General features: G+C 56.5%; 51 protein-coding genes and 2 pseudogenes (2 of these 53 running past the window's edge). 37 read left to right on the forward strand and 16 right to left on the reverse strand.

What is annotated here, in order from left to right; all coding sequences use genetic code 11:
• The 11 genes from AC0V61_RS13700 to AC0V61_RS13750 form a co-directional block, all read left to right on the forward strand.
• On the forward strand, positions 1-297 hold the 3' portion of the coding sequence (locus tag AC0V61_RS13700) for a DUF969 domain-containing protein (protein WP_486159559.1). It extends 381 nt beyond the left edge of the window; only the last 297 of its 678 coding nucleotides appear in the window; its start codon lies beyond the left edge, outside the window; the stop codon is at positions 295-297.
• Complete coding sequence (locus AC0V61_RS13705; RefSeq protein WP_486158424.1) at positions 294-1,244, forward strand: DUF979 domain-containing protein; 951 nt, start codon at positions 294-296, stop codon at positions 1,242-1,244. Before AC0V61_RS13700 ends, AC0V61_RS13705 begins: the two co-directional genes overlap by 4 nt.
• Positions 1,241-2,227, forward strand: a complete 987-nt coding sequence (locus AC0V61_RS13710) for a DUF2891 domain-containing protein (RefSeq protein WP_486159561.1) — start codon at positions 1,241-1,243, stop codon at positions 2,225-2,227. The genes AC0V61_RS13705 and AC0V61_RS13710 overlap by 4 nt, the downstream gene beginning before the upstream one ends.
• A gap of 155 nt (positions 2,228-2,382) precedes the next feature.
• Entirely contained in the window at positions 2,383-3,363 is a 981-nt protein-coding gene (locus AC0V61_RS13715) for a hypothetical protein (RefSeq protein WP_486158425.1), read from the forward strand.
• A 32-nt stretch (positions 3,364-3,395) separates the two neighbouring features.
• Positions 3,396-3,881, forward strand: coding sequence for a hypothetical protein (locus AC0V61_RS13720; RefSeq protein ID WP_486158427.1), 486 nt, complete (start codon positions 3,396-3,398; stop codon positions 3,879-3,881).
• Between the two features lie 121 nt (positions 3,882-4,002).
• Complete coding sequence (locus AC0V61_RS13725) at positions 4,003-5,115, forward strand: hypothetical protein (protein WP_486158429.1); 1,113 nt, start codon at positions 4,003-4,005, stop codon at positions 5,113-5,115.
• Between the two features lie 28 nt (positions 5,116-5,143).
• Positions 5,144-10,408: an isopeptide-forming domain-containing fimbrial protein gene (locus AC0V61_RS13730; RefSeq protein ID WP_486158431.1), complete on the forward strand. Its 5,265-nt coding sequence runs from the start codon at positions 5,144-5,146 to the stop codon at positions 10,406-10,408.
• Between the two features lie 8 nt (positions 10,409-10,416).
• Entirely contained in the window at positions 10,417-12,057 is a 1,641-nt protein-coding gene (locus AC0V61_RS13735) for a hypothetical protein (protein WP_486158433.1), read from the forward strand.
• Between the two features lie 87 nt (positions 12,058-12,144).
• Positions 12,145-12,882: a trehalose-phosphatase gene (gene otsB, locus AC0V61_RS13740; RefSeq protein ID WP_486158435.1), complete on the forward strand. Its 738-nt coding sequence runs from the start codon at positions 12,145-12,147 to the stop codon at positions 12,880-12,882.
• A 6-nt stretch (positions 12,883-12,888) separates the two neighbouring features.
• Positions 12,889-14,688: a glycoside hydrolase family 15 protein gene (locus AC0V61_RS13745; RefSeq protein ID WP_486158437.1), complete on the forward strand. Its 1,800-nt coding sequence runs from the start codon at positions 12,889-12,891 to the stop codon at positions 14,686-14,688.
• A gap of 47 nt (positions 14,689-14,735) precedes the next feature.
• A complete protein-coding gene (locus tag AC0V61_RS13750) occupies positions 14,736-16,091 on the forward strand; it encodes an alpha,alpha-trehalose-phosphate synthase (UDP-forming) (RefSeq protein ID WP_486158439.1) in 1,356 nt (451 codons plus the stop codon).
• Here AC0V61_RS13750 and AC0V61_RS13755 read toward each other — a convergent pair.
• A complete protein-coding gene (locus tag AC0V61_RS13755; RefSeq protein ID WP_486158441.1) occupies positions 16,088-16,555 on the reverse strand; it encodes a response regulator in 468 nt (155 codons plus the stop codon). The genes AC0V61_RS13750 and AC0V61_RS13755 overlap by 4 nt on opposite strands.
• A gap of 163 nt (positions 16,556-16,718) precedes the next feature.
• Here AC0V61_RS13755 and AC0V61_RS13760 point away from each other — a divergent pair, with 163 nt between their 5' ends.
• Together AC0V61_RS13760 and trxB are read left to right on the forward strand one after the other, a co-directional pair.
• Positions 16,719-17,522 (forward strand): tyrosine-protein phosphatase, encoded by an 804-nt coding sequence (locus AC0V61_RS13760; protein ID WP_486158443.1) that lies wholly within the window; start codon positions 16,719-16,721, stop codon positions 17,520-17,522.
• Between the two features lie 60 nt (positions 17,523-17,582).
• Positions 17,583-18,548: a thioredoxin-disulfide reductase gene (gene trxB / locus AC0V61_RS13765; protein ID WP_486158445.1), complete on the forward strand. Its 966-nt coding sequence runs from the start codon at positions 17,583-17,585 to the stop codon at positions 18,546-18,548.
• Positions 18,549-18,601: 53 nt separating this feature from the next.
• Here the strand turns inward: trxB and AC0V61_RS13770 are convergent, their stop codons facing one another.
• The 5 genes from AC0V61_RS13770 to AC0V61_RS13790 all read right to left on the reverse strand — a co-directional run bounded on the left by AC0V61_RS13770 (position 18,602) and on the right by AC0V61_RS13790 (position 22,547).
• Positions 18,602-19,039 (reverse strand): MAPEG family protein, encoded by a 438-nt coding sequence (locus tag AC0V61_RS13770; protein WP_486158447.1) that lies wholly within the window; start codon positions 19,037-19,039, stop codon positions 18,602-18,604.
• Between the two features lie 23 nt (positions 19,040-19,062).
• Positions 19,063-19,518 (reverse strand): MAPEG family protein, encoded by a 456-nt coding sequence (locus AC0V61_RS13775; RefSeq protein WP_486158449.1) that lies wholly within the window; start codon positions 19,516-19,518, stop codon positions 19,063-19,065.
• A gap of 89 nt (positions 19,519-19,607) precedes the next feature.
• Positions 19,608-20,276 (reverse strand): class I SAM-dependent methyltransferase, encoded by a 669-nt coding sequence (locus AC0V61_RS13780; protein ID WP_486158451.1) that lies wholly within the window; start codon positions 20,274-20,276, stop codon positions 19,608-19,610.
• A complete protein-coding gene (locus tag AC0V61_RS13785) occupies positions 20,276-21,490 on the reverse strand; it encodes a BtaA family protein (protein WP_486158453.1) in 1,215 nt (404 codons plus the stop codon). The genes AC0V61_RS13780 and AC0V61_RS13785 overlap by 1 nt, the downstream gene beginning before the upstream one ends.
• Before the next feature lie 103 nt (positions 21,491-21,593).
• Positions 21,594-22,547 (reverse strand): threonine ammonia-lyase, encoded by a 954-nt coding sequence (locus AC0V61_RS13790; protein WP_486158455.1) that lies wholly within the window; start codon positions 22,545-22,547, stop codon positions 21,594-21,596.
• A 229-nt stretch (positions 22,548-22,776) separates the two neighbouring features.
• On the opposite strand from AC0V61_RS13790, the gene AC0V61_RS13795 reads away from it, so the two are divergent.
• The 3 genes from AC0V61_RS13795 to AC0V61_RS13805 are packed head-to-tail and all read left to right on the forward strand — an operon-like array spanning position 22,777 to position 25,873.
• On the forward strand, positions 22,777-23,988 hold the full coding sequence (locus AC0V61_RS13795; protein ID WP_486158457.1) for a saccharopine dehydrogenase family protein: 1,212 nt from the start codon (positions 22,777-22,779) through the stop codon (positions 23,986-23,988).
• Positions 23,988-24,665, forward strand: a complete 678-nt coding sequence (locus AC0V61_RS13800; RefSeq protein WP_486158459.1) for a hypothetical protein — start codon at positions 23,988-23,990, stop codon at positions 24,663-24,665. The genes AC0V61_RS13795 and AC0V61_RS13800 overlap by 1 nt, the downstream gene beginning before the upstream one ends.
• Before the next feature lie 32 nt (positions 24,666-24,697).
• Positions 24,698-25,873, forward strand: a complete 1,176-nt coding sequence (locus tag AC0V61_RS13805; RefSeq protein ID WP_486158461.1) for a carboxynorspermidine decarboxylase — start codon at positions 24,698-24,700, stop codon at positions 25,871-25,873.
• 6 nt (positions 25,874-25,879) lie between these two features.
• Here AC0V61_RS13805 and AC0V61_RS13810 read toward each other — a convergent pair whose 3' ends face one another.
• Entirely contained in the window at positions 25,880-26,929 is a 1,050-nt protein-coding gene (locus AC0V61_RS13810; protein WP_486158462.1) for a DUF3137 domain-containing protein, read from the reverse strand.
• Between the two features lie 79 nt (positions 26,930-27,008).
• Between AC0V61_RS13810 and AC0V61_RS13815 the strand changes: the two genes are divergently transcribed.
• The 3 genes from AC0V61_RS13815 to AC0V61_RS13825 all read left to right on the forward strand — a co-directional run bounded on the left by AC0V61_RS13815 (position 27,009) and on the right by AC0V61_RS13825 (position 29,878).
• Positions 27,009-27,569 (forward strand): LemA family protein, encoded by a 561-nt coding sequence (locus AC0V61_RS13815; RefSeq protein ID WP_486158463.1) that lies wholly within the window; start codon positions 27,009-27,011, stop codon positions 27,567-27,569.
• A gap of 181 nt (positions 27,570-27,750) precedes the next feature.
• Positions 27,751-28,956 carry a type III PLP-dependent enzyme gene (locus AC0V61_RS13820; protein ID WP_486158464.1) on the forward strand — a complete coding sequence of 402 codons (1,206 nt, stop codon included), beginning with the start codon at positions 27,751-27,753 and terminating at the stop codon, positions 28,954-28,956.
• 61 nt (positions 28,957-29,017) lie between these two features.
• Positions 29,018-29,878 (forward strand): DUF5694 domain-containing protein, encoded by an 861-nt coding sequence (locus AC0V61_RS13825; protein WP_486158465.1) that lies wholly within the window; start codon positions 29,018-29,020, stop codon positions 29,876-29,878.
• Between the two features lie 6 nt (positions 29,879-29,884).
• Here the strand turns inward: AC0V61_RS13825 and AC0V61_RS13830 are convergent, their stop codons facing one another.
• From AC0V61_RS13830 to murI, 4 genes are all read right to left on the reverse strand, one after another.
• A complete protein-coding gene (locus tag AC0V61_RS13830) occupies positions 29,885-30,586 on the reverse strand; it encodes a nitroreductase (protein ID WP_486158467.1) in 702 nt (233 codons plus the stop codon).
• Positions 30,587-30,667: 81 nt separating this feature from the next.
• A complete protein-coding gene (locus AC0V61_RS13835; protein ID WP_486158469.1) occupies positions 30,668-31,525 on the reverse strand; it encodes a TauD/TfdA dioxygenase family protein in 858 nt (285 codons plus the stop codon).
• Between the two features lie 61 nt (positions 31,526-31,586).
• Positions 31,587-32,807, reverse strand: coding sequence for a 5-aminolevulinate synthase (gene hemA / locus AC0V61_RS13840; RefSeq protein WP_486158471.1), 1,221 nt, complete (start codon positions 32,805-32,807; stop codon positions 31,587-31,589).
• Between the two features lie 170 nt (positions 32,808-32,977).
• Positions 32,978-33,790, reverse strand: a complete 813-nt coding sequence (murI, locus tag AC0V61_RS13845; protein ID WP_486158473.1) for a glutamate racemase — start codon at positions 33,788-33,790, stop codon at positions 32,978-32,980.
• A 133-nt stretch (positions 33,791-33,923) separates the two neighbouring features.
• On the opposite strand from murI, the gene plsY reads away from it, so the two are divergent.
• From plsY to AC0V61_RS13870, 5 genes and pseudogenes are all read left to right on the forward strand, one after another.
• Positions 33,924-34,556 (forward strand): glycerol-3-phosphate 1-O-acyltransferase PlsY, encoded by a 633-nt coding sequence (gene plsY, locus AC0V61_RS13850; RefSeq protein ID WP_486158474.1) that lies wholly within the window; start codon positions 33,924-33,926, stop codon positions 34,554-34,556.
• A pseudogene (gene dprA, locus AC0V61_RS13855) lies at positions 34,540-35,693 on the forward strand (DNA-processing protein DprA). The gene plsY and the pseudogene dprA overlap by 17 nt, the downstream one beginning before the upstream one ends.
• A 13-nt stretch (positions 35,694-35,706) precedes the next feature.
• Positions 35,707-36,390, forward strand: a complete 684-nt coding sequence (locus tag AC0V61_RS13860; protein ID WP_486158476.1) for a hypothetical protein — start codon at positions 35,707-35,709, stop codon at positions 36,388-36,390.
• 128 nt (positions 36,391-36,518) lie between these two features.
• Positions 36,519-39,098 carry a type I DNA topoisomerase gene (gene topA / locus AC0V61_RS13865; RefSeq protein WP_486158478.1) on the forward strand — a complete coding sequence of 860 codons (2,580 nt, stop codon included), beginning with the start codon at positions 36,519-36,521 and terminating at the stop codon, positions 39,096-39,098.
• A gap of 5 nt (positions 39,099-39,103) precedes the next feature.
• Positions 39,104-39,286, forward strand: a complete 183-nt coding sequence (locus AC0V61_RS13870) for a hypothetical protein (protein ID WP_486158480.1) — start codon at positions 39,104-39,106, stop codon at positions 39,284-39,286.
• Between the two features lie 35 nt (positions 39,287-39,321).
• Here AC0V61_RS13870 and AC0V61_RS13875 read toward each other — a convergent pair whose 3' ends face one another.
• Genes AC0V61_RS13875 through lepB form a run of 4 tightly spaced genes read right to left on the reverse strand, consistent with a single transcriptional unit; the run spans position 39,322 to position 42,466 of the window.
• Positions 39,322-39,957, reverse strand: coding sequence for a hypothetical protein (locus AC0V61_RS13875; protein WP_486158482.1), 636 nt, complete (start codon positions 39,955-39,957; stop codon positions 39,322-39,324).
• Positions 39,957-40,868 carry a GTPase Era gene (era, locus tag AC0V61_RS13880; RefSeq protein WP_486158484.1) on the reverse strand — a complete coding sequence of 304 codons (912 nt, stop codon included), beginning with the start codon at positions 40,866-40,868 and terminating at the stop codon, positions 39,957-39,959. Before era ends, AC0V61_RS13875 begins: the two co-directional genes overlap by 1 nt.
• A 4-nt stretch (positions 40,869-40,872) precedes the next feature.
• Positions 40,873-41,568, reverse strand: a complete 696-nt coding sequence (gene rnc / locus AC0V61_RS13885; RefSeq protein WP_486158486.1) for a ribonuclease III — start codon at positions 41,566-41,568, stop codon at positions 40,873-40,875.
• Positions 41,569-41,581: 13 nt separating this feature from the next.
• Positions 41,582-42,466 (reverse strand): signal peptidase I, encoded by an 885-nt coding sequence (lepB, locus tag AC0V61_RS13890; protein WP_486158488.1) that lies wholly within the window; start codon positions 42,464-42,466, stop codon positions 41,582-41,584.
• A 65-nt stretch (positions 42,467-42,531) separates the two neighbouring features.
• On the opposite strand from lepB, the gene pgi reads away from it, so the two are divergent.
• The gene (gene pgi / locus AC0V61_RS13895) at positions 42,532-44,094 is read left to right on the forward strand and encodes a glucose-6-phosphate isomerase (protein WP_486158490.1); all 1,563 of its coding nucleotides are present in this window, start codon (positions 42,532-42,534) and stop codon (positions 44,092-44,094) included.
• Between the two features lie 435 nt (positions 44,095-44,529).
• Here the strand turns inward: pgi and AC0V61_RS13900 are convergent, their stop codons facing one another.
• Positions 44,530-44,817, reverse strand: a complete 288-nt coding sequence (locus tag AC0V61_RS13900) for a GIY-YIG nuclease family protein (protein ID WP_486158492.1) — start codon at positions 44,815-44,817, stop codon at positions 44,530-44,532.
• A 292-nt stretch (positions 44,818-45,109) separates the two neighbouring features.
• On the opposite strand from AC0V61_RS13900, the gene AC0V61_RS13905 reads away from it, so the two are divergent.
• From AC0V61_RS13905 to AC0V61_RS13960, 12 genes and pseudogenes are all read left to right on the forward strand, one after another.
• The gene (locus tag AC0V61_RS13905) at positions 45,110-46,561 is read left to right on the forward strand and encodes a DEAD/DEAH box helicase (protein WP_486158493.1); all 1,452 of its coding nucleotides are present in this window, start codon (positions 45,110-45,112) and stop codon (positions 46,559-46,561) included.
• A gap of 114 nt (positions 46,562-46,675) precedes the next feature.
• Positions 46,676-47,704, forward strand: coding sequence for a hypothetical protein (locus AC0V61_RS13910; protein ID WP_486158495.1), 1,029 nt, complete (start codon positions 46,676-46,678; stop codon positions 47,702-47,704).
• A gap of 109 nt (positions 47,705-47,813) precedes the next feature.
• Positions 47,814-49,165, forward strand: a pseudogene (gene gorA, locus AC0V61_RS13915) (glutathione-disulfide reductase).
• 31 nt (positions 49,166-49,196) lie between these two features.
• The gene (locus AC0V61_RS13920; protein WP_486158497.1) at positions 49,197-49,919 is read left to right on the forward strand and encodes an SDR family oxidoreductase; all 723 of its coding nucleotides are present in this window, start codon (positions 49,197-49,199) and stop codon (positions 49,917-49,919) included.
• Between the two features lie 63 nt (positions 49,920-49,982).
• Complete coding sequence (locus tag AC0V61_RS13925; protein ID WP_486158499.1) at positions 49,983-51,530, forward strand: acyl-CoA carboxylase subunit beta; 1,548 nt, start codon at positions 49,983-49,985, stop codon at positions 51,528-51,530.
• Entirely contained in the window at positions 51,530-52,036 is a 507-nt protein-coding gene (locus AC0V61_RS13930; protein ID WP_486158501.1) for a hypothetical protein, read from the forward strand. Before AC0V61_RS13925 ends, AC0V61_RS13930 begins: the two co-directional genes overlap by 1 nt.
• A complete protein-coding gene (locus AC0V61_RS13935) occupies positions 52,033-52,473 on the forward strand; it encodes a VOC family protein (RefSeq protein WP_486158502.1) in 441 nt (146 codons plus the stop codon). The genes AC0V61_RS13930 and AC0V61_RS13935 overlap by 4 nt, the downstream gene beginning before the upstream one ends.
• Before the next feature lie 152 nt (positions 52,474-52,625).
• On the forward strand, positions 52,626-53,423 hold the full coding sequence (locus tag AC0V61_RS13940; RefSeq protein WP_486158504.1) for an enoyl-CoA hydratase-related protein: 798 nt from the start codon (positions 52,626-52,628) through the stop codon (positions 53,421-53,423).
• Between the two features lie 65 nt (positions 53,424-53,488).
• Positions 53,489-55,639 (forward strand): methylmalonyl-CoA mutase, encoded by a 2,151-nt coding sequence (gene scpA / locus AC0V61_RS13945; protein WP_486158505.1) that lies wholly within the window; start codon positions 53,489-53,491, stop codon positions 55,637-55,639.
• Between the two features lie 65 nt (positions 55,640-55,704).
• Positions 55,705-56,184, forward strand: coding sequence for a hypothetical protein (locus AC0V61_RS13950; RefSeq protein WP_486158507.1), 480 nt, complete (start codon positions 55,705-55,707; stop codon positions 56,182-56,184).
• 22 nt (positions 56,185-56,206) lie between these two features.
• On the forward strand, positions 56,207-57,505 hold the full coding sequence (locus AC0V61_RS13955; RefSeq protein ID WP_486158508.1) for an O-acetylhomoserine aminocarboxypropyltransferase: 1,299 nt from the start codon (positions 56,207-56,209) through the stop codon (positions 57,503-57,505).
• 18 nt (positions 57,506-57,523) lie between these two features.
• On the forward strand, positions 57,524-57,671 hold the 5' end (the start) of the coding sequence (locus AC0V61_RS13960; RefSeq protein ID WP_486158510.1) for an enoyl-CoA hydratase/isomerase family protein. Its footprint extends 632 nt past the window's final position; 148 of the gene's 780 nt are visible here — the first part of the coding sequence; it begins with the start codon at positions 57,524-57,526; the stop codon falls past the right edge of the window.

Raw genomic sequence — 57,671 nt, forward strand, 5'->3', positions numbered from 1 at the left:
GCCCCTATGGCAGAGGCTGCAGCGGAAAAATCGCATGGACAATTGCAGCCCGAAGATCGCGAGAAGGTCCTCGCCATGTCGGCAGCAACCGACAATGTTGGCCTTTTCTTTGGTGAAGACATCTTCTTCGCAATCGCATCCATCCTATTGATTCAAGGTGTTTTTGAGAGTTCTGGATACCCTCTTACGCCGCTTGAGCTTTCGGTCTGGGCAATTCCGACTGCCATCTGCGCATTCTTTATTCATTCGTGGCGCATCAACGCCCTTGATCGCTCATTGGGGAGGCGCGCGCCATGATTACCTATGAATGGCTATATTGGCTCGCGGGCGCGTTCTTTGCCTTCTGGTCAATTCTCAGCATTGGCGACAAACGCATTGGAAACGCTGCATTTTGGGGTCTTTTGGCTCTCAGCTTTTTTGCAGGAACACACCTTGGTGATTTCGCCAATGGTGTGCTGGTATTGGCGTTGGTGGCGATTGCGGGATTGGGCGGATTGAAACGCTCCGACCCTGAAACCACAACGCAGGAAGAGCGCTCGGCCTATTCCCAAGCGCTCGGCAATAGGTTGTTCATTCCGGCTCTGATTGTGCCGATCACCGCGGTCGCAGGGACGCTGCTCTACAACTACACTGCGCTCAATGGGACGGGCCTGTTTGAAGAACGGCGTGAGACGCTCATCCTGTTTGGGATAGGTGTTGTGATGGCGCTTGTTGTTGCGATGGTGTGGCTACGTCCACCCTTGCTAGCACCCGCTCAAGAAGGGCGTCGTTTGCTCGATTCTATTGGGTGGGCAGCGATCCTACCGCAGATGCTCGCAGCGCTCGGCGCGGTGTTTGCGTTGGCAGGTGTGGGTGAGATCATCGGCGGGTTTGCAGGCGACATGATACCGGAGGGGAGCATTTTTCTCACGGTGGTAGTCTTTGCCCTTGGTATGGCGCTCTTCACGATGATTATGGGCAACGCCTTTGCGGCCTTCCCGGTGATGGCGGCCGCGATCGGTATTCCTCTGCTGGTCGAAGGGTATGGCGGAAACCCAGCGGTAATTGGCGCAGTCGGAATGCTTGCAGGGTTCTGCGGCACGTTGCTCACGCCCATGGCGGCCAACTTCAATATCGTGCCCGCTGCCTTGCTGGAGCTCAAAGATCAGAACGCCGTGATCCGTCAGCAGATTGGCACCGCTGTGCCGCTGTGGGTGTGCAATGTTTTGATCATTTATGTGGGAGCGTTTCTTCTGTGGAACTGAAGCTCACGCCGGATATCGCAAGCAAGTTTGCAAAGATCGCTCTTGGTCATGTGGGGCAGGAATACCCCAATTTCACCGGCCATGTGATGGCCGATGACAGCGATGCTAAGACCCCGCGCGAACTGCACCCCGCCTTTTTTGGCAGTTACGATTGGCATTCTTGCGTCCATTCTTGGTGGCTTTTGTTATCGTTAAGGCGGATTAACTATAATCCATCTGAAGTATCTCAGATAACCCATTTAGCACAAACAACTCTTAGCGAGGAAAAGCTCGCCGCTGAGCTAGCGTACCTCCAGCGGCCAACGACACGAGGATGGGAGCGGCCATATGGGTGGGGATGGTTGCTCTATCTCCACCATGAGGCCATGCGGCATGAGGATCAGCAATGGGGCAAGCGTTTGGAACCGCTGGCCCGTGCGTTTGCACAGCGGTTCAAAGAGTTTCTGCCGCTTCTCACCTATCCCATCACAGTGGGCACGCATTTCAACACCGCCTTTGCGCTGACACTTGCACGCGAGTGGGCGCAAGGGCGTGACGCTGAGCTCCTCGCTCTTATCGACGACTGGGCTATGCGAAACTTTGCAGATAGAACCGACTATGCGGGGTGGGAGCCGGGGGGCGATGAGTTCCTATCACCTGTCCTGACCGCCGCGTGCCTTATGAGCGATGCAATGAAGCCAGAGGCATTCGCTGCGTGGTTTGACGGGCTGGTTCTTTCCAATGGCTGGATCGAGCGTGAGTGCCATCCCGTCACCGTCTCTGACCGCAGCGATGGCAAAATTGCGCATCTCGACGGGCTGAACCTCAGCCGTGCCTGGTGCCTGCTTCGAATTGAGCGCGCATTGGGTTCGGCCGCGCCCCCGCTCCTCAGAGCCCGCGCTAAGGATCATCTCACCGCGGCAATCCCGCATGTGGCTGGTGACTATATGGGTGAGCATTGGCTCGCGAGCTTTGCTTTGCTCGCTCTACTGGAAACCCCATAGAAACCCATTTTCCATACTTTTCGGACTACTAAGGCCTCAACGCCAGATTAACCCTAACCCCAGATTCGCTAAACCCGCAGAACTGCTTGGGTTTTACCGCGTTTTACAAGTGGAAGTAAGGGGTTGATAACCATTCCCGCGTATTTGCCCTAAGTATGGATACGCAGAAACTCATCAGCTCGCTGTTCGCCACGTCTGTCTTGGCGACGTTTACCCTTTCCGCCCCGGCTATGGCTGCGGGCGTTGATGCAGGGTCACTTATTGAAAACACGGCAACCGCCACCTTTGAGGATGGCGAGGGCACTAAGACAGTGGATTCAAACACTGTTACGGTGCGTGTGGACGAACTGCTTGATGTGACGGTGACGTCGCAAGATGGCGGCCCGATCCCATCTGAGCCAGGTCAAGACGTGCTCACGTTCGAAGTGACCAACCAGGGCAACGGTCCAGAAGAATTCACGCTCACCGCAAACCCAGCAGTGGCTGGCAACGATTTCGACACAAGCGTTACCTCGATTGCAATCGATACCAATGGCAACGGCGTTTATGACGCAGGCGTTGATGAGATCCTGACAGGACCAGAGACAACCCCAGAGCTTGCCCCAGATGAAGCCGTCACCGTTTTCGTGATCGTTGAAGTGCCAGGCGGCGTAAACGATGGCGACACCAGCGATGTTGAGCTTCTCGCCGAAGCCGTAACGGGCACAGGCGCGCCGGGCACAAGCTTTGCCGGTGCAGGTGTTGCAGGCGGTGATGCGATTGTCGGTGCAACGGGCGCTGATGATGCAGCGACCGGCTCTATTGTCGTAGGCCTTACCACGGTTGATCTTACAAAAGCGGTTAGCCTGCTTGATCCGTTCGGCGGCAACAGCTCAGTCCCGGGCACAGTCGCAACCTTTACGCTCACCGCAACAGTGGTTGGCAGTGGCTCACTCGACAGTCTGGTGATCACCGACGGCATTCCAGACGACACCACATATGTTGCTGGCAGCCTCGCCTTGGATGGCGGCGCGCTCACCGATCAAGCGGGTGATGACGCAGGCCAAGGTTCCGACACCGCAGGCATCTCAGTCGACATCGGCACCGTCAATGGCGGCGACACGTTCGAAGTCACCTTCGACGTCACGATCGACTGAACCAAGAAATAGAACACAAAGGGTCAGACACAATGAACATGTTCAAAACAGCTTTCGTAACAGCGGCTCTTACAGCCTCGGCACTGTTCGCAGTTCCAGCGCTTGCGCAAGAGGCTAGCCCTGTATCGCTTTCGGGTGATGTCAAAGCGGTTGTCACCTCGACCGATGACGCGGGCAACAAAACCACTGAGCTGGTTGAGCCGAACACGATTGTACCAGGCGACCGTCTGGTGTTTGGCACTGACTATTCGAACACAGGCGATGAGCCGGTGAAGAACTTTGTTGTGACCAATCCACTGCCAAAGCCTGTTCGTCTGGCGTCGGATGCGGATGCGGATCTCGATGTGTCTGTCGATGGCGGAGAGACCTGGGGGGCGCTCGCCTCGCTTAGTGTCACTCTTGAAGATGGCAGCTCACGCAGCGCTCAGCATGACGATGTGACCCACGTTCGCTGGACGCTTGCAGAGATTGCGCCGGGTGAAACCGGCCGCCTCGAATATCCCGCCATAATTCGCTGAACCTAAAGCGAAAAACCAGTTTCCCTTCTTTGTTCGGCAACGGGCGAGGAGGGGTTAGCCGCCAAGCCTTGTGGGCGGTGATTTCAAGCGCAGGGCACACACTCGCAAAGGACCACTTGCAATGAGACAATCTAAGAGATTGCTGGGTGCAGTAAGCGCGGTCGCGCTTGTTGCAATGACCAGCACTCCGGCTCTCGCAGTCGGAACAACTGCAGGGGACACGATCACGAACTCCGTGTCTGTCTCCTATCAGGTCGGTAACGACCCGAACACTACACAAACTGTCACTGATTCAGACACCTTCACCGTTGACCGCGTGATCGACGTGAACGTGAACCTGACCAGCGCAACCCCTGTTCAGGTTGCACCAGGTCAAGTTCAGGCTGTTCTGGCATTTGACGTAACCAACCTGTCGAACGACACGGTCGATCTTGACCTGTCATCTGTTCTGACTGGCGGGGCCGCTGCCAACATTGAGAACATCACGATCTATGAAGATCTCAATGGTGACGGCGTTCTGGACCAGGCCGAAATCGACGCTGGCCCGATCACCTTCCTTGATGAAGTGGCGGCTGACGATGGTACGGGCACTGAAACCATCAGCGTTCTTGTTGTTGCTGACATCACCACTGATGCGGTGAACGGCGATACCTTCGACATCGTTCTGGTTGCTGATGCACACGAAGCTGGCGCTGCAGGCCTTGGTGTTGAAATCAACGCGAACAATGGCGATGCCAACACTGCTGGTGAAGACACAGTTCTTGCCGACGGTTCAGGCACTTCTGAAGAAGCGGCTGCTGGTGGTGACCACTCTGATGAGGGTTCATTCTCGGTTGCTGGCGCAGTTGTATCTGTCGTGAAATCAAGCCGTATCGTGAGCGATCCGGTTAACGGCACATCCAATCCAAAAGCCATCCCAGGTGCTGTGATCGAATATTGTATCGCAGTTACCAACGCAAACGGTGCAGCTACGGCCACTGATGTTGCTGTGAACGATGACCTTCCAGGCGATGTGACCTTCACACCTGGCTCAGGCATTCTGATCGGTACAGCGACCGTCGACAACTCAGGCGCAACTCCTGTTGCGACTTGTAGCGGCGGCGTGGACAATGAAGGCGGCGATGCCACCTTCACAGCTGGCGGCGCGAACGGTGCTGGTGTCATCAATGGCACACTCTCAGACGTTCCAGCTGCGACCACCAGCTCGGTCTACTTCGAAGTCACGATCAACTAGATCGCTGATTTAGAGAGATAATAGACCCATGCGTGTGTGCTCTTCTCTTAAGCGTTTGGCGGCAGGACTCTCTGTAGTCCTGCTGCCATTCGGCTTGCCTGCAGAAATGGCGTTTGCGCAGAACACTACAGATAATGATGCCGAGGTTATCGGCACCATTACAAATACGGCGGAGGCCAGCTGGCTTATTGAGGGGCGCCAGCGCCAAACGGTTTCCAACGAAGTACAATTCGATGTCACATTGCCCCCTCCAGCGATTCGGGCCTTCCGCCCGACCCCTCAGGGCGATGTTGACCTCAATTTCCGCGCACCTTTGTGTGCAGCGAACGCGCAAAGCCCAGCTTCAGATGGCAGCGCGCCCACTTCCAACGATGTTGAGCTCGCCCCGCGCCAAGGTATGGCAGCGGTCACATCTTCGATCACACCGGGACAAACGGTGTTGTTCGAGATCACAGCGCTTGAAGCCAACCTTGATAAGACCGCAGTCGATCAATTGACGGTGACCATCACCACTTCGACGGGTGATCGCGAGGTCGAGACGATTTTCGAAACGGGCCCAAATACAGGCGTATTCGTCGGCCAAATCGGCACTACCCGCATTCCGCCACAGCCCGCAGCAGGCGATTGTCAGCTTAGCATCAATGATGGCTCGACCATCTTTATCGAAGCAACACTTCCCAACGACACAGTTGTTCTGGTCGAAACACAGGTTGAGGTGCTTGCCGATCCATTTGGCGTTGTTTTCGACAGCGAGACAGGTGAGCCGGTTTCTGGCGCGGTTGTTCGGCTCGTTGATGCCGTCACCGGTCAGCCTGCAACAGTCTTTGCCGAGGATGGTGTAACCCCATGGCCTTCAACGGTTATTTCGGGCGAGCCAATCATCTATGGCGCAAATGGCGAGTTTACCTTCATTCAGGAAAACGGCGAGTTTTGGTTCCCGCTGACGTTCCTCGGGCGTTATCGCCTCGAGATTGAGCCGCCAGAGCCTTACACAGCGCCGTCTGTGGTGAGCCCTGCGAATTTGGCGCAGCTGCGCCGTCCCGATGGCCGCGAGTTTATCATCCTTGATGCATCTTTCGGCGCAAACTTCACGCTGACTGATCCGACGCCTGTGCAGGTCGACATTCCGCTTGATCGCCCCGGTCTCGACATTGGCCTTGTAAAAACGGCGTCGCGTGACCGTGTGCAGCCGGGCGATGTGGTGTTCTACTCGATCACAGCTCGCAACGATGATCCCTCGCGTCCAAAGCGTGACGTGGTACTCACCGATACGCCTTCGACCAGCCTTCGCTTCCGCCCTGATACGGTGCGCGTGAACGGTGCAGAGGCACCTGAAGCGGTTGAGTTTGCTCCTGATGGCCGCTCTTTAACCGTTGCACTTGGCGATTTGGCCGGTGGTGAGAGCGTTCGTGTAACCTACGCCATGACCGTTCGCCCTGATGCAAACCCCGGACAGGCCATCAACGAGGCTGTCACAGTGGATTCGCTTGGCCGAGTAACGCGAGCAGGCGCTGTCATCGATGTTGAGCGTGAGACTATCGCTGACCGTATGACGATTATTGGTCGCATCACTGCCGGTCCGTGCTCAGTTCGCGACACTCGTGACAACCCGCGCCCTGGTGTGCCCGGTGTGCGTGTGGTCATGGAAGATGGCTCTTACGCAATCACCGACGCGGACGGCCGCTATCACTTTGAAGGCGTTGTCCCTGGCACACATGTTGTGGCTGTTGCCCGCATGACCGTTCCAGAAGGCGGCAAGCTCGTAAACTGCCACCGCGACACCCGCAATGCAGGCAGCGCAAGCTCGCGCTTCATCATCGGGCAGGGCGGTACTCTGGCGGTTGCAGACTTCCACATCGAATTCCCTGAGCTAGAGCTTTCAGCAGCAGATCAAGCGGTATCTTCACTGTTCGGCGAAACGCGCCCAGACGGTGCCACAGCCCGTGCAGTCAACGCGATTGCTGGTGGTTCGGGTAACCCTGCTGTTGAGCGTGACAACGCCCCTGTTGTAGCCGAAAAGCTCGCTCAAGACGGCGTTCCTGACAGCACCGCAGACGCAGCAGAGCGCGCTTCGCCAAGCTATGCCGCCAATACCGATTGGATCGCGCTTGGCGATGGCGAAGATGGTTTCCTCTTCCCAGGCACCACCTCTAACCCGCGTTCGCCAGCGATCCGTGTGGCAATCCGTCACCGCCGCGGTCAAACAATCAAGCTTCGCGTCAATGGCGAGGAAGTCAGCGGCCTTTCCTTCGACGGCACGCTGACCCCAGCTGAAGGGCGCTATGCGGTCAGCACATGGCGCGGTATCGTTCTCGAAGGCGAGCGCACACTGCTCGAAGCAGACGTTGTGAATTCGTTCGGCGGTGTCAATGAGACTTTCACTCAGGAAGTGTTCTTCACCACCACGCCAACCCGCGTTGAGATGGTGCCAGAACTCTCAAACCTTGTTGCCGATGGCCGCACGCGTCCTGTGGTTGCTATCCGCGTCCTTGACCGCAACAATCGCCCCCTTCGCGAAGGTGTCAGCGGCAACTTCACCCTCAACGCGCCTTACGAGAGCGCTGAGCAGGTGGACCGTCAGCAATTGAACCAGCTCACCGGCTTCACCCCAAGCCAAGCACGCTGGGTAGTTGAAGGCACGGACGGTATTGCTCTTATCGAGCTTGCGCCAACCATGGTATCCGGCTCGCTGCGTCTCGACTTTGACTTTAACGATGGTGAGTTGGTGCGCGAGCAGCAGCTTGAGACCTGGATCACTCCGGGCGATATCGAGTGGACCATTGTGGGCCTTGCAGAAGGCACTGTTGGCGCGAAATCTGTTGCTGAGAACATGCAGCGTGAGGGCCGCTTTGACAGCGATCTTGGCGATGATGCGCGCGTTGCGCTCTATGCCAAGGGCCGCATTCTGGGCAAGTTCTTGACCACAATCGCTTACGACAGCGCCAAGCAGCGCGAAGACCAGCGTGTGCTCGGAACCCTCGACCCGAACGCTTACTACACCGTCTTTGCCGACGCCTCTTCGCGCCGCTTCGATGCTGCATCGCGTGAGAAACTCTACGTCCGGATCGAAACCGCGACATTCTATGCGCTCTATGGCGACTTTGAGACCGCTTTCGACCAGACCCGCCTTGCCCGCTACAACCGCACCGCAACCGGTGTGAAAGGCGAAGCGCGCGTAGGCCAGTTCAAGGCTTCCGGCTTTGCTGCTGAAATCTCAACCCGCCTCCAACGTCTCGAAATCCAGGGCCAAGGCATCACCGGCCCATATGACTTGGGCTCGCGCCGTGTGCTTGCAAACTCAGAGCGGGTGACCATCGAAGTTCGCGACCGTTTCCGCCCTGAGCAAATCGTTCGCACGACCACTTTGACGCGCTTCCTCGATTATGATCTCGACCTGCTGACTGGCACGATCACTTTCACGCGTCCTGTGCTGAGCCGCGATGAAAACCTCAACCCGCAGTTCATCATTGTTGAGTTTGAAACCGACGGCTTTGGCGAAGGTGAACTCAATGCAGGTGCGCGCGTTGATTGGACCAGCGGCGATGGCCGTATCCGCATCGGCGCCAATGCCATCACCGACAAAGGTGAAGGCGAGCGCACCGACATCGGCACACTCGACCTTCGCGCTCAACTTAGCACCAGCACCGAAGTGCGCGCTGAGCTCGCCATGAGCCGCCGTGAGGGTGAAACTGCAACGGGCTGGCTCGCTGAAGTCCAGCACCAGACCGGCAAAGTTGACCTTCTCGCCTATGCCCGTGAGCTTGACCAAGACTATGGCATTGGTCAGCAAAACGGTGTTGACCTTGGCCGCCGCCGCTTTGGTGTCGATGGCCGTGTGTTCCTTGGCGATAACCTCAGCGTTTTGGGCAGCGTTTGGCAGGATGACAGCCTTGCTGACAATTCACGCCGCCGCGCTGCGCAAACACAGCTGAGCCTGACACGCGCAACCACTGATTTCCGCCTTGGCCTTACGCATTTTAACGACCGTCTGGCTGATGGTACAACCAACAGCTCAACCGTCCTTGAAGGTGGCGCAACACAGCGCTTGTTCGACAACAGCCTCGAACTGTCAGCCTCAACCGCCATCGCACTTGATTCAGCGGAAAGCGTGGACCTGCCCGCACGCCATCGCATCGGCGCTCGCTATGCGATTGCAAACGGTGTGCGCGTGGTTGGCACTTACGAGATCGCTGATGGCGAAAACATCGATGCACGCACGCTTCGTGGCGGTATTGAGTTGACGCCATGGCAGGGTGGTCAAGTCATCACCTCTGTAGGTCAGGAAACTGTTGGCGAGCTTGGCAACCGCACATTCGCAGCCTTCGGCCTTGCCCAAACGCTTCAGATCAGCCCTGAATTCTCGCTCGATGCAACGATCGACGGCAACCGTACTCTGAACGGCGCACCGGCTGCGAGCGACCTCATCAACGTGGCTCAACCTGCCGCTTCTGGTGGTCAACTCACCGGTGGTCAGCTTTTCGAAGACTTCACTGCAGTCACCTTCGGCGGCGCATGGCGCAAAGATCGCTGGAGCCTCACAGCGCGCGGCGAATATCGCGATGGTGAGCAGGCTGATCGTTACGGCGCAACCTTTGGCGGCATCCGCCAGCTGGGCGAGGGCAGCATTGTCGGCTCTGGCATCACCTGGACGCGCGCTGAAGACGAGCTTGGCCCAGAAGTTGAGATTATGGATGCAGCGATTGCCTTTGCTCACCGTCCAGACGCATCAGAAATCGCAATGCTCGGCAAGCTTGAGTATCGCAGCGACAAAGTCACCGGCGGCGTTGCTGGCCAAGCAGGCGGTGCAGGCGCAAGCGCTCTCATCGTAGACGGCGATGCAACCTCACGCCGCGTCGTTGCTAGCTGGTCCACAAACTGGAGCCCGCGCGATTGGGACGAAGATGAGAACGGCATCACGCGCCAAACGCGCCGTAATGAATTCGGCCTGTTCCTAGGTGGCCGTTACAACTTCGACGAGTTCGAGGGCACTGAGTTCTCAGGCACCACCGTCTTTGTCGGCGCGGACGCTCGGATCGGCATCGGTGAGAAATTCGAGATCGGCGCAACCGGTACTGTGCGCGCCAACCTTGAGGACAATGTGACCAGCTTCTCATTCGGCCCGACTATCGGCTTTACGCCAGTGGACGATATGCTCGTGACCGTTGGCTACAATATCGAAGGTTTCCGCGACGGCGACTTCTCCGAAGCACGCAACACCGACAAAGGTCTGTTCGCAAGCGTTCGTCTGAAATTCGACACCAGCAGCTTTGACTTCCTGGGATTGGGTCGGTGATCAGACCAATGAGTGTCAAATCGTGTAACAATGCAAAGCCGGTGAAGGCTGCGTTTACCATAAGCGCCTATGTGACGAGTATGTTTGAACGGATCGGGAAACTTACGAGGGTTATCAGTGCATTCGCTGTGCTGTGCCTTTTCTCGCTGAGCGCCCCTGCGGCGGCCCAAAACTTCAGTTTTCAATTCACGACCGATGATTTCACCGCCGTCTTTTCCGATGGCTCCGGCCGGACGATCACTGTTACGCTTGAGCCAGAGAATACAAACTGCGCCTTCTTCGATGCAAGCGGTCGTGCAGAAATCTATGCGCGTTCAAGCGTTGCCGCGTGCGACCGACATGTCGAGCTGCGCTTCACCGCAATCGGTTTCGATATCGAGCGCGTCAATTTCAGCGATATCGATGATATGGACGGCACCACGCCGCGCGATAGTTTCGCAGGGACAGTGGCCGGGACCTGGTCTTCTCCCACAATTGAAGTGCATTCATTTGCCTCTCCTCCTGCGTTCGCTGATCAAGCCGGAAGATTGACCGCTGTGGGTGGTGTGGGGACCTTCCTTGCCAACGCGGCAGGCGAAAACCCCGTCAACGAAACGGCGAGCTTCACGCTTGCCACTCCTACCTCATCCTTCTCAATTGTGTTTGACGATGCCCAAGGTCTTAGAGACGCGCGCAACCTCTTTAATCTCGGGATCATCGAAGCCGAAGATCCGCCACCTGGAAGCGGCCCTCAGCCAACAAGCGAGAGCTGTATCGATTTCGAGACCGGTCTAGGCGGCTTTGTCGTGAGCAATTCGACCTTTGTGGGTGTGAACTCGCTCACCTCAAACTCGGGCAGCAACTCGATGTTCCTGCACAATTCGACTTCAAGCGCGACCTCGCCGATTTTCGATGCCACTGGCGTCAGCAATGCAACCATGTGGGTGAGAAGGGGTGCTGACAGCTTCAGTGAAAACCCGGATGCCAATGAAAACCTGGTGGTTGAGCTTCTCAACTCCAGCGGTGTGTGGGTTGAGTTTGCAGAGCTTCAAGGTTCAGGCACCCAAGGCCAGATATTCAATCTCAACTTCCCGCTTACTGCTGAATTTCAACATGCTGGTTTTCAAATCCGCTTCAGGTTCCTTAGCGGCAGCGGCACCAATTTTGACTTTTGGCACGTTGATGACGTTTGCGTCGTCTCTCCGCTTTTGCCTGAGCTGACGGTTTCCAAAGTGTCGTCATTGATCGCAGACCCGATCAACGGCACCACCAATCCCAAAGCCATTCCGGGCGCAACGGTTGAATACCTCATTACCGTCACGAACATCGGTGCGGGTCCTGCAAGTGCAGTTGTTGTTGAAGACAACGGCCCAGCAGATGCCAAGCTTTGCCTGATGGCGCGTTCGGGTGGACCGATCATTTTCGCCGAACCGGGCGGGGCGACGGGGTTGACCTATAGCTATGGTGGATCAGGAAGCGTTGCAGGGGACTTGCAGGTCACAACCGATGACCTCCAATTCTCCGAAAACGGCGGCACAACCTTCGATTACCTACCTGCGGATGACGGAGCGGGCTGTGACACCAATGTCACTGACTTCAGGGTAACACCCACCGGCACATTGTCAGCAGGCAGCACGTTCACTGTAACCGTGCGTTTCGAGATACTTTAAGTCCTGCAAGACTGCTGAATACCAATGCGTATTGTTGCGGTGCAGCATTCGCATTGACGCTTTCAGGCTTTTCTCTACAGATTGGGTATGCCATCCGCTTTTGCATTGAGCGCGCCTCCAGCGCTTAGCTCTCTGATCGAGAATGCAGCACTGTTTCTCGATTTTGATGGGACGCTGGTTGAGCTTGCAGCCGGCCCTGATGATATTGTTCCTGCCGAGCGATTGGCGGACCGACTTTTATCCCTTTCGCAGCGCTTGAATGGCCGCTTCGCTTTGGTGAGCGGACGTTCGATTGATGATATTGAGCGGCATTTAGGCCCTCTCCAAGTAGCAATCGCTGGGTCGCACGGAGTCGATGTGCGCAACGCTTCGGGAGACGCATTGGGGGAGGGGGCCAGGAGCCTGCCCGTTGAGATCGAAACCGCCCTTCGCAGCTTTGCCCAAGAACATGGCGTCGATTACGAACACAAAGCCCACGGCGGAGCGCTGCATTATCGCAGCAATCCCAACACTGGCGAAAGAGCGGTCGCGTTTGCCAAAGAGCTTGCGGCAGAGCACGGTTGGAAGGCGCAAGGTGGCAAATGTGTTATCGAAATTGTTGCCGATGGCGGCGACAAGGGCTCAGCTGTGCGCATGTTCATGGACACAAAAGGCTTTCAAGGATCGCAGCCGATCTTCATCGGCGATGACTTGACCGACGAGGCAGGCTTTGCAGCCTGCAAGAAACTGGGCGGGGCAGGCATTTGTGTGGGTGAGCGCGAGGGAACCCTTGCGCAATACCACCTTCCTGATGTTACCTCAGTGCACGATTGGCTGGAGATTTAACGCTTGGTGCAAACTTCTAATCTTGAGCTTTGGCCGATTGGCAATTGTCAGGTTTCGGGCCTGATTGATGAGAGCGGCGCGCTTGTTTGGGGCTGTATTCCGCGCGTTGACGGGGACCCTGTGTTTTCGGCGCTCCTTAACGATAGCCAGCGCGAGGCGGGCATTTGGCGCTTTGAGTTAGAGGGGCAAACCAAGTCCTCGCAAAGCTACATTCGCAACACGCCGATCCTTGTGACCACGCTTGAGGCTGATGACGGCAGTGCGGTGGAAATTCTCGACTTTTGCCCCCGATTTGAAGGGTCTGGCCGGATGTATCGCCCGGTTGCCTATGCTCGGATCGTGCGCCCGATCAAAGGTCACCCGCGCATCAAAGTGGTGCTGAAACCCACCAAGAACTATGGCGCGGGCCTTGCAGAGACCACCAGCGGAACAAACCATATTCGCTACCTCGCCGGACAGACGGCGCTGCGTCTCTCCACCGATGCAGCCGTTGGTTACATCATGGAAGACCGCACGTTTCGGATTGAGGAAGACACGCATTTTTTCCTCGGCCCTGACGAACCTTTCGTTGGAAACTTGCGTGAAACGGTCCGCTCGATGGAGCAGGCAACGCGCAAATATTGGCAGCGCTGGGTCAGGGGGCTGCATATTCCGCTCGAGTGGCAAGAAGAGGTTATCCGCTGCGCTATTACCTTGAAATTGTGCCAGCATGAAGAGAGCGGCGCCATCGTTGCAGCGCTCACCACATCAATCCCAGAAGCGGCGCATTCGGAGCGCAATTGGGATTATCGCTACTGCTGGATCAGGGACAGCTATTACACCATCCAGGCCTTGAACCGTCTTGGCGCGCTGGATGTGATGGAGAAGTATCTCACCTACCTGCGCAACATCGTGGACGGTGCACGCGGGGGACAGATTCAGCCGCTCTACTCAGTCATGGGGCAAAGCGAGCTGAATGAAACCACGGCAAGCTACCTTGCAGGATATCGGGGTATGGGACCGGTGCGTCAGGGCAATGCGGCCTACAAACAGATCCAACACGATTGTTATGGTCAGATCGTCCTGCCCAGCGCTCAAGGCTTCTTTGATAAGCGTCTGATACGTCCGGCCGACGACGCCGACTTCAAAGCTCTTGAAGAGGTCGGCGAAATGGCTTGGAGCATGCACGATCAGCCTGACGCTGGGCTTTGGGAGTTCCGCACGCGAGAGGAAGTGCACACCTATTCTGCTGTGATGAGCTGGGCGGCGTGTGACCGCCTCGCCAATGTGGCGGACCATCTTGGAAAACCTGACCGCGCATGGCTTTGGCGCGAGCGCGCGGACAAGATTGCCGCGACCATTGATGAAAAAGCATGGAAGCCTGATGCCACCGGTGAGTGCGGCCATTATGGTGCAAGCTTTGAAAGCGATTATCTCGACGCATCGCTTCTGCAGATGGTGGAGCTGCGTTTCCTCTCGCCTGACAATGAGCGTTTCAAACAGACCTTTGCCGCCGTTGAAGAGCATCTTCGCCGGGGCGATCATATGCTGCGTTACGCGGCAGAAGACGACTTTGGCGCGCCTGAGACCGCGTTTAACGTGTGCACCTTCTGGCTCATCGAAGCGCTGCATCTCGCAGGCCGCAGCGATGAAGCGCGCACTTTGTTTGAAACCATGCTAAGCCACACCACGAAATCCGGCTTGCTTAGCGAAGACCTCGACTATGAGACCGGCGAACTTTGGGGGAACTTCCCGCAGACTTATTCCTTAGTGGGAGTAATCAACTGCGCCGGGCTGTTGTCCAAACCGTGGAGTGAAGTGCGATAAATCGCCCCCAAACACAAAGACTCGTCGTTATCTCGAACCGTGTGGCCGTGCCAAAGGCGCGCGGCGTTGCTGGCGCTCAAGGGGGATTGGCGGGTGCTTTGAATGCAGCGCTCAAAGATCGCGGCGGCGTTTGGTTCGGGTGGTCTGGTCAGGAAAACAACGAACAACTCGGCAATATGGACCTCCAGCGCACCGATGGAGTGACCACGGCCACGATCGACCTGTCGACGCAGGAACTCGACGAATATTACAACGGTTATGCCAATTCGACCCTGTGGCCGTTGTTCCATTACCGCATTGATCTGGCGCGTTACGAGAACAAAACGGGCGAGAGTTATGAGCGGGTGAATGACCGCTTTGCGGAAAGTGTTCTGCCGCTGATCGAGGAAGAGGACCTTGTATGGGTCCACGATTATCACTTAATTCCATTGGGAGACCGGTTGCGCTCGCGCGGGATTAGGAACCGTATCGGGTTCTTCCTGCACACACCTTGGCCGCCGACCCGTTTGCTCACCTCGCTCCCGTTTCATGAGCGGTTGGTGAAGACCATGCTATCTTATGATCTCATCGGGTTTCAGACACCGGAATGGCTCTCTTCATTTGTGCATTATTGCGAAAATGAACTGGGCGCGCATGTGGACCATGAGACCGGCCAGATCACCCACGAAGGCCGCACCACAATAGCGCGCGATTATCCCATTGGGATCGATTGGGAGCATTTCCAAGCCGAAGGCGCAAAGCCCGAAGCCAAAGAAGCCGAGGAGCGTTTCCTTGCCTCCATTCGGGGCAGGACCGGAATGATCGGGGTCGACCGGCTCGATTATTCCAAAGGTCTGCCAGAGCGTATCGATGGCATCGGCCGCTTCTTTGACGAACACCCAGAACGCGTGCGTGACCTTGTCTTTGTCCAAATCGCGCCGCCAAGCCGCGAAGATGTGCAAAGCTATCAGGAAATCCGCAGCGAGCTTGAGCAGAAAACCGGACAGATCAACGGCGCGCGCTCTGAGGTGGACCTTGTGCCGATCCGCTATGTGAACCACGGCTACAGTCATGCAGAGCTTTACGGTTTCTTCCGCGCGTCCAAGATCGGCTGTGTCACGCCGCTGCGCGATGGAATGAACTTGGTCGCTAAAGAATATGTAGCGGCCCAAGACCCCGAAAACCCCGGCGTGTTGGTGCTTTCCGATTTCGCAGGGGCCGCATATCAATTGGACTGCGATGGCAAAGGCGCGCTTCTGGTCAATCCACACAGCCCCGATGCACTAGCGATGGCGATTGGCAAGGCGCTTGATATGCCCTTGGAGGAGCGCAAGAGCCGCTATCAGGCGATGATTTCGACCGTGCGCGATGACAATGTGCGCGAGTGGACCACCCAGTTTTGCAGTGATCTTGCCGCTGATTAGAGAACCCTTCTGGGACCGGACACGTGGCTGCTCACACCGGCGCTTTGTTCGAGATAGGTCTGAAGATCCTGATGGCGCGGTTGGTTTGCGCGCTTGGCGAGAACGCGTTGCACCCGGCTTGTCAGCCCCCGCGGATCAAAGGGTTTGCGGATAAATCCATTGGCTCCGGCAAAAATCGCCTGGCTTTCATCCTGCGCACCGCTCATCGCTGTGAACATCAGGACGGGAAGGTCGTAAAACTCTTCGGATTGCCGCAGCTTGCGCAACATCGTCATCCCGCTCATCCCCGGCATATCCTGGTCAAGCAGAAGCGCATCGGGACGCCGTGTCTTGAGAAGCTCCCAGCATTCCTCAGCGCTCGTGACCCAGCCGCATGCATGACCTGCATCGATCAGCACTTGGGCAGCAAGCTCTGCGATGAGTTCGTCGTCGTCGGCGATTAGGATAAAAGACATGTCGTTCATACCAGTTGAAAGGGAGGGCGGATTGTCAGCTTTCCTTGTATAAGTGTCGCCCAACAAATGATGCGTTGGGAAGGGGCTCCGAACTGCTACCTAAGGGAGGAGCCTAGGAGCATGCGGTGAAGTGACTTGCAGCTGCCATGGTGCGCTGTCAGAGCGTGAAGCTATGATTCGAGAAACTGCTCCCCAACCATTCCCTGCGCCCTTTTTAACCACTGACGGCATCCACAACTTACGCGACTATGGCGGCTATGCCGGCGCTGATGGAGCGAAAGTTCAAAAGGGGCTTTTGTTTCGGTCGGGCCAACACATTGATGCAAGCGAGGCGGATCTGGAGTTAATCCAGAGCCTCGATATCCGCACCATTGTGGACTTTCGCGGCGTGAGTGAACGGACCAGCTTTCCCTGTACGCGCCATGCCAATTTCACCGCTCAAGTCATTGCGTTTGATGGAGAAACCAGCTCCTCTCCGCCTCATGAAGGCGGGGGCGGCAATATCGAGATGACGCCGAAAAAAGCCTTTGATCGTATGATCTCTGTATACACGCGCATGCCAGTTAATCCTGCCATGATCGATATGTTCGGGCGCTATTTTGACGCTTTGGACAGCCGTGACGGTGGCAATCTCATTCATTGTTTTGCGGGCAAAGACCGTACAGGAGTGGGCGCAAGCTTGCTGCTCCATGTGCTGGGCGTGCATTATGATGACATCTTGGCAGAGTTTCTCCTCACCAATGATGCGCCAACGACCTATATTCTTGAAAATCAATCGCTACCTCGCATGAAGGAGCATTACGGCGAGATCGACCCAGAAGCGATCCGCAACCTTATGGGCGTGCGCGAGGAGTATTTGGCGACCTATTGGCAAGAGGTCACGCGTGACCACGGTTCGATCGACAATTACCTTGCGACAACTTTAGGTGTGGATGGCCCAAGCAAAGCTCGTCTGCGAGAGCGCTTGCTGGCGTGACATTGGCGTTAAGGCTCCCCATATCACTGCCAACACAGAACCAAATTTAAGAGACGACTTATGGCTACCACTCACCGCACAAAGATGCTCATCATTGGCTCCGGCCCTGCTGGCTATTCCGCCGCAATTTACGCCGCGCGCGCCATGCTTGAGCCGATTGTGGTGCAGGGCCTTCAACCCGGAGGACAGCTGACCATCACCACCGATGTCGAAAACTACCCTGGCTACCGCGACGTGGTGCAGGGCCCGTGGATGATGGAAGAGATGAAGGCGCAGGCCGAAAGCGTTGGCACGCGCATGATGTATGACATCATCACCGAGGTTGATCTCGACAATGGCTCACCGTTCCGCGCGGTCGCTGATAGCGGCGATGAATATATCGCTGACACGATTGTGATTGCGACAGGCGCGCAGGCCAAATGGCTGGGCGCGCCGGGCGAAGAGGCGCTTGGCGGCAAGGGTGTATCGGCCTGTGCAACCTGTGACGGCTTCTTTTATCGCGGCAAGAAGGTTGCGGTTATTGGCGGCGGCAACACGGCCGTTGAAGAGGCGCTCTACCTCACCAATCATTCCGATGATGTGACAGTGATCCACCGCCGCGATGAATTTCGCGCTGAGAAAATCCTTCAAGAGCGGGTGTTCAAATCCGACAAGATCAACGTGCTTTGGAATAAGCAGGTTGAAAGCTTTGAAGCGGGTGAGGATGGTTCGCTTGGCCACCTCAATTTGAAAGACACGCTGACGGGGGAAAGCTCCACTCTCGAGGTGGACGGCGCGTTTGTGGCTATCGGCCATGCGCCTGCGACCGAGTTGTTCGAAGGCAAGCTTGAAATGCACTCTGGCAAATATCTGTCGGTCGAGCCCGGTACGCCCAAGACCTCAATCCCCGGCGTGTTTGCAGCGGGCGATGTTACCGATGCTGTTTATCGCCAAGCGGTCACAGCGGCCGGAATGGGCTGTATGGCAGCGCTTGATGCAGAACGGTTCCTCGCGACCCTCGAAGATGCACGCGAAGCGGCTGAATAAAGAAAAGGGGCGGCCCGAGAGCCGCCCCCTAATTCTGTCAAATTTTGAATGCTTTAGGCGAAGACGATCACCGCCGCCTTTACGATCAACACGATCAAGATAACGCTCGACAAAGCGAACAGCACAAAGCGGACCATCACCCGGTTAGCGGTCGCCTGAACAAGGCTGTGTGCAATGCGCAGACCTGTGTAAATCCACGCAAGAAATGCATTCATCCCGTCACCTTGGCCAAGGATCGCCAGAATGATCGCTACGGCATAAAACAAGGTCGGTGCCTCGTGCAGGTGGTTGTAATTGTCCGCTTTCCAATTGACCTTGTCTGGCAGCTTTTCACGAAGGCTTGCCGGCGTAGAGCCAACCAGCTTGCTTGGCGCTTCGATATCGGGCGCTTTGCTCATCGCAGGAATGCGGGTCGCGTACATCCAGGCCCACATAACCATCGTCCAAATCATCAGCGCGACCGCAGGCCCAAGAATTTCCATTCCAATCATCTAATTGTTCCCTTTTCGCTCAATTATTGCGGTGCAAGACTTGGATCAGCAAACACGGTCACCATGATCGCTCGCATAGCCAGGACGATCAGCGCAATCGTGCTAGCCAGAAACAGCAAGAAGCGCAGTTTAAGCTGGTTGACGAAGATTTGATACAATGAGTGGATGATCCGCAGGGCGACGTATATCCATGCCATTGCCACATCGATTGCGCTCGAACCGACAATCGCGAGAATAGCGCTTACGGCATAAAAAAGCGTTGGCTGTTCGTGCAAATGCGTGTGGTTGTGCGCCGGCCAATTGGCTTTGTCGGGGATCTTGCCTTCTAAGTCTTGGCCCCGCCCACCCGCTTTGTCGGTGAAGACTGACTTATCCTCCACCTTGGCAATCGCGCCAAAACGCACCGGCACAATCCAAAACAGAATGATGAGCGTCCAGACCACCAGAACGGCGGCTGGCGCGAGCATTTGCGCTTGCATGAAGTCGATCCCCTGCGTTTGTCTTTTGCCAATGTGTGTAAGAGGGGCAGGGGATTGTCAATTCATCAGGTGCGCGAGTTTTCCTCGGGCTATGCGAATGGCGATTTCAAAACGTGAAGCTGGAAGTAACTGAGTTTTCCGCGTTTCGATGAAAGCGTCATGGTCTTCGCCGCAGCGAGTTCTTGCATGGCGGTTGGAAGCGCGCTGCGGGTTTGAACGTGGAATTTGGCCAGCCACGTGTGCAGCATCCCTCTAAGCGGGCCCGGCAGGCCGCCAAGGTCGCCAAAGTCCACGACATGCAATTCGCCGCCCGGCGCCAAATGGCTTGCGGCGTGGGTAAGGGCACCTTCCCAATCAGGGATCATCGACAGGCAATAGGAGAGCACCACCCGGTCGAAACCAGACCTCTCCAACCCGGCCTCTTGGAACGTTTTCGCCGCATCAAAAGCGCAGGCATCACCAAGACCAAGCTTTGCCCTATCGCCCAGTGCCTTTTGAGCGTTCTTGAGCATTTCTGATGAGATATCGAGGCCATAGAGTTCAAGCCCCGGCCAAGCTTTATCGATTTTTGCCATGTTGCGTCCGGTCCCACAGGCAACCTCAAGAAGCCGCATTCCAGGCCGCGCGTTCAAGCCCTCGATCAGAGTGTCCCGCCCAAACAAATAGTATTTGCGCGTCGCATCATAAATGTGCCGCTGGCCTTTATAGACTTGGTCCATAAGAGCCGCATGGCCGCTTTGCGCACCGGCGGTCCCCATCAGGCGAGCTCATACACATGCACGCCGCCGTAAATCGACGAGCGGTCGCGCTGGGTCAGGTCTGCGGACTGCTCTTCGAGATAGTTCCACTTCGATAGCACCGCATCATCAAGACGACCCGGCAAGAGGCTTGGCTCGGCGGCTGTGCGGAACAGGACCCGTGCGCCTGGTCGCGAGCTGCGTGTGATAAGGCTCCAAAGCTCGGTCAATTGCGCATCGTTCATCCAGTCCTGCGCATCAAGAAGCACAAAGCGGTCCATGCTCGCCTCTTCTTGGTCGCCAATCCAGTGGACCATATTGGCGCGCTCAACGCTGAGGCGGTCAATCCGCTCGCGCATCGCTTCCCAATTGGCACGTTGGAGGTAAGGGGGAAGGGGCGCACTTTCGGCCCGGTCATAGCCGCGCCCAAAGGCCTGCCATGCGAAGTAATTGTCCTTGATCTCAAAGTCGCATGCGAGCTTTTCCAACCGGCGGCGCAGCACCTCTGCCATGCGCTCATCGCCTGCCAGTTCATCGAACTGTGCTGGCGGAATGCCAAGGCCAAACAGCGAGGCCGGCTGATCGGTGAGCCATCGGATGAACCTTTTATCAAACACTGGTGCAAGTTCGGTTTCGAACACATGGCGCTGTTCTTCGAGCGTTTCCGCTTTCAGAAGTTTGGATAGGTCGATCTTGTAGGCTCGCGCAAAGATGTGCGCGAGGCCGATGAAATTGCCCAGAAGCCCGCGTTTATAGAGCCCTTTGGTGAAATAGCTGATCCGTTTGCGGCCCTTGATATCGCGCTTTTCCCAATACTTGCGGCTTTCCCCATCAAGGTGCGGGGCGATCATCGTTTCGTAGACCGCTTTGTTCTCGCCGTGATCGGCATGGGCAAAGAAGCGTTGGAACCGTTCGTAATTGGGCAGGTGCTTGATCGCGGTGATCTTCAAATTGCCCAGCGCCACGTGCGCGCGGTTAAGGTCCACGGCCGTCACCTGCGCAGGATTTGCGGTAAGGTACGAAAGCGCGTTGCAAGAGCCGCTCGCGATGCACGTCAAGCGACTGTCGGGCTCTATTGCGAGCCCTTCCATATCGACCACCGGATCTTCCCAAATCTGGGCATAGACAAGGCCGTTGAAGGCAAGCGCAAAAGCCTTGTCGAGGAGCTTATCCTTCGTGCTGGCTTCCTTCCTGACAACGGCCTGTGAGATGATGGATTTGGGCTGAACTGTCATGGTTGTATCGCCTTGGTCAAAACCGTTAGGCGACTGTCATAAACGTGAGGCGTGTCGCGCCTGTGACGCTTTTGCTCAAGGTTTATGACGGTTTCCACAGACCTCAAACGGCGATCGTCTTGGCGAAGGCCTGTGGGTCAGCATTTCCCCCGGTGAGCATGACGACGGTGCCTTCATCAACTGGCACTTTGCCCGCAAGCGCTGCTGCAAGAGCCGCCGCGCCGCCCGGTTCGATCACCATCCGCAAGTTCGCAAAAGCCCATCTTTGTGCCGCCCGCACTTCCTCATCTGTGACTGTGACGCCCCGCTCTGCGCGGCCCGCTAGCACTTGCAAGTTGAGGGCTTTGGTCGCCGTGGGTTGCAGCGCATCGCAAATGGTCTTGGGCGCGTCTTTGGGTGCTTGAACGACGTCTCCGCTCGCCAGCGCTTGTCCGACCATATCCCAGCCTTCGGGCTCGACTACATGGATTGCAGCATCAGAGCAGCCAAGTGCAAGCCCCGCTGCAAGACCGCCTCCACCGCAGCACACGATAAAGCGAGAGGGCGTTTTGCCCATTTGCGTTTCCATTTGCTCAGCGGCTTCAATCCCGGACGAGCCTTGCCCTTCGATAACCCATGGATCACCAAAGGCATGGACAAGCACACCACCTTGAGCCTCGATGAGCTTGGCGGCCACTTCATCACGGTCTTCTCCGGGGCGCTCGTAAAGAACCACCTGCGCTCCCAAAGCCTTGGTATTGGCAAGCTTCACCTCTGGTGCGTCGCGCGGCATAACTATGGTCGCTTTGATCCCCAGACGTTTGGCTGCCCAAGCAACACCTTGTGCATGATTGCCGGACGAGACGGCGACAACACCGGCGGCTCGTTCATCTTCGGATAGGTTGGAAAGCCGCCACCATCCGCCCCTGATTTTGAATGCACCAATGGGTTGCAGGTTTTCCGCTTTCACGTGAAGTCGCACACCTGCGATCTCGACAGGCAAGAGCGGTGTGGGTGGCAATATGGCGCCTATGCTCGCGGCCGCTTTAATTACGCCGTTCTGAGTCGGAGTTCTCATCGCTTACCTTCTCGTTTTTCGATAAAGTTTGGCACACTTGGCACACAGTCCAGGGGCAGAAAACCTGCCCTCCCAATCTCCGAAGAAAACGGCGCAAAAAGAGGGAGATGGGCGAGTCATAGCCACCCCTCTAGGCCATCTTGAAACAGTAGGAAATGTAGGAATGTTTGAGAGCCTTCAACCAATCGCCTAATACGCGCCCAAGATTCGGATTTGAAAGGCCGCTATTATGTCAAAAGTGCTGGTAATCGGGGCAGGGGGCGTGAGCTCTGTTTGCGTTCACAAGATGGCTATGAATTCGGACATTTTCCCCGAGATCCACCTAGCCAGCCGCACACAATCGAAGTGTGACGCCATTGCCGCTTCGGTGAAAGAACGCACCGGTGTCGTGATCCCGACCTATGAAATCGACGCCGAAGAAGTGCCCGCGATGGTCAACCTCATCAAGCGTTTGGGCGCGACCCATGTGGTGAACTTGGCGCTGCCCTATCAGGACTTGCCAATCATGGATGCGTGTTTGGAGGCAGGCGCGCACTACATGGACACCGCGAACTACGAGCCCAAGGATGAGGCAAAGTTCGAATATTCTTGGCAGTGGGCTTATCATGACCGCTTTAAAGACGCTGGCCTAATGGCGCTTCTCGGATCAGGGTTTGACCCCGGTGTGACGAGCGTTTTCACCATGTGGCTGAAGCAGCATAAGCTCAAGACGATCCGCACGCTCGACATTCTAGATTGCAATGGAGGCGACCACGGACAGGCGTTTGCGACCAACTTCAATCCCGAAATCAATATTCGCGAGGTGACCGCTCCGGCGCGCCATTGGGAAAACGGCGAGTGGGTCGAGACTCCCGCTATGCAGGTGAAGACCGAGTTCGACTTCGAGGCGGTGGGCCCCAAAAACGCCTATCTCATGTATCATGAAGAGCTCGAAAGCCTTGCCAAGTTCAACCCAGAGATCGAGCGCGCGCGGTTTTGGATGACGTTTGGTGATGAGTATATCAAGCACCTCACCGTGCTACAAAACGTAGGGATGACCGGGATTGAGCCGATCCGTTATCAGGGCAAGGATATCATCCCGCTGCAATTTCTCGCCGCCGTCCTCCCCAAGCCTGAAACCCTGGGCGAGACCACCAAGGGCAACACCAACATCGGCTGTATCGCGACGGGCGATGCGCTCGATGGGTCAGGTGAAAAGACCTTCTACATCAACAATATCTGCTCGCACGAAGCGGCCTTCGAGGAGACCGGAAATCAGGCGGTGAGCTACACCACCGGCGTGCCAGCGATGATCGGCGCTGCGATGATGGTGCAGGGTGTTTGGAGCGGGGAGGGCGTCTTCAATATGGAAGAGATGGACCCTGATCCGTTTATGGAGATGCTGAACGCGCATGGCCTCCCGTGGCAGGTGAAGGAGCTTGATGGGCCGGTTGGGTTTTAATGAGGAATTTTCTTTCTCATGAATGGCTGAATACGATCATTGCAATGCTTGCACTGCTCGTAACCGCGACCTTGGCCTACAATCAAATCCGCGAGGATCCCGATCAAATTGCCCTGTTGGGGGTAAAGAAGGTCGTCTCGAGCAGGCCCATTCAGATGATAATGACAGACGGAAGAGGCACTCAAGCCGGCGGTCAGGGAGTACTATCGCCTGTTGGTTGGAAGCTAACACTGTTCAACCCTCTTGATCGGCCCGTCTTGTTAACTCGTCTTAACCTAAGACCGATTGAGAATGGTTTCGTACAAGATGCCAAGGTGACCGCTACCTATGAACCAATCATGGTGCCACTGGAGCATGATCTGGAATTTCCCGTTTCGGTGCCTCCCTATTCCACGAAGTTAATCGATGTCGAGTTCGCTATTCCAGTCCTTGTCCCTATCGGAACGAAATGTGGATCAGCTAATTATGTTTCTGACATTCAAGATTGCTTTCGCAATAACGATAGAGATTTTTTTGGAAACCGCGTCGCGAATGTCGAAGGTCCTGGCTATAGTTACAGTTGGATGAGCTTCGATCGGAACGATCAATATTACATTATAGATGTAGATACAGCTAATGGAGCCCGTATTCCACTTACTTTTAGCTATTACGGGTCCTTGGATTTTGATGAACGCTAAGTGTTCTGATCCTGTCATTTGAGTATTTCGTAATGCAAACCCAAGCTGGAAACCCGGGCGCTTTCGCCCACTTCGACCTCGCCCGCGTCGAGAGCCCTGCGTTCGTCGTGGACGCAGCGAAAATCCGCTCCAACTGCCAGATCCTCGCCGACATTCGTGACGAGGCGGGGTGCAAGGTCTTTGCAGCGCTCAAGGCGTTCTCCATGCACTCGGTCGCGCACATTATGGGGGAGTATCTCGACGGTGTCTCTACCAGCGGCCTGTGGGAAGCGCGGCTTGCGTCCGAGTTCTACGATGGTGAAATCGCAACCTATTCCGCTGCGTTCAAGCCCGAGGAATTGGACGAGATTTGCCGCCTGTCCGACCACGTGATTTTCAACTCGCCAGCGCAAATGAAACGCGCCGCGCTCATCCTCGATCAAGCGGCGGTGACGGGCGGCGATGTCTCGGTAGGTCTCCGGCTCAACCCCATGGTCGCAACCGGCGAAGTGCCCAAATACGATCCCAGCGCCCCTGGTTCGCGCCTCGGCTTCCCTATCGACCAACTGACCGAAGAACATATGGAAGGCGTTGAAGGCATCCACTTCCACAATCTGTGCGAGCAGACCTTTGAGCCGCTTCGCCAGACGTGGGACCGTGTGTTTGACGCAATTGAGCCTTACTTCGGGCAGCTCAAATGGATCAATATGGGCGGCGGGCACCACATCACCCGCGCTGATTATGAGCGTGCAGAACTGATCGAGTTCCTAAAAGACGCGGCTGATGACACCGGCGCTGAGATCATTCTCGAACCTGGCGAGGCGGTGGCTCTGGATGCGGGCATCCTCGTGGGCACGCTCCTCGATACAGGCTTCAACGAAGTCCCCATCGGTATCGCTGACATCTCAGCCACTTGCCACATGCCCGACGTGCTCGAAGCGCCCTACCGTCCAGCCATGCTGGGCGAACTCACCGACGACAGCGTGCCCATCCGCCTCGGTGGTCCATCGTGCCTCGCTGGCGATGTGATCGGCGATTACCGCCTGCCGGTGCCAGCAGAACCCGGCGCGCGCTTCGCCTTCCTCGACCAGGCGCATTATTCGATGGTGAAGACCAACACCTTCAACGGCGTGCAACTCCCCAGCATTTACCTCTGGGATAGCGACACAGACGCGCTCGAATGCGTCAAACGCTTTGAATATGAGGATTTCCGCGACCGGTTAAGCTAGAGAGCTTTAAAGCCCCTTGCGGCCAAACCCGCCAGCTGCGCGCGGGGTTGTCTCGCGGGCATATTCAGAGATACCGGGCTGGGTGGGCTTGGCTTCCACCTTCCCTGCTACCCCGCGCTTGGTCTGATTGATGGCCAACATAAGCTGAGCGAGCGCTGCAAATTGTTCGGCGGTTTCTTGAGCGCGCCGGTTGTCTTCCTCGGCTTTGATGGAGCCGCTTTCAAACAGATTGTCGCCTTCAACCGCAATGATCAGATGTTGGTCTACAAATAGCGCCCGGATCGCTTTGCCATGAAACGCCTGTTCGAGCGCGACCAGATGTTCGACATAGCTGGGGTGGATAAGAACGCGCGCTTCGACTTGGTCATCGCTAAAGACTTCAAAGACGTTTTCGAACTGGGGGTGCACTTGATCGACATATTGCAGCCGGTGACCATCAAGTTCGATCACGTCTTTCACGCTGCCAAGGCCGAACCATTTGTCGTGCTTGCCCTTGCGTTGCAATAAAGTGGTGGAGTGAAACTTTCGTCCAAAGGGCAAGGATATAATCACCCCGCGAAACACCGTCTCATAGCGGCGGTTCTTGCCATGACCTTTAAGCTCTTCGAGATGGGCTTCGTAAAGGTTAAAGTCACTCCCACCCAGTTGGCCGTACCAGCAATCTTCGAATGCATCGCGGTCATATTTGGGCACCAGGCCAAAGGAACGCGATTTGTCAAACTCCATGCCCGGTTCGACATCAGGATCATAATTGATCCCCAAATCGCGCGCGATAGCGGAGTTGATCCCGGTTTTGATGGTCTTCTTGGCTTCTGAGATCGGCTTATTGCCCCATTGGTAGACCCCGAACACCGCAGCCGCAGCAAGAATAAGTTTGAGATCAAACAGCCCGCCAATTGGCAAGAACCACAAGAAACTAAAGACAGGCAAAAGGCCAATGGCGCCTATGAACCAGCGGTCATACGCCTTTTTCTTAGCCGCCCCGCGCATATCGGTTTGCTCTTGCAACCAAGTGCCAAGCTCCCCGCGCATCAATCCTTGAACATCGGCCTGCATGCCAAAAACCCTCTAAACGTACCAACCTCTTAACTATTGGCTGCTAGTTATACGCACATCCGGTAAAGGAGGAGTTCACATGGATTTGTTTGCTTGGGTCATGATCGGCGGCGGTGTTTTGCTCGCAGGCGTGATCATCGCCATTTACAACACGCTTGTGCGCCTGCGTCAGAATGTGAACCAGGGCCGCGCAGACATTGATGCGCAATTGCGCCAGCGTCATGACCTTATTCCCAACCTCGTTGAAGCGGTAAAGGGATATGCAGGACACGAAAGCTCAACGCTTGAAAACGTAATCAAAGCGCGCAACATCGCGGCCAAGGGCGCGCCTGACAGTGGGTCAGAGCAGGGGCTCAAGATTGCACTCGACAACCTTCTTGCTCTTGGCGAGGCTTATCCTGATCTGAAAGCCAGCTCGAACTTTCAAGAATTGCAGCATGAGCTTTCTGATATCGAAGACAAGCTTGCCGCTGCCCGCCGCGCATTGAACGCAGCCGCTGCCCAGTTCAACACAGCGCGTGAAGCCTTCCCTGCTGTGCTATTTGCAGGACTGCTTGGCTTTAAAGAGGCTGATTTTAACACTCTTGATCCATCCGAGCGTGGGACTGTGGATCAGGCGCCTAAGGTTGCCTTCTCCTAAAAAACCTCTTCTGCTGGGAACTTAGCGGGGAGATACGATTTTGATTGCGAGGCCGCGCATTTTATTGCAAATGCGCGGCCCTGCTGCCGACGCCCTTTTGGGTTTGGGGACACGCTTCACCGCAAGGCAGCCCTGTTGAAACGCTTACGGTTTGCGAACCGTTTTAAGGGGGTCCCTTGAGTTGTACGTCTATCCTGATGCAAAGGCTGTAGCGCGGGCCCTGGAGCCCGACGAGCCCATTATCCTAAATCGTCCGCATGCAGCCCGCCGCGCTGCACGGTTTTTTGTCGAGAAGTTTCCCGGCAAAGTGCTTTACGCTGTCAAAGCGAACCCTGCGCCTGATCTGATACAGGTTTTGTGGGAAGCAGGCGTCACGCATTACGATGTTGCCTCGATTGCCGAGGTTCGTCTTGTGCGTGAGGCTCTGCCAGAGGCAGACCTTTGCTTTATGCATCCGATCAAACGCCGCCGGGCGATTGCGGAGGCGTACCATCAACACGGCGTCAAAACCTTCAGCCTCGATACGATGGAAGAGCTGGATAAGATCGTTGAAGCCTGCGCTGATCCAGAAACGGGTGAGCCTGCACAAGACCTGCGCCTTTGTGTGCGTTTGCGCGTCTCTAGTGAATATGCAGAGTTGTCGCTCGCGGCGAAATTCGGCTGTGATTTGACCGAGGCACCTGAACTGCTCCAAACCGCGCGTCAGCATTGCGATTGGCTGGGCGTGTGTTTCCACGTGGGCAGCCAGGCAATGACGCCTTTTGCCTTTGTGCAGGCGATAGACCGCACAAGGGCAGCGATCGCTGATGCGTCGGTGGTTATCGATATGGTCGATGTGGGCGGGGGCTTTCCCAGCATCTACCCTGAGATGGAACCGCCGCCACTCGAAGATTACTTTGCGCTCATCGCCAAGCATTTCGAGGCGCTTCCCATCGCCTACAACGCCGAGCTGTGGTGCGAGCCGGGCAGGGCGCTTTGTGCGGAATACTCCAGCATGATCGTGAGCGTCGATAAGCGTCGCGGTAACGAGCTTTACATCAACGATGGCGCTTATGGTGCATTGTATGACGCGGCTCACGTGGGCTGGCGTTTCCCTGTGGCCGCGCTTGAAGATGATTTGATCGAGCCGCTTGAGGATTTCGCCTTCTACGGTCCGACCTGTGATGATGCAGACTATATGGCAGGGCCGTTTTCGTTGCCTGCCGATATCCAGGCAGGCGACTACATCGAAATCGGAATGCTTGGCGCTTATGGTGCCGCCATGAAAACGGGCTTTAATGGCTTTGGCGATGCCGAGGTGGTGACAGTCGCTGACGAGCCGATGATGAGCCTGTTTGATGGGTCGAGGCGCCGCGAGGCTAGCGACAATGTAGTGAGCTTGCGGTAGCACGGCTTGCTCTCCTTCTGACTTGCTGTATTAGTATACTAAGTCACTACGGAGAGTGCATATGAAATTCCCAGCATTCCTCGCCGCATGTCTGGCCGCACTCGCGGTGCCTGCGGCGGCTCAGGATGAAGCCGATAAAGCCGAGGACATCGAGGTGATGATCCTTGGCGTTTACCACTTTTCAAATCCTGGCCTCGATCTAGCCAACCTTGACGTTGATGATTTCCTTGCGCCGCGCCGCCAAAGGGAAATCCAGATACTCGCCGACACACTTGCACAGTGGAGGCCAACCCGCGTGGCGGTTGAGAGCGAGACGCAGCCGCCGGGCCTTGAAGTGCAGGACTTCGATCAGACTGAGAAACTGCTGACGACCGACCGCAATGAAAGCGTCCAGATCGGTTACCGCCTTGCGAAGATGCTGGGGCACAGCGCGGTCTATGGCTATGATGAACGCTCGGAAGGGGATGAGCCCGATTATTTCCCCATAGGCAAGGTTCAGGCCTTTGCTGAGGCGAATGGGAGCGAAGCGGTTTTGGGGCAGCTATTCGCTGATATTCAGGCAATCGTCGCAGAAGATCAGGCAAAACTGCCCACGCAATCGGTCGCTGAATCGCTCATCACACACAACCGCGAAGATGTCGTAGGTGGTCAGCACGATACCATCTATTACTCAATGCTCAGAATTGGCGATGGCGACCAGCAACCCGGCGCAGAGCTGAACGCCTTTTGGTACATGCGCAATGCAAAGATGTTCGCCAAGATCGATATGATTGCTGAGCCGGGCGACCGGGTGCTGGTCATTACGGGGAGCGGTCACGCGACATGGCTCAAGCACTTTGTGAGGCGCATGCCAGGGTATGACCTTGTTGACGCTTTACCCTATATCGAGCGCGCGGCTGAGCGGTCCGTGGGCGATAAGTGAGCAAGCTTAATCAAACCCCACAAAGGTCGCTGCTTCCTCCACCGAGCGCCGCGTTATCTTTACCGGATTTGCGGCAAAGTCGGGGTCCGGCCAGCCCATCGCAACCGCCTTCATAATCACCTGATCGTCCGGGATGTTGGCATGCTCGCGCACGACGGGGCTTTGCATGATACCTTGAGAATTGATGACACATCCAAGACCCTTCGACCACGCTGCATTGACCAGCGCGGTTGTAGCGGCTCCGCAGTCGAACACTGTATCGTCAGCGTCTTCTAGCTCTTTGTCATAGGTGATGATGACGCAAACGGGCGCGTCAAACTGACGAAAGCCGCGCAGAACCCAGTCTTGACGCTTTTCCTTATCATCGCGGCCTATCCCCATCGCCTCGAACAGCTGGATTGCGCAGCCCACCTGACGATCGCGGTGCACGCCTTGAAAAGGGTGGCCTTTGCGAAACTCCCGGCTGTCAGGTTCGCCAGCGAGGATGCGTTCGGTGTTGCCTTTGCGGATGCGGTCGAGCGGTTCGCCGGTGATGACGTGCCAGTGATAAGGCTGCGTATTCATTGAGGAGGGCGAGCGCATAGCCATCGCCAGCACTTCCTCGATCAGCTCTTGCGGGACAGGCTTATCGAGATAGCCCCTAATCGAACGCCGCCCGTGGACGACTTCTGAAAAGGTCTGAGTTTCATCGCCATAAGCACTGGTCACACGTCTTCTCCCGAATCTTGTTTGACCCACGAGCTAGCGCAGCTTTGCCACGGCGCAAAGGACGTTACGGCAGTGGGCGTCCTATGGAATGAAGAACGGCTTATCGCCAGCGATAGTGACCCGCTCCATCACACGCTTTGCCGGGAAGTAGTCGGAGACGGCCAAGTGCTGGCACACGCGGTTGTCCCAAAAGGCTATGGATCCCGCCTGCCAGCGGAAACGGCACTGGATTTCGGCGTCTTTGGCGGTGGTATAAAGATGGTCGAGCAACCACGCGCTTTCTTTGGCTGAGAGCCCCTCAATGTGGCTGGTGAAAGCGGTGTTCACATAGATCACCCGCTCGCCTGTTTCGGGGTGGGTGCGGATGACGGGATGGCGTTGTGGCGGGAATTTTTCGTGAAGGTCGGCGGGCGCTTTATCCATGCGCGAGGCAAAGACCCGGGCGATGTCGTGGACCGCGGAAAGACCTTCGCAAAACCGCTGCATTTGTTCGCTAAGACGCTCATAGGCGAGGTGCATATTGGCAAAGCAAGTATCGCCGCCGCATTCCGGCACCTCGCGCGCCAGCAGGATGGAGCCCAAGGATGGCTCCTCGCGCCATGTGACGTCGGAGTGCCAATAATTCTCCTGCCCCCGGCTTTTAGGGCCATGAGCGATGCGCAGGACTTCGGGGTTGGGTTGATCCTTGGGGGTGGCGGGGTGGACTTCGAGATCACCGAAGTGGCGGGCAAAGGCGATGTGTTGTTCTTGGGTGAGGTCTTGGTCGCGGAAGAAGATCACGCCGTATTTGAGCAGCGCCGCGCGGATTTCCGGGATGCGCGCTGGGGTGTCAGATGCGCCCAGATCAATGCCGTGAATTTCAGCGCCAATCGCCGGTGTCAGTGGCTTGATATCAAGCGCGCCTGTGTCGAGCTTTGCCCGGTCAAATGTGGTGGCCATGTGTGTCTCCCTCTCGCCGGGGAGTTTGCATGGCTACGGGCAGTAGATCAAGTCTGAGTGTTTACGCCGCTTCGGCAAGCACCAGATCAAGCCGATCCCATATCTCGACGAGAGCCTCGGTGAGCTCGCTCATCATCGCCTCGGTGTGATGCGGGCCGGGGGTAAAGCGCAGTCGCTCTGTACCGCGCGGCACCGTGGGGTAGTTGATCGGCTGAACATAGACGCCGTATTCGGCAAGCAACACGTCGCTGATCTTCTTCGCTTTCACCGGATCGCCCACCATAAGCGGCACGATGTGGGTGACTGAGTCCATGACCGGGAGGCCAGCCTCAGCGAATTTGAGCTTGAGCGTCGCGGCTGCCTGTTGCTGCGCGTTGCGTTCAACGTTGGAGGACTTGAGGTGCTTCACCGATGCGAGCACTCCAGCGACCAGAACAGGCGACAGCGAGGTCGTGAAGATAAAGCCCGGCGCATAAGAGCGAATGCAATCCACGACCTTTGTGCTCGCTGCGATGTAGCCGCCCATGACCCCGAAAGCCTTGCCCAAAGTGCCTTCGATTATGTCGATGCGGTGGGCTGCGTTATCGCGCTCCGAAATGCCGCCGCCGTGGTCGCCATACATGCCAACGGCGTGCACTTCGTCGATATAGGTGAGGGCGTTGTACTTTTCTGCAAGGTCACAAAACGCGTGGATCGGCGCGACATCGCCTTCCATCGAATAGACGCTCTCAAACGCGATCAGTTTGGGCGTTTCAGGGTCTTCTGCCGCCAGAAGCTCCTCAAGATGCGCGATGTCGTTGTGACGAAATACGCGTTTTTCACAGCCCGAATTGCGGATGCCTGCGATCATGCTTGCATGGTTCAGTTCATCTGAGAAAATCACACAGCCCGGGAGCAGTTTCGCAAGCGTTGAAAGCGTTGCATCATTGGAGACATAGCCGCTGGTGAAGAGCAGGGCTTGCTCTTTGCCGTGAAGGTCCGCCAGCTCTTTCTCAAGCTCAACATGCAGATGCGTGTTGCCGCCGATATTGCGCGTACCGCCAGAACCTGCGCCAACGTCATGCAGTGCATCTTCCATCGCGCCAATCACAACATCGTGCTGGCCCATGCAAAGGTAATCGTTGGAGCACCAAACGGTAATGGGTTTGGGGCCATTGTGCCCATGAAAACAGCGCGCATTGGGATAGGCGCCTTTGTTGCGAAGGATATCGATGAACACACGGTAACGGCCTTCTTCGTGGAGACGGTCGATCGCCGAATCAAAAATCTGATCGTAATTCATATGACAGGTTCTTTATCCCATTGAGATGCGGGCTTTCTTATGGTGCCCTTCGCCTCGATACTTCTTTGCATTACAGACCATACAACCCGTCAATGGTCCAAATGTTTCTCCTCGCCTATGTAGCAGGGACACAGCGGAAAAAAAGCGCGATCTTTGCGAATGGATTGCGATTAAAACTGTTCAATCTGATCGATTCCGTAAGCTTTCAACACGCCTTCGAGCGCTGAGAAATCGTCAGGAACGCCGGTCATCACGGCGCGTCTTCCGGCGCGCTTGTCAAAGGTTTGACCCTCGACCAGACGCGCAATCTGACGCGCAATGCCGCCTGCGCCATGAAGCAGGCTTACATTCTCGCCAAACACCTGATGCAGTTCTGTTCCCAGCAAAGGGAAGTGTGTGCAAGCGAGCACCAGCGTATCGATTTCCTTGCCGGCAGCTTGCTCATCGGCCATTTCCCTTAGGCGTCTTGCTGCATCTTCAACGACCGCCATATCGACGGGTTTACCGCGAAGTTTGCCTTCGGCAGCGTCGACCAAGTCAGGGGCTGCGAGGCGAAGCAGCGTCTTGTCGCTTGCAAATTGCGCCTCAAGGTTATCGACGTAATGCTGGCGGATGGTGGCTTGTGTACCCAATAATCCGATCACGCCTGTTTGGGTGAGGCTAGCGGCAGGTTTGATTGCAGGAACGGTGCCCACAATCGGCACCTCAAGCACATCGCGAACCATCTCAAGCGCAATGGTCGACGCTGTGTTACAAGCGATACAGATCAGACGCGGCTTGTACCGCTCAGCCATGCGGCCAAGCAGTCCTGTCACACGTGCTGCAATCTGGGGTTCGGTTTTGGTGCCATAGGGAAGGCCCGCCAAATCCGCTGCGTAAATCACAGGCGCTGTTGGCAAAAGCCGGTTCAGCTCGGCCAGGACCGACAGTCCGCCAACGCCAGAATCGAACAAAAGGATTGGGGAGGAGCTTTGAGAATTCATTGAAACCGTTCGTGCTGCGCCCCTCGCCGTGCTCAGGACATGCTTGTCGAAGCATCGCGCTTCTTCTAACTTGAGGGTTCAATACTGAAAAACGCCTCGTGAACAAGTTTGGGGCGATACGGAGTATCAGGTTTTGACACTCATTTTAGCGGCCCTGCTTGGTTATTTGTCGGGCTCAATTCCCTTTGGCCTACTGCTCACCAAAGCAGCTGGCATGGGCGATGTGCGCAATATTGGCTCAGGCAATATTGGCGCAACCAACGTGCTTCGCACAGGCAATAAAGGGCTGGCAGCGGGCACATTACTGCTTGATCTGCTCAAAGGGTTTGCGCCTGTTTTTATCGCATCCATACTTTGGAATGGTTGTGAGCCGGGCAGTGTGTTTGGATGTCAGCCTGCAAATCTTCAGAAGGCCGCCATGGCCTTTGCAGCGGGCGGAGCTGTGATCGGACATTGCTATCCAATCTGGCTGAAGTTCAAGGGCGGCAAGGGCGTTGCAACCAATGCCGGGGTGGCTTTTGGTCTCGCTTGGCCGATCGGGTTGGCGTACGCGGTCGTGTGGTTGTCGCTCCTCGCAATCTTCCGCATCTCAAGCCTTGCCGGGATGAGCGCGGTTATCGCGGCAGCGGCGGCGGCTCCCCTGTTTGGTTTTCCTCAGTTCTTTCCTGTGCTCGCCGCGATTGCAGGGCTAATCATTTATCTCCACCGAGAGAATATCGGGCGCCTATTGAAAGGCGAAGAACCAAGGGTTGGCGGTAAGAAATGAGCGAAGCAGGGGGGAACACAGCGGACTGTCACAGGCAGAAGCCTTCGCCCGTATCCGCCTCCTTCGTTCACCCAACATTGGTCCTGTTTCCTACCGCCAGCTGCTTGCCCGTTTCGGCAATGCGGTTGCCGCCATTGAAGCGCTTCCCGAACTCGGCACTCGCGGCAAGAAAGCGTATCGGCCCGCCCCCAAAGACAGGATCGAGCGCGAGATTGAAGGCGTCATTAATGCCGGCGCGCGGTATCTTTTTCATGATCAGGGGCATTATCCTGAACTTTTGGCTGAGATCGACAGTTCCCCCCCGATCATCACGTGCCGGGGCAATCTTGCGCTGGCTAGCGAGCCGTGTGTCGCCATGGTGGGGGCCCGCAACGCAAGCGGAGCAGCAACCAAGCTGGCGCGCGATTGGGCTAGGGAGCTATCCGGGGCGGGGCTCATCATCGTCAGCGGCCTTGCACGAGGTATCGATGGTGCAGCGCATGAAGGGAGCCTGCCCAAAACCATCGGCGTGATCGCTAGCGGGATCGACATTGCGTATCCGCCGCAACACACAAAGCTCCAAGAAACAATCGCAAAAGAGGGGCTTCTGATCGCAGAACAACCCCCGGAACAGAACCGCGTGGACGCCATTTCCCGAGCCGCAATCGCATCATTGCAGGGCTCGCCAGCGGCACACTTGTGGTCGAGGCCGCGCCCAAATCAGGCTCGCTTATCACCGCAAGACTGGCGGGCGAGGCGGGCCGGGAGGTGATGGCCATTCCCGGCTCTCCGCTCGATCCGCGCTCGGCTGGGTGCAATCAATTGATCCGCGATGGCGCGGTGCTTGTTTCAACGCCAGAAGAAGTGGTCGAGCTGCTAGAAACCTTCACCGGATCCCCGCGTTCGTCCTACCGCGTTGCCGAAGACCCGACCAAGTTCGACTATTCAGAACTTAGCAAGCTTGAATGGGGCGAGGCACGCGCTTCGGGCGATGAAGCTGAGGTAATCGGCAGACTGCTGACCAAAGCGCCCATCGAAATCGATGAGCTCATCCGGCAATCTGGAGCGGAGCCTGCAATGGTGCATATGGTGTTGCTCGAATTAGAGCTGTCAGGCGAGCTCGAACGCCATAGTGATGGCGGTGTGAGCCGGATGTGACGGAGAATTCGAATTGAACGCATCATTGAGCCAGCCACTGTGGGCGGAGCAAAAAGCAATTGCTTTACAGGGGACCAGATACATCGCGCTCTACATTTTGCTTTGGGCAGGGCCCTATATCTACGTCGATATCAACATGCCCGATTCCAATGGGGCGTATTTTCTTCTGTCTTTCGCCAGTATCGGACTGAATTTCTTTCTTTTGTACAGCCTTACTCAATCGAGCGGTGTGCACCACGAAACTACAAAGACAGGTATCGCAGCCTTCTTTGGCCTTTCGATATTGCATTCAATCGCAATTTTTATCGGACTGGTCGTGTTCGTTTTGCCCGGACTATATCTCGCGCTTCGATGGTTGCCGGCATTTGCACGCTTGTTGAAATCTGATGAAGGAATTGTCGATGCGCTTCGTTGGAGTTGGGAGCGCACAAGTGACCACCAACAAGCGCTGTTACTCCCCTGTGTCGGCGTATTTGCTTTGTATGTCCTCGGGATGGCGCCGATCATCGGATGGGAGTTAGTCTACGATTGGCCTGAATATGTGTCCCACGATATGATAGACAGCTTGTATCTACCTTCTTTGATCATGACCAACATCGTGTTGGCTGTCGGGCTAACATGGTACACGATACTCGGTGTTGCCTGCTATGTTTGCCTGCGCGGTGAAATGCGCAATCAGGCGAACACATTCGAATAATCGACTTTGCGAACTGAGCTTGCGCCAGACCCCGTACAATCCTACTTGACGAACGCTCGCGTGCGACCCCACCCTCGCGCGTACGCGTAGAGTGCTTTGGCACGTATAAGGAAATCGAACTCTCTCTCATGCAGCTTGTCATTGTTGAATCGCCCGCGAAGGCGAAGACTATTGAGAAATACCTCGGCGGCGACTTTAAGGTCCTCGCCTCATACGGTCACATCCGCGATCTGCCGCCTAAGGACGGCAGCGTGGTGCCTGATGATGATTTCTCCATGAGTTGGGAGGTGTATTCCGACAAGCGCAACCGCGAGCAGGTCAAAGCGATCTCAGACGCGGCGAAAGATGCCTCGCGCCTTGTGCTCGCGACCGACCCTGACCGTGAGGGTGAGGCGATCAGTTGGCACGTGATGGATGTGCTCAAGAAACGCAAAGCGCTGCCCACAAAGGTCGACCGGGTGACGTTTAACTCGATCACCAAGAAAGCCGTGACCGAGGCGATGCAAGCGCCGCGCGAACTCGATCAGCCCTTGATTGATGCGTATCTCGGCAGGCGAGCGCTTGACTATCTGTTTGGCTTTACGCTGTCGCCCGTGCTGTGGCGCAAGCTGCCGGGTGCAAAGTCTGCAGGCCGTGTGCAATCGGTGGCGCTGCGCCTGATCGTTGAGCGTGAGCGCGAGATTGAGGCGTTTAAGCCTGATGAATATTGGTCAGTGCTTGCCAAGCTGGAGCATGCCGGGACCGAATTTGATGGTCGTCTGGTGCGCTACAAGGGGGAGAAGCTGGAGAAGCTCTCCCTTGGCGAAGAGGGCATCGCAATGGAAGCCAAGGCCGCTGTTGAGGCGGGCCGCTTTACGGTTGAGGACGTTGAGAAGAAGCCTCTCAAACGCAACCCCGCGCCTCCGTTCACAACCTCCACCATGCAGCAAGAGGCCGCGCGCAAGCTCGGATTTTCTGCCAGCCAGACTATGAGCGCAGCGCAGCGACTTTATGAAGCAGGCGCGATTACTTATATGCGGACCGATGGTGTGCAGATGGACGGCAGCGCGATTGCGGCGTGTCGCCACGAAATTGGCGATCGCTATGACGCAGCCTATTGCCCTGAAAAGCCGCGTTTTTATTCAACCAAAGCCAAGAACGCTCAGGAAGCGCACGAGGCGATCCGGCCAACCAATTTTACCAAGGACCGCGTTGGCAGCGGCGATGAGGGCAAGCTCTATTCGCTGATCTGGAAGCGCGCGATGGCGTCGCAAATGTCCACCGCGCAATTGGAGCGCACCACTGTGAACATGCGCGATGCGACAGGCCAGCATGAGCTGCGAGCAACGGGCCAGGTTGTAGTCTTCCCCGGCTTCTTTGCCGTTTATCAAGAAGGGTTTGACGATAAAGAAGAGGATGAGGACGGCCTGCTTCCGGCTCTCAAAGCGGGCGATACGCCTGCCAAGAAATCGGTCGAAGCGACCCAACACTTCACCCAGCCGCCGCCGCGTTTCTCAGAAGCCTCGCTGGTTAAGCGTTTGGAAGAACTCGGCATTGGCCGCCCGTCAACCTATGCCTCGACCATTCAAACCTTGCGCGACCGCGCCTATGTGCGGGTCGAGAGCAAGCGGTTCTTTGCTGAGGATTCAGGGCGTTTGCTGACGTCATTCCTTGAGCGATTCTTCCCAACCTATGTGGCGTATGATTTTACAGCGGGCATGGAGGATGAACTCGACACCGTTTCCGACGGGCGCGAGGATTATAAGGCGCTGCTCGCGAAATTCTGGGCCGATTTCAAGCCTAAGGCCGATGAGGTCATGGAAAAGCTGCCGTCCGAAGTCACGGAAGCTTTGGACGAATATCTCTCCGACTATCTCTTCCCGCCGCGCGAAGACGGCAAGGATGCGCGTCACTGCCCATTGTGCGAGACTGAGGGGCGCGAGAATGGCCGGTTGTCGCTGAGAGGCGGCAAATTCGGCGCGTTTATCGCGTGCCGGAATTATCCAGAGTGCAAATTCACCCGCCGCTTTGCACAGCCGGGTGGGGATGATGGTTCAGATGACGGTCTGATGGGCGTGCACCCCGAAACGGGCGCGGAAATTCACCGCAAATCCGGGCGCTTTGGCCCTTATGTTGAGATGGAGCATGAAGAGAAGAAATCTCGCGCTTCGATCCCTAAAGACCTCGACGATTTCAACCTAGAGTGGGCGGTAAAGCTGCTCGACCTGCCGCGTATTATCGGCCCGCACCCCGAGACGGGTAAGGACATTGAGGCAGCGATTGGCCGCTATGGCCCGTATCTGCGCCATGATGGCAAATACGCCAATATGAAGAACACGGTTGATGTGTTTGAAACGGGCATGAACCAAGCGGTTGTGCTGCTCGCAGAGGCCGCAAACCGCAAAGGCGGACGGGCGAAAGCTGAGCCGATCAAGACGCTGGGCGAACACCCCACGAGCGGCGGCGAGATGAAGGTGATGCCGGGCCGCTATGGCCCCTATGTCACCGATGGCACCACCAATGCGACGATCCCCAAAGATATCAAGCCAGAGGATATCGAGGCAGCCAAAGCGATCGAGCTAATCGACGAACGCGCCGCTAAGGGCCCTGCGAAGAAGAAAACTCGCAAGAAGGCACCGGCGAAGAAGAAAGCTCCTGCTAAGAAGGCAGCGGCGAAGAAAAAGGCCCCTGCCAAGAAGAAAGCGCCAGCGAAGTCGGACGAGACCTAAGGGCAATGGGCAAGGAGAAATTCGAACGCCACAAACAGCCGTGGAACGCCGAGGAAGCGGGCCGCCTGCGCCTGCTCGCATCAAAGGGGCAGGGCCTCAAACAGATTGCGAAAGCATTGGGGCGCAGTGAAGAATCGGCGAAGGCTTTTGCCAAGCAGCAGAAGATCAAGATCGCCAAGAAGCACTGAATGGGAGCAGCGTCGCTCAAACTTTGATGCGCTCTCTAGTCGTCATTGACGATCGCGTCTTCGTATATATTATTGTAATCGCTAACGATTTCGCAAGCTGTCTGTTCTTGATCGGTGGCAAATGATTGCTTGAATTCGTTCAGCTCAATTTCGGCGTCTACGAGGTCACTTTCTACAATGCTTTTGCCCAGTGCATCGCAGGCAAGAAATAGAACGGTTTGACGGCATCCATTTAGGAACCCAGTTAGCGTACCTGTTCGAGAAAGGGTTGAAACCGCTGCGTTTTTGTAACGGATTTCGAGCGCGCTTGATGTCGCTTCTTGGAAGGATCGTTCTACAGTGATCGCTTTCCACAGTGGCGGCCATGTATCGCCTTTTCCAGCCCTTGCAGCTATTGAAGCGTCTTGCCTTATGCGCAACGGCTCCTCGCACTCTAGACTAATCTGACGTCTCTGACCAAACCCATCGCGGCCAACGTTGCGGTATTGATCAAGCTTGGCATCCAAGCTCCGATCCGTTCTCAGGAGCGAGTTGTAATAGCCAAAGGCAAGATCGCGCGATGGGTATTCCTCTGAATTGTCATTCAATAGAAAACCGCTGATCGCGCCAACGAGAATTGGGCCAAGGGTGGCGAAGAGCAAAGCGAGCATTAGAAGCTTGGTTTTACCCATCACTTCACCCAATCGAGCCCCATTTCCTCAAACACTTCCTTGTCCTCTGACCACCCTTCGGAATGCTTCACATGGAGGAATAGGTGCACCTTCACGCCCAGTATCTCGGACAATTCCGCGCGGGCTGCGGCTCCGATTTCCTTGATGCGGCCGCCACCTTTTCCAAGGACAATGCCTTTCTGGCTTTCGCGTGCGACCACGATTTGCTGGCGTATCTCAAGGCTCCCATCGGGGCGTTCCTGATAGCTCTCCGGGCGCACGGCGCTGTCATAAGGGAGCTCTTCGTGAAGCTGCTGGTACAGCTGTTCACGAGTGACTTCGGCGGCGAGTAGGCGCTCTGAGGCATCGGAGACTTGGTCCTCGGGATACATCCACACGCCTTCGGGCATCATGCCAGCAAGCGCTTGCTTCATCTCTGGCACGCCGTCGCCAGTAAGAGCGGAGACGAAGAATATCTCCTCAAACGCGATACGCTCGCCCAGCTCTTGAGCGAGCGCCAAGAGCGGCTCCTTCTTCGCCTTGTCGACCTTGTTTAAGACAAGGATCTTGCGCTCTTTGCGGTGCTCCAAGGCCTCGATCAAAGGCTCAAGCTCATGGCGGCGCTGTTTGATCGGATCGACGATGAGGAGGATCGCATCGGCGCTTTCTGCGCCTTCCCATGCAGCGGACACCATGGCCCTGTCCAAGCGGCGTTTGGGCGCGAAAATGCCGGGAGTATCGACCAAGATCATCTGCACCCGGTCCAGCAAGGCAATGCCGAGCATTCGCGCGCGAGTGGTCTGAGCTTTGGCGCTGGTTATGGCAACTTTCTGGCCAACCAACTGGTTCACAAGCGTCGATTTGCCCGCGTTGGGGGCACCGATCACGGCAACAACCCCACACTTTTCAGGGCCGCTCTTAGTATCTGTCATATGTTCAACCAAATTCTTCTAAAAACGCTTTAGCAGCAAGCTTTTCAGCCTCGCTTTTGCTTGATGCATCCGCTTGCGCCTCGCCCACATTGTGGATGCGCACGCGGACTTGAAAGCGCGAGGCGTGGTCAGGGCCGCTGCGTCCGGTCACTTCGTATTGCGGCATAGCGCGCTTATTGTGTGCAGCCCATTCCTGAAGCGCACTTTTGGGATGCTTTGCCTTGCCCGCATCACCCGAAAGATCGCCTTGCCAAAGCTCCAAAATGACATCGCGCGTCACATCAAAACCATTGTCGAGAAAGCTTGCCCCGATAAGCGCTTCCATAACATCGCCAAGGATATTGTCGCTGTCTGCGCCGCCATCTTCGCGCGCTTGTTTGCCGAGGCGCACATGGTCTTGCATTCCGATCGAACGAGCCACCCTCGCGCATGTCCGGCCACTGACAAGTGCATTCAGGCGCTGCGAAAGTTGCCCCTCATGGCTGTCACTTGCCCGGTAAAGCCAGCTGGCAACGGCCAGGCCAAGCACGCGGTCACCCAAAAATTCTAACCGTTGATAGTCGCGCGCATGATCGGTTTGCGCAGGGCTGCCTGAGTTGAAACTCCCATGGGTCAGCGCCTCGAGCCACATGGCCTCATCCTCGATCGTGAACCCTGAAGCGATGAGCCACTCGCGTGTCTCTTTGGTAAGGGCCGTCATATGGCAATGTCCGTCATAAGGCAGTTCCAATTCGGCTCCAGCGCACAGTCGAAAACCAGCTTGTAGGATCAGACCAAACGGCGCTGCCATCGCTTGACCACAAGATGATTGAAGCCTCGCCCACTAGCAGGTCTTGGTCCACAATCCCAACGCCCATTCCTGAGACCGCTGCAAAACGGCTATCGAGTGATTTGTCGCGGTTGTCGCCCATGACAAACATGTGACCTTCAGGGATGGTAACAGGGCCATACATGTCGGCATCTTGGTCAAAACCCAAATCGATTGTGAGATAGTTTTTTCCGCCGGGTAATGTCTCGCGATATTGGGTGTAGCGGCAAACCAGCTCACCCGCCTCCAACTCCTGCGTCCTTGCTCGGCCAGGACAGTTCGTGTTGGGAGACATGGCCACCGCTGCATCGGACATGGGGTCTTGCCTCAACGGCTCACCATTAAGGACCACCAAGCCATCTTCCACAGCGACAGTATCGCCGGGCAGGCCGATTACCCGCTTCACATAGTCTACTCCGTCAACCGGATGTTTGAAGATCACAACGTCCCCGCGCTCGGGTTCACCGGCAAGGATGCGGCCATCGAATAGCGGCGCGTTGAAAGGCAGTGAGTTGTTCGAATAGCCATAGGGCCATTTCGCTGCGAGCAGCAGGTCACCTGTCATCAGCTGGGGCAGCATGCTTTGTGAGGGGATAGAGAAGGGCGCGAAGATGAAGCTGCGAAAGATCAGGACCGCGATAAGCAATTGCACCAGAAAGATCGCAAAACTTCGCGGAGATTCTTGCTTGGTCTCTTGCTCGCCAACGATTGCAGACGTATTCGCATCCCCGGAATTCGTACCCGGGGAAGACGCAGGTGTATTCCTTGGTCTATGCGCGTTGGCGTCCATGCCTAGGTCCTTACGCTGTGGTGTGCGTCCAAGATAGTCATTTCAATCACAAAAAGGTTTGCCCAATGACCGCCTCCAAGAGCGAAACAAACAAAGCCAACGCGATTTGGGAGAGGCTGTCGCAGTTGGAGAGACCAACGCTTGCCGACCTGTTTGCAAGCGATGAGGCGCGCGTTGAGACCATGAGCCAACGGCTGGAGTTCGACCTTGGGGAAGCGGGTCCGATGGGGATGTTGCTCGATTGGTCGAAGACGCATTTGGGCGACGCGGAGCTTTCAGCTTTTGAGGAATTGGCCGAGGTCATGGGCTTTGGTGCGGCGCGTGAGGCTCTGTTTGGCGGCGGGATTGTGAACCCCACCGAAGGGCGTCCAGCGACCCACGGCGCTATGCGCGGTAGCGGGACTGATGCGGATTGCGAGGAGGCGGATCAGCTCTTGCGGCGCATGGGTATGCTTGTGACTGCGATCCATGAGGGCGCGTTTGGCAAGGTTGAGCATCTCATTCACATCGGCATTGGCGGGTCTGCTTTGGGCCCGGATTTGGCAGTGGACGCTCTGACCCGCGACTTGAAGCTTGTAGACGTGCATGTGGTCTCGAACATTGATGGGCTCGCGCTTGAGCAGGCATTTGCGGCCTGTGATCCAGAGACAACGATGATTGCGGTTGCGTCCAAGACCTTCACCACGACCGAGACCATGACCAATGCGGCGAGCGCGCTAAAGTGGCTTTCCGACAACAAGGTCGATGACCCCAGCGGGCGCGTTGTGGCTCTGACCGCGAACCCTGAGAAGGCGGTAGAGTGGGGCGTTGATGAAACCCGTATCCTGCCTTTCCCAGAGAGTGTTGGCGGCCGCTATTCGCTTTGGTCGAGCATTGGTTTCCCGCTCGCTTTGGCGGTGGGCATGGACGACTTCACCGCGTTTCTGGCGGGCGCACAAGGGATCGACACGCACTTCCGCGAAGCTGAGGGCAGGGCGAACGGGCCTTTGCTCGCCGCATTCGGTGACCTCTATTATTCGCGCATCCGTGGATGCCAGACCCGTGCGGTGTTTGCCTATGATGAACGTTTGGGCCTGCTCCCTGACTACCTCCAGCAGCTGGAGATGGAGAGCAATGGCAAGTCTGTGACCGCTACCGGCGAGCCCGTGGACGCGCCCACCGCCGCCATCACATGGGGCGGGGTGGGCACCGACGCGCAGCACGCCGTGTTCCAGCTCCTCCACCAAGGCACGCATCTGATCCCAGTGGACTTCATCGCCAGCATCGCTCCCGGAGACGAGCTAGACCCCGCGCACCACAAGGCTCTGCTCGCGAATTGCTTCGCCCAAGGTGCAGCGCTAATGGCTGGCGGCAATATGAGCGCGGATGGGAAAGACCCGGCGCGCGGTTTTGCTGGCGACCGGCCTTCTGCGACGATCTTGGTCGATGATCTGGACGCAGCGACCTTGGGCGCGCTTATCGCCTTCCATGAACACCGCGTGTTTGCCGGAGCCGTCCTGATGGGCATCAACCCCTTCGACCAATTCGGCGTCGAGCTGGGGAAGAAAATGGCGAAAGAGGTGGAAAGCGGCGAGGGGGATTTTGACGCGAGTACGAAGGCGCTGATGGAAGCGGCGGGGTTGGGGTGAGCGACTAGTGGTCTCACTTGCCTCCTTTTAGGTTCGCTTTCGCCAATACAGCCATCGTTGGGCTTGCAGAAGGCATCCCCAAAGGAGGAAAAGGGCTCCAGTGATCAGCGCAATATACATCCCTATTGATGCAAAGAACTGCCAAAATCCGTCTGACTTCTTGACGTAAAGATCGAACCACCCTGTGACCATGAGCGGATGACCATCAAACGCTTGGGCGATACGATAACAAAAGACGACTATCTGGGTTATCAAAACAGGAAACAAAAAGACTGCCGAGACTAGTTCGTACCTTTTCGGTGGGCCCCAGTCGTCCAATTCTGTCTTTGGCATCAACATCGTCTTGCTATCATAAACAATTGGGTGACTGGAGCAACAGTTCCAGTGTTCACCACACCCCGTTCGTCCTGAGCCTGTCGAAGGATGCTCGCCGACCTATCCGCTTTCCCGGTTGCGAGCGAGGCGTTTGATTTCTTCCCAATCCCCTCGGATCAGCGCTTCCTTTTTGGCTCGGCTCCAGCCCTTGATCCTTCGTTCGCTGGCTAGAGCCTCTTCGCGGGTTGGGAATTCTTCGCACCATACCAATTCCACCGGTAGCCTTTCGGCGGTGTAGCCGGGGATCACTCCTGATTGGTGTTGGGCTAGGCGATGTTCGAGATTGTCCGTGTGCCCGGTGTAATAGCTGCCATCGTTGCATTTTAGGATGTAGGCTTGGAAGGGCATTTTTTGGGTCTAGCATGGGTGCGCGTCCTTCGACAGGCTCAGGACGAACGGAGGTTGGTAAGTTGGGCGTAGGCGGAATTGCTTTGACTTTTTGCGCTGCAACATCCATCTGCACCCCCAAGAACGAAACGCACCCCAAGCCAGCGTGAAGCGGCGGCTCTTTCAAGAACCCGCCCCGGCTCACGCGTTTCACCCAATCTCTTACAGCTTCCCATTTCACGCGGGCGGTTTTTAAACCCCGCGCTTCGCACGCCACATTCGCGCGTGCGCACCGCATATATTGCGAGTCCATATGACCCATTTTGACCAACTCGGGCTGTCACAGCCCGTTCTCCAAGCTCTTGATCTCAAGGGCTATTCCACACCAACTCCCATTCAGGAACAGGCCATTCCGCCGGTTCTTGAAGGGCGCGACCTTCTGGGTATTGCGCAAACGGGCACCGGCAAAACGGCGGCATTTATGCTGCCTGCTATCGACCGGCTGCGCGCCAGCGACAACCGCATTCCGTTCAAATCCTGCCGTATGCTTGTGCTCGCCCCGACGCGTGAGTTGGTGCAGCAAATCGCGGTTGCGGCCAAAGACTATGGCGCGCTTGCGGGCCTTAAAGTGCAGGCGATTGTTGGCGGCACCAGCGTCAACAAAGACCGCAACAAGCTCCACCGCGGCACCGATATTCTGATCGCAACACCCGGGCGCCTTCTCGACCTTATTGACCAGAAGGCATTCAACCTAAACGGCGTCGAAGTGCTGGTTCTCGACGAGGCGGACCAGATGCTCGACCTTGGTTTTATCCACGCGCTTCGCCGCATCAATGAACTGGTGCCCAAAGAGCGTCAGACGCTGTTCTTCTCCGCCACTATGCCCAAGGCGATTAAGGAGTTGGTGAAGAACTATTGCCGCAATCCGGTGCAGGTCAGCGTGACCCCTGAAAGCACGACGGCTGAGCGGATCGAGCAATATATCTTCATGGTCCAAAAGGATGAAAAGCAGTGGCTGCTCGATATGATCCTTGGCGGGCAGCACCGTGTGCCCGGCGACCTAGAACGCATCCTCATCTTCACCCGCACCAAGCACGGCGCAGACCGCGTTGTGAAGAAATTGCGTCAGCGCGGGATTGAATCAAACGCCATCCACGGCAACAAATCTCAGCCCCAGCGTCAGCGCGCTCTGGATGAGTTTCGCCGGGGCAAGACCAACATCCTGATCGCCACCGACGTGGCGGCGCGCGGGATTGATATTCCGGGCGTTTCCCACGTCATCAATTACGAGCTTCCCAATGTGCCTGAGCAATATGTGCATCGCATCGGTCGCACAGCGCGGGCAGGCAAAGACGGGATCGCGATTGCCTTTTGCGGTGAGGACGAACGCTCCTACCTCAAAGACATTCGCAAGGTCACGAAGGCGGATTTGGACCGCCTCGACCTGCCAGAGAATTTCCGTGCTGTCGTAGAAGGCGAAGGCCCGACCAAGCCGCCACCTCCGGGCGCAACGCGGGTCTCTAGGAAGAAGGTAAAGCCCAAGCCTGCTGGCGCGTCTGCGAAGAAAAAGCCCAAGGGCGAAGCTCCAGAAAAGCCGAGCAAGCCCAAGCCCAAGCATCAGGCACGCAAAGGTCGTCCCAATGGCGGCGGCGGTGGCAAGCCCGGTGGCGGCGGCAGGCGCTTTGGTAAGCCGGGTGGCGGTCGTCCTGGCGGGCGCGGCCGCAGCGGCGGAGGAAGCGGTCGCTCGCGCCCTTCAAGCAGCTAACCCGCTGGCAAACGGCGCAAATTTTATTGGTTTAATGCCCCGATTTTTAAAGCGAAATTAAGTATAAGCCCTCTAACTGGACACTCAATCCAGCTAGAGGGCTTTTTCGCAGCGATGATCCGCACCGACACCACATTGATAATTGGCGCCGGGGCAAACCGCGAGATTGAAATGCTCGACGGTCCAGAACTGCTCAATAAAATCGCCAGCGGTTATGAGTTTGAGCGGCTTACCTCAGAGGTGAAATCGCGCGATCTTATCAATTTGGCCCACCTGTTTGAGAAAATCGCTCCCGAACTTGGCATGACCTATGATCAGCTTGTCGATGGCGGCAAAGCCATCCGCGATGCGACTCTCGTCAGCACCAATATCGATGCGATCCTTGAGCAATATGGCCATGATCCGGCGGTCCAAGCTGCGGGTAAGATTGCGATTGTCTATTACACGCTTCAGGCAGAATCGAAGTCGACGCTTGCCCGCGAACCGCGTTCTTCCGAAGAATTGCCTTTGCGCGGCACGGAGAACTGGCTGTTTCAGCTGGGCCAGCTGATCGTCAAAGGCGTGCCGCGCGCTAAGGCGGATGAGTGCTTTGAAAAGCTCTCTATCGTATGTTTCAACTATGACCGGGCTATCGAACACTACCTGCCCTGGGTGGTGCAACGCGCTTTTGGGATGAGCATTGACGAGGCGCAGGAACTTGTCGCAGGACGCCTTCGCATTGTGCACCCATACGGTGTTGCCGGCCGGTTGCCATGGCAGGGTGATGCGGAGAATGGCGCGGAATGGGGTGAGGTTGACGCGGACAATATCGTTGCGCTTTCCCGACGTATCTTCACCGCCAGCCAGCGCGAAAAATCGCGCCAGTTCCGCTCTTACCTTCGCGCAGAGATGTCTCGCGGTAAGCGGCTGGGTTTCCTAGGCTTTGGCTTTGACCCGATGAATGTCGCCATGCTGTTTGATGAGCTTGAGCATGACAATCCCGACATGCTGATCACGCTCCTTAATGTGGGCGATGTCGAGCAGAAGGCGATCCTTCGCTTAATTCACCGCCTGACCGGGATCACCGATGACGGTTTGATCACGCTTGAGAACATGAAAGCCTTTGAGCTTTTGCGCGATTACGGGCGTTTCCTTGAGAGCTAAGCGCAAGCTCAGCTTCTATGCGACCAAATTTTGCAAGGCGGCAAGAGCGTAACGCGCTTGCCGCTTTCACCGAACATCACCATATGCGAATGCCCAAAAAGGAACGGATATGGCCAATCAAGAATACGACTTCGACCTTTTCACTATCGGCGCAGGCTCTGGCGGCGTGCGCGCGAGCCGGATTGCGGGGGGCACGGCGCGAAGGTTGGTATCGCAGAAGAGCACCGCTATGGCGGGACCTGCGTTATCCGTGGCTGTGTTCCAAAGAAGATGCTGGTTTATGCCTCCATGTTCGCAGAAGAACTGTCGCACGCCCCGCACAAGGGCTGGACGCTCAAGGACACCAGTTTCGACTGGGCGACCCTTCGCGATTTCGTGAACGACGATGTCGATCGGCTTGAAGGGCTATATGGTCAGACGCTTGACGGGGCAGGGGTAGAGACATTCTCCGAGCGCGCCACCATCACCGGCCCTCATTCGGTCAAGCTTGCCAGTGGCCGCGAGATTACTGCGAAATACATCCTGATAGCCACCGGTGGTGAGCCAGTAGTGCCCGCCTTTGACGGATCAGAGCACTGCATCACCTCCAATGAAATCTTCTATCTCGACGAGTTTCCAAAACGCCTGATGGTCATGGGCGGCGGTTATATTGCGCTTGAATTTGCAGGCGTATTCAACGCGCTGGGCAGCGATGTGACTTTGGTCAATCGCTCCGAAACGCTGCTGCGCTCCTATGAACAGGAAATCGTGAGCCGCCTGCCTCCGATTATGGAGGCGCGCGGGGTTGATATGCAATTGGGTGCGGTAATTGAAAAGGTTGAGAAGAACGCGGACGGTTCGCTCAATGTAACTCTCACCAACGGCACGACGAAACAAGTTGACCAGATATTGGTCGCCACAGGGCGCAAACCGCGCGTTGACGGATTGGGGCTTGAAAATGTTGGAATTGAGCTTGGCGAACGCAGGGAAATTCCGGTCGACAAATATTCAAAGACCACGTGCGACAGCGTCTATGCCGTGGGCGATGTAACCGACCGCGTTCAACTCACCCCGGTGGCGATCCGCGAGGGCCATGCAGTCGCCGACAGTTTGTTTGGCGGCAATGAGCGCTATGTCGACCACTCCTGCATCCCTACCGCTGTGTTCTCTCAACCATCGATTGCAAGCGTCGGTTTGACGGAGGAGCAGGCACGAGGCCTTTATTCAGACATCAACATCTACAAATCCGATTTCCGCCCGATGAAAAATATCTTCTCAGACCGGATGGAGCGCGGGCTGTACAAGATGATTACAGATGCCAAGACGGACAAGGTCGTCGGTCTGCACATGATCGGTCCAGAGAGCGCTGAGATCATTCAGGCTGCCGCTGTTGCGATCAAGGCGGGGCTGACCAAGGCCGACTTCGATGCAACGACCGCTATTCACCCCAGCATGGCCGAAGAATTGGTGCTGTTGAAATAGTGTCCTTGCAAGGGGGAAGGGGACTGCGAAAATGGACATTGTAGGGAAGAAAGTCCTGCTAACCGGGGGCAGTGCAGGGATCGGCAAAGCCTTGGCCTTTCAATTGCGCGAGGCGGGCGCAGATGTGACGATCACGGGACGCAACGCTCAACGGCTTGCAGAGATGCGCACACAAGGGTTTGGCGCGATTGAGGTGGATTTGTCGAACGCGGCAGGCGTCGATGCGCTCATTGCGGAATGGGGCAAGAAAGACCTCGATATCCTTATCAACAACGCAGGCATGGGGGCAGAGACCAACTATGCCGAGACCAAAGTTGATGGTGATAAGGTCGATGCGTGTTTTTATGCCAATTTGGCGGCGCCTGCACGTCTGACCGGTGGCTTGTTAAAGCGGCTTCGCAAACGTCCCGAGGCCGCGGTTGTGTTTGTGACATCTGGTCTAGCTCTTGCCCCTAGCAAGGACGCGGCGGTCTATTGCGCTACAAAGGCCGGGCTTCGCAGTTTTGCCTTTTCCTTGCGCGCTCAGTTCAAGGACGAGCCCGTACATGTGATCGAGGCCCTGCCGCCGATGGTCGATACGCAAATGACCTCTGCCTATGACGTCTCCAAGATGACGCCAGAGCATTGCGCTGGCGATATTCTTGATGCGATCAACACAAACCGCACAGAGGTGATGATCGGCCAAACCCGCCTCTTGCGTTTTGTCCAAGGCATTTCCCCATCGCTCGCACGGCGGGTAATGCTCAGCCTTTGATGTGTTGACGCTTGGCTAACGCTGCGGCAACGAGCAGGCAAACATTTGAACAGGGACGAGTGAATGTCTGCCAATATCGCCGAAATGGAACGCAAACGCGAAGCTGCCAAAATGGGCGGCGGGCAAAAGCGCATCGACGCACAGCACGCCAAGGGCAAGCTGACCGCGCGTGAGCGTCTTGATGTGCTTTTGGACGAAGGGTCATTTGAAGAGATCGACACTTACGTTGAGCATGACTGCGTCGATTTCGGCATGGAGACGCAAAAGATCCCCGGCGACGGCGTGGTCACGGGATCGGGTACGATCAACGGCCGCCTCGTTTATGTGTTTAGCCAAGATTTCACCGTGTTCGGCGGCTCTTTGTCCAAACGTCACGCAGAGAAAATCTGCAAAACCATGGACACCGCGATGAAGGTCGGCGCGCCTGTCATTGGCCTCAACGACAGCGGCGGCGCGCGTATTCAGGAAGGCGTCGCATCGCTTGGCGGCTATGCCGATGTGTTTCAGAAAAACATTCTCGCATCGGGCGTCATCCCTCAGATCAGCCTTATCATGGGCCCATGTGCAGGCGGCGCTGTGTACTCACCTGCCATGACCGACTTCATCTTTATGGTGAAGGACAGCTCCTACATGTTCGTGACCGGACCTGATGTGGTGAAGACGGTCACCAACGAAGAAGTGACGCAAGAAGAGCTGGGCGGGGCGATCACGCACACCACCAAGACTTCGGTTGCCGATATCGCGTTTGAAAACGACGTTGAAACGCTCCTCGCCACGCGCGAGTTCTTCAATTACCTGCCGCTGTCCAACCGCCCAGAAGCAACGGGAGACGCAGCGCCCGAGCTTCCTACCAATGACCCATGGGACCGGTTGGAACCATCGCTCGACACGATCATCCCGGACAATCCCAATCACCCCTATGATATGCATGAGGTGATCCGTAAGACGCTGGACGAGGGTGAGTTTTTCGAAATTCAGCCAGCGCATGCCGCCAACATCATCTGCGGCTTTGGCCGGGTTGAAGGGCGCACAGTGGGTGTGGTTGCGAACCAGCCTATGGTGCTTGCCGGCGTGCTCGATATTGCGTCCTCGAAGAAAGCCGCGCGCTTTGTGCGTTTCTGCGATGCGTTTGATATTCCGATTGTGACCTTCGTCGACGTCCCCGGCTTCCTGCCCGGCACAGCCCAAGAAATGGGCGGCATTATCAAGCACGGCGCAAAGCTGCTGTTCGCATACGGCGAGGCAACCGTACCCAAGATCACCATCATCACCCGCAAGGCGTACGGTGGCGCCTATGATGTGATGGCATCAAAGCACCTTCGCGGAGACCTCAACTACGCCTGGCCCACCGCAGAGATCGCGGTGATGGGCGCTAAGGGCGCGGTGGAGATTATCTTCCGCCAAGACCGCGGCGATGCGGAGAAGATCGCGGAAAAGACCAAGGAATATGAAGACCGCTTTGCTAACCCCTTTGTGGCGGCATCGCGCGGCTACATCGACGAGGTGATCCACCCGCACTCGACGCGCCGCCGGGTTGCACAAGGGCTACGCAGGCTGCGGACTAAGCAGTTGGAGAACCCTTGGAAAAAGCACGATAATATTCCGTTGTGATGAAGGACACAGCATCAGAGCAAGTGGTTGATTCCCGCAAGATTCGGCAAGACATCATTATTGCTGAGATCTCACGTTTGTCAGACTCCTCGTACGCAATCACAAAATGGTTTATTGCCACCTTATTGGCTATTCACGGAGCAGCATTACTCGGTGTTGTCGGCTATACGACTGATCTAACATCATCGGCTTTAGCGCTTGGTGGGCCTTTTGCGATCGGGATCATTACTTCGATTTGGGGCGGCATCATGTATGCATTCGCCAATGCTAAAGCTGCTGTCGCTCTAGCGAGCGGCCTCTGGGATGGTTCTATCTTAGAGAAAGAGGATTTTGCTGACGCGTTCAGTGCTACTGTTGCGGGTTATCAGAACAGGCGGCTAGCCCGTTTGTTGTCATTCGTTTCGGCTTTGCTCTTTGTAGGAGGATGTATCCAAGTTGCCGTTGGAGACTCCTTGCGACCGGTTGAATTAGTCCCCAGTATAGAAAAGGTACAAGTCTCCAAATGAAACTAGGCCGCCTAAACCACATCGGGATCGCAACCCCCTCTATCGCTGACAGCGTCGCGCATTACCGCGATGTGATGGGGGCAACCTCCATCTCTGATGAGATCATCCTGGAGGACCGGGGTCTTAAGGTCGTGTTTGTCGATACGCCGACGCATTCGGGTATGGATGGCACACAGATCGAACTGATCGAAGAGCTTGAAGCGGGCAAAACCGCCATTACCGCCTTCCTCGCAAAGAACCCGGCTGGCGGGCAGCATCACGTTTGCTTTGAGGTCGAGGATATCGAAGAAGCGCGCGCCCACTTTGAGGGGCTGGGCAAACGTATCCTTGGCCCAACCATCCCCGGCGCACACGGCACGCCGATCTTCTTTCTGCACCCCAAGGATATGCAGGGGATGCTCACCGAGATCATGGAAACGCCCAAAGGTGATCACTAAGCGCGCCTGCACTTATCACCTCCGCACCTTTCACACCAAGCCCCTATCAAAAGTAACGTAGCGCGTCCCTGCGGACTTGTGTTGACGCCCACGTAAGGGCACACAGTTTCCAAACGAAACGCAAATCTCAAGAATCTGGGAGAGAGCCAACAATGTCCTATGAGCACATCAAAGTAGAGCGCGAAGGCCCGCTGATGATCCTGACGCTGAACAAGCCGGATCGCTTGAACGCCATGGCCCCGCAAATGGCGGACGAAATCGGTCAGGCATTCTATGACCTTGGCTCAGGAGATGATGGGGCACGCGCGGTTTTGATCACGGGTGAGGGCAAAGGCTTTTGCTCAGGCGCTGACCTATCGGCGCGGGCCTCACCTGATAGTCCAAGCAATAAGGGCGGCTCTCACCAAGCGCTCCAAAACCACTACAACCCTGCGATCAGCCAGATTTTGCGCGCAGAAGTGCCCGTCATCTGTGCGGTGAATGGGCCCGCAGCGGGCGTAGGTTGCAGCCTCGCGCTTGCTGCCGACTTTACCATCGCGGCAGAGCGCTCTTATTTCCTTCAAGCCTTCGTCAATATCGGCCTTGTGCCCGATGGTGCGTCGACCTGGCTCATCGCCCGCGCAATTGGCCGTGCACGCGCCACGCGCATGATGATGCTGGGCGAGAAAATCAGCGGCAAGCAGGCTGAGGAATGGGGCCTCGTTTACAAATGTGTCGCGGACGATGCCTTGATGGACGAAGCCCGCGCCTTGGCAGAGAAGCTCGCCAATGGTCCAACGATTGCGATCAAGACTATGAAGCGCAACATCGCGACCGCGCTTGATGGCAGTGTTACCGAAGTGATGCTGGCCGAAGCCGAAGGTCAACGGATCGCAGGTGCAACCGCAGACGCAATGGAAGGGGGCATGGCCTTCCTGCAGAAGCGTAAGGCCGAATTCAAAGGCCAATGACCACCTATCAAATGAATTAGGGGCGGTGCCTTTGCGCTGCCCCGTTTTGATTCTAGAGCGTGCACATGACTGAAAAACCGACTCCCGCCGATTGGAACGCCCTTGCCGACAAGGAAGTGAAGGGCCGCGATCTCACTTGGAATACGCCAGAGGGGTTTGCGATCAAGCCGCTTTATACGGCCGAGGATCATGAGGGCTGGGACCCGGGGCTCCCCGGCTTTGCGCCGTTCACGCGCGGGGTAAAGGCGAGCATGTATGCAGGCCGCCCTTGGACGATCCGGCAATATGCGGGGTTCTCGACGGCTGAGGAATCCAACGCGTTTTACCGGCGCAATTTGGCTGCGGGTCAGAAGGGGCTGTCGGTCGCCTTCGACCTTGCTACCCACCGCGGCTATGACAGCGACCACCCGCGCGTGGTCGGCGACGTCGGCAAGGCAGGTGTCGCGATTGACACCGTTGCTGACATGCAGATCCTGTTCGACGAAATCCCGCTCGACACCATGAGCGTTTCCATGACCATGAACGGCGCGGTGATCCCGGTTCTGGCGTTCTATATCGTCGCGGCAGAGCGCTCTGGTGTGTCACAAGAGAAGCTTGCGGGCACCATTCAGAACGACATCTTAAAAGAGTTCATGGTCCGCAACACCTATATCTATCCGCCAGAGCCATCGATGCGGATTATCTCAGATATCATCGGCTACACCTCGGCTAACATGCCGAAGTTCAACAGCATTTCGATTAGCGGCTATCACATGCACGAGGCGGGCGCGACGGCTGTGCAGGAGCTTGCCTTCACCATTGCCGACGGCAAGGAATATGCGACCAGAGCTATGGCAACGGGGCTCGATATTGACGCTTTCGCCGGGCGACTTAGCTTCTTCTTCGGCATCGGCATGAACTTCTTTATGGAGATCGCCAAGCTGCGCGCCGCGCGCACGCTTTGGTATGAGGTGATGGATGGGCTAGGCGCGAAATCCGAGCGCTCCAAGATGCTGCGCACCCACTGCCAGACGTCTGGGGTGAGCTTGCAGGAGCAAGACCCTTACAACAACGTCATGCGCACGACGATTGAGGCGATGGCGGCGACGCTTGGGGGCACGCAGTCGCTCCACACCAACGCGCTCGACGAAGCCATTGCGCTGCCCACCGATTTCTCCGCTCGCATCGCGAGGAATACTCAGTTGGTGCTTCAGGAAGAGACCGGTATCACCAATGTCGTCGATCCGCTGGGTGGCTCGCATTATATCGAAGCGCTCACGTCCAAACTGGTCGAAGACGCGCGCGAGTTGATGAAAACCGTCGATGCAGCGGGCGGAATGACCGCATATGTCGGCACTGGCGCACCCAAAGCAGAGATTGAGCGAGCGGCCGCGGAAAAGCAGACCGGGATTGATCAAGGCAAGACCGTCATTGTCGGCGTGAACAAGTATCAGCCCGAAAGCGAAGAGCTGATCGACACGCTCGACATCGACAATGCGGCGGTGCGCAAAGGACAGATCAAGCGCCTAGCGGATGTGCGCGCGGGGCGCGATGAAGCGGCGTGTCAGGCGGCTTTGAAGGCTCTTACCGAGGGTTCCGCAGGTGACGCTAACGTGCTGCAATTGGCAGTGGAGGCCGCGCGCCATGATGCGACTTTGGGCGAGATTTCTAGCGCCATGGAAGAGGTGTTCGGCCGCCACGATGCAACGCCTAAGCCGGTGTCTGGCGTCTACAAGAGCGCTTACGAGTTCGACCAACGCTGGGCGCAGGTTACGGAGGGTGTAGAGGCCGTTGGCCGCCGCTTGGGCCGCAAGCCGCGAATGATGGTCGCCAAAATGGGCCAGGATGGCCACGACAGAGGTGCGAACGTCATCGCAAGCGCCTTCGCCGATATGGGCTTTGAGATTGTCTCAGGCCCGCTGTTCCAGACGCCTGAAGAAGCCTGCGCAATGGCCTTGGAGAACGATGTGGACGTGGTGGGCTGCTCAAGCCTCGCTGCTGGCCACAAGACGCTCATCCCAGAGATCATCCGCTTGCTACGCGAAGCAGGCCGCCCGGACATCAAAGTCACCGCAGGCGGAGTGATCCCGCCGCAAGACTATGATTTCCTTCGCGAGGCGGGCGTTTCGGGTATCTATGGGCCGGGCTCCAACGTGGTGGAATGCGCCGCTGATATTCTCACAATGCTCGGTCACAATATGCCGCCGCTTGAGGGTCTTGATGAGGCTGCAGAGTGACCTGTTCAAGGCTAAAGACGTGTGACGGTAGGAAGGCTGGCCTTATCCAAGACTGGGACGCGTGGATGCAGGCTGCGGATGCGCTCTATTTGCGCACTTTAAAGCGGGCGGGATACTCGCCTTTTTCCTATCATGAGGTTTCCGGTGTCGGATTGATGGCGGCAGCTGCTGCAATGACAGGCTTCTCGCCTTTCATGGAATACGAACTCGACAAGGCGAACGAAGAAGGCGATTGGCACGGCAGAGCTGATTTGTGGTTTGCCAGTGGGAGCCGGTGCTATTCAATCGAAGCTAAGCGAGCATATGTCGCCGCTACTAAAGCAAACCTCAAGAAAACCATGGCTGAAGCGCATACCGATGCCAGCAGCATATCCATTGATGAATATCACTACGCAGCAGGAATGCTCATCAGCTACGTTGAAAATCCTGACCGGATATCGACTTATGAGGCATTCGCTGAAAGTGAAAATGTCGATCTCGCGTTCAAGATTGGACCTGAGGGAAAAGACGCAGCCTATTTGTTTTTTCGTCTGATCGAGAACTAGGCTAAATTCCTAAGGATATTGAATGACCGACCTCCCCGAAAATACCCGCCCCGAAACTCTCAGCGTCCACGCGGGCACACAGCCGGACCCGGCCACAAACGCGCGGATTACGCCGATTTATCAGACGGCGGGCTATACCTTTGACAGCCCGGAACACGCGGCGAACCTGTTCAATCTCAGTGAGTTCGGAAACATTTACTCGCGGATTATGAACCCCACCAATGATGCGCTGGAGAAGAAGGTCGCAGCACTTGAGGGCGGTGTGGGCGCTCTGGGTGTTGCCTCGGGACACGCCGCGCAATTGATTGCGTTCCACACGCTGATGGAGCCGGGCTGCAATATTGTGGCGGCGAAGAAACTTTATGGCGGATCGCTCAATCAGATGGGTGAGGCCTTCCTCAAATTTGGCTGGGAAACGCGCTTTGTCGATGTTGATGATGTGGAGAATGTCCGCGCGGCGATGGATGAGAACACGCGGGCCGTGTTCATTGAGAGTCTCGCCAATCCCGGCGGCGTTGTCACCGATATCGAAGCCATCGCGGGTGTCGCTCATGAAGGCGGAGTGCCGCTGATCGTCGACAACACGATGGCGACCCCGGCGCTATGCCGTCCGTTTGAACATGGCGCAGACATTGTGACTCACTCGACCACAAAGTTCCTCAACGGCCACGGAAATGCGGTTGGCGGGGTGATTGTCGACAGCGGCAATTTCGATTGGAAAGCGCAAGGGGACAAGTACCCCTCGCTCACCAAACCCAATGGTTCCTACCACGGCGCGGTTTTGGTCGATGCTCTGGAGCCCATTGGCCCGATTGCCTTTATCATCGCCTGCCGCGTTCTGGGCCTGCGCGATCTTGGTCCTGCGATGGCTCCGATGAATGCTTTCTTGGCGCTCACCGGTATGGAGACCCTGCATCTGCGGATGGAGCGCCACTGCGCCAATGCCCATGCTCTTGCGCAATGGCTTGAGAGCCAAGATGCGGTTGAGTGGGTGAGCTATGCTGGCTTGTCCGATAACCCGTACAACCCCAACGCCAAAAAATACCTTGGCGGTAAGGGCGGGGCGGTTTTCACCTTTGGCCTCAAAGGCGGATTTGAAGCAGGCAAGGCGCTTGTCTCAAACGTCAAGCTCTTCAGCCACTTGGCAAACATCGGCGACACGCGCTCGCTCATCATTCACCCGGCATCCACCACCCACAGCCAGCTGTCCGAAGAGGACCTTATCGCTGCGGGAGCAGGCCCGGATGTGGTGCGGATTTCGGTTGGTATTGAACACATTGACGACATCAAAGCAGACTTGGCGCAGGCTCTGAGTGCCTAAGCTTCGGAGGAGCGCGAAATGAGCGATAGCAACGTCACCCTCACGATCACCGATGGCCTTGCCCATGTTGAGTTGAACCGTCCAGACGCGGGCAATGCGTTCGACTTGGACACCGTGCTCGATCTTGCGCGGACCGCGCGCGAATGTGACACCAATCCGCAAGTGC

The sequence above is a fragment of the Erythrobacter sp. JB1-4 genome, from assembly GCF_057365025.1.

Bases quoted from the DNA above. Each gene is read 5' to 3' on its own strand.
- AC0V61_RS13715 (WP_486158425.1), top strand. From the start codon at position 2,383: ATGGATACGCAGAAACTCATCAGCTCGCTGTTCGCCACGTCTGTCTTG.
- AC0V61_RS13790 (WP_486158455.1), bottom strand. From the start codon at position 22,547: ATGAGAACTCCGACTCAGAACGGCGTAATTAAAGCGGCCGCGAGCATA.
- hemA (WP_486158471.1), bottom strand. From the start codon at position 32,807: ATGAATTACGATCAGATTTTTGATTCGGCGATCGACCGTCTCCACGAA.
- trxB (WP_486158445.1), top strand. From the start codon at position 17,583: ATGGCTACCACTCACCGCACAAAGATGCTCATCATTGGCTCCGGCCCT.
- AC0V61_RS13955 (WP_486158508.1), top strand. From the start codon at position 56,207: ATGACCGACCTCCCCGAAAATACCCGCCCCGAAACTCTCAGCGTCCAC.
- AC0V61_RS13780 (WP_486158451.1), bottom strand. From the start codon at position 20,276: ATGGGGACCGCCGGTGCGCAAAGCGGCCATGCGGCTCTTATGGACCAA.
- era (WP_486158484.1), bottom strand. From the start codon at position 40,868: ATGACAGATACTAAGAGCGGCCCTGAAAAGTGTGGGGTTGTTGCCGTG.
- AC0V61_RS13755 (WP_486158441.1), bottom strand. From the start codon at position 16,555: ATGAACGACATGTCTTTTATCCTAATCGCCGACGACGACGAACTCATC.
- AC0V61_RS13825 (WP_486158465.1), top strand. From the start codon at position 29,018: ATGAAATTCCCAGCATTCCTCGCCGCATGTCTGGCCGCACTCGCGGTG.
- AC0V61_RS13775 (WP_486158449.1), bottom strand. From the start codon at position 19,518: ATGCAAGCGCAAATGCTCGCGCCAGCCGCCGTTCTGGTGGTCTGGACG.
- scpA (WP_486158505.1), top strand. From the start codon at position 53,489: ATGACTGAAAAACCGACTCCCGCCGATTGGAACGCCCTTGCCGACAAG.
- AC0V61_RS13770 (WP_486158447.1), bottom strand. From the start codon at position 19,039: ATGATTGGAATGGAAATTCTTGGGCCTGCGGTCGCGCTGATGATTTGG.
- AC0V61_RS13940 (WP_486158504.1), top strand. From the start codon at position 52,626: ATGTCCTATGAGCACATCAAAGTAGAGCGCGAAGGCCCGCTGATGATC.
- murI (WP_486158473.1), bottom strand. From the start codon at position 33,790: ATGAATTCTCAAAGCTCCTCCCCAATCCTTTTGTTCGATTCTGGCGTT.
- AC0V61_RS13810 (WP_486158462.1), bottom strand. From the start codon at position 26,929: ATGCAGGCCGATGTTCAAGGATTGATGCGCGGGGAGCTTGGCACTTGG.
- AC0V61_RS13950 (WP_486158507.1), top strand. From the start codon at position 55,705: ATGCAGGCTGCGGATGCGCTCTATTTGCGCACTTTAAAGCGGGCGGGA.
- otsB (WP_486158435.1), top strand. From the start codon at position 12,145: ATGCCATCCGCTTTTGCATTGAGCGCGCCTCCAGCGCTTAGCTCTCTG.
- AC0V61_RS13795 (WP_486158457.1), top strand. From the start codon at position 22,777: ATGTCAAAAGTGCTGGTAATCGGGGCAGGGGGCGTGAGCTCTGTTTGC.
- AC0V61_RS13905 (WP_486158493.1), top strand. From the start codon at position 45,110: ATGACCCATTTTGACCAACTCGGGCTGTCACAGCCCGTTCTCCAAGCT.
- topA (WP_486158478.1), top strand. From the start codon at position 36,519: ATGCAGCTTGTCATTGTTGAATCGCCCGCGAAGGCGAAGACTATTGAG.
- AC0V61_RS13875 (WP_486158482.1), bottom strand. From the start codon at position 39,957: ATGGGTAAAACCAAGCTTCTAATGCTCGCTTTGCTCTTCGCCACCCTT.
- AC0V61_RS13935 (WP_486158502.1), top strand. From the start codon at position 52,033: ATGAAACTAGGCCGCCTAAACCACATCGGGATCGCAACCCCCTCTATC.
- AC0V61_RS13900 (WP_486158492.1), bottom strand. From the start codon at position 44,817: ATGCCCTTCCAAGCCTACATCCTAAAATGCAACGATGGCAGCTATTAC.
- AC0V61_RS13720 (WP_486158427.1), top strand. From the start codon at position 3,396: ATGAACATGTTCAAAACAGCTTTCGTAACAGCGGCTCTTACAGCCTCG.
- AC0V61_RS13730 (WP_486158431.1), top strand. From the start codon at position 5,144: ATGCGTGTGTGCTCTTCTCTTAAGCGTTTGGCGGCAGGACTCTCTGTA.
- AC0V61_RS13705 (WP_486158424.1), top strand. From the start codon at position 294: ATGATTACCTATGAATGGCTATATTGGCTCGCGGGCGCGTTCTTTGCC.
- AC0V61_RS13870 (WP_486158480.1), top strand. From the start codon at position 39,104: ATGGGCAAGGAGAAATTCGAACGCCACAAACAGCCGTGGAACGCCGAG.
- AC0V61_RS13735 (WP_486158433.1), top strand. From the start codon at position 10,417: ATGAGTGTCAAATCGTGTAACAATGCAAAGCCGGTGAAGGCTGCGTTT.
- AC0V61_RS13930 (WP_486158501.1), top strand. From the start codon at position 51,530: ATGAAGGACACAGCATCAGAGCAAGTGGTTGATTCCCGCAAGATTCGG.
- AC0V61_RS13805 (WP_486158461.1), top strand. From the start codon at position 24,698: ATGCAAACCCAAGCTGGAAACCCGGGCGCTTTCGCCCACTTCGACCTC.
- AC0V61_RS13920 (WP_486158497.1), top strand. From the start codon at position 49,197: ATGGACATTGTAGGGAAGAAAGTCCTGCTAACCGGGGGCAGTGCAGGG.
- AC0V61_RS13910 (WP_486158495.1), top strand. From the start codon at position 46,676: ATGATCCGCACCGACACCACATTGATAATTGGCGCCGGGGCAAACCGC.
- AC0V61_RS13835 (WP_486158469.1), bottom strand. From the start codon at position 31,525: ATGGCCACCACATTTGACCGGGCAAAGCTCGACACAGGCGCGCTTGAT.
- lepB (WP_486158488.1), bottom strand. From the start codon at position 42,466: ATGGACGCCAACGCGCATAGACCAAGGAATACACCTGCGTCTTCCCCG.
- AC0V61_RS13800 (WP_486158459.1), top strand. From the start codon at position 23,988: ATGAGGAATTTTCTTTCTCATGAATGGCTGAATACGATCATTGCAATG.
- AC0V61_RS13760 (WP_486158443.1), top strand. From the start codon at position 16,719: ATGATTCGAGAAACTGCTCCCCAACCATTCCCTGCGCCCTTTTTAACC.
- rnc (WP_486158486.1), bottom strand. From the start codon at position 41,568: ATGACGGCCCTTACCAAAGAGACACGCGAGTGGCTCATCGCTTCAGGG.
- AC0V61_RS13725 (WP_486158429.1), top strand. From the start codon at position 4,003: ATGAGACAATCTAAGAGATTGCTGGGTGCAGTAAGCGCGGTCGCGCTT.
- AC0V61_RS13925 (WP_486158499.1), top strand. From the start codon at position 49,983: ATGTCTGCCAATATCGCCGAAATGGAACGCAAACGCGAAGCTGCCAAA.
- AC0V61_RS13815 (WP_486158463.1), top strand. From the start codon at position 27,009: ATGGATTTGTTTGCTTGGGTCATGATCGGCGGCGGTGTTTTGCTCGCA.
- pgi (WP_486158490.1), top strand. From the start codon at position 42,532: ATGACCGCCTCCAAGAGCGAAACAAACAAAGCCAACGCGATTTGGGAG.
- AC0V61_RS13785 (WP_486158453.1), bottom strand. From the start codon at position 21,490: ATGACAGTTCAGCCCAAATCCATCATCTCACAGGCCGTTGTCAGGAAG.